The organism is Sphingobacterium sp. GW821-FHT03E03, assembly GCF_059420745.1.
In genome coordinates, this window is the sequence record NZ_JBWKUH010000012.1 from 1 (window position 1) to 57,671 (window position 57,671).

Below are 57,671 nucleotides of genomic sequence, written 5' to 3' on the forward strand. Positions count from 1 at the left end.
TTCCTATATTAATAGATCAGTTAGGAAAAAGATTCACTATAATGACCCTATCCAAGAGATTTAATAAAATTGGTATCTTTATAGTAGCTAACCATTTGGAAAGATCCTTTCAATCGATTTTCAATAGGGAAAATTTTCCGATAAAAGATAAGATAAAATCGTTCTTTTGTCGGACAGAAACTGCTGATATGTCAAAATAAATAATCAACGTATCTTACCTCATTTAAAATAATATTCTCCTTACATTCAGTTATATGGATTAGCGTTGTTAACACTTCAATAGCAATACGTCTTATTTACAACTTTTTCTAAAAACAAGAGCGGCAATTTCTTTCGAAATTGCCGCTCTTAAAGTATATAACCTAATAATGGATTATTTCACATCCCACCATACTGGCGTATAGATTACAACATTACCAGGGTAATTTGTATTTGAAGTAGCCTCACTGTTTGCATAAGGCATCCGTAATGGCATTCTGCCTTCTCCTAAAGTAGAAGCGATAGAAGTTGTAAAGAAAGTTGGATAACCAGTTCTTCTCCACTCAGTCCATGATTCAAAACCTTGGAAACCACACATTGCATAATATTTTTGTGTGATAATCGCTTTCAATTTTGCTTCGGTATCACCTGTAAATTTCGCATCCGGAGCTTCTGCGATATATTTAGCAGCGTCACTAGCGTTTGCCGTAGCTGTAAAGCTTGTTGTAATACCAGATTCAAATAATGCTTTTGCATCACCTGTACCCCAACCTTTTACCACAGCTTCAGCTTGCAAAAATTTACTTTCAGCAGCCGAGAATAATTTTACTGGCGCTGTTGCTGATGTAGGATCCACTGCGCGGCCACCAACAAGAGGTGAAGGAGAAGAAACTAATTTTGCTGAATTTGCATTAAAATCACCTTGAAGAATAAATGCGATCGTATCTTGTCCGCTTAACTTATTATAAAAAGAGAATCTTCTCGGGTCATTGTTTTTCACAAATGCCTGAATCACCGTTCCACTTGCCACAACATTTTGAGTTTTACCCAATCCGACCATCTCGTTATAAAACGGATTTTCGTTACCACCAGTTGTTGTGTAAGTTATTGAAGCATCCTGATCTAAGAAGGCTGCATTTTTTGCATAAAGTGCCTTAATACTAGCTGCAGCTTTGCTCGCATCAACATTTGAAATACGTAAATATGCTCTCAACTTCAAGGTATTTGCAAAAGCTTTCCATTTATCCAAATCACCGTTGAAGATCATATCTTGAGTTGAGACAGGTACCGCCTGTGGTGTTGCTAACAAAGCCAAACCTTTATCAATGTAGTTGAAAATAGAATCGTAAACAACTGCTTGAGCTTCGTATTTAGGATTAAGATTTCCATTTGCCTTCAATGCTTCTGACAATGGAATATCTCCAAAAGCATCTGTTGCTACTTGAAAGGTATAAGCCTTCAATAAGTAGGCAATACCTTTATAATTGTCATTGGCAGCCTCATTTGAATTGATGATTAGTTCAGCATTATTCAATGCGCTACGATACAAAATCAACCATGATCTATCCATTGCTGTATTCAATACTTGATATCTGTCGATAGAACGGTATTGAGAGGAAGTAGGGTTTTGTGTCCAATATTGTCCCCAGATATTACCATATACCTGAAAACTGTTACCTACGACTTGACTGATAGCAGCTTCCACTGTAGGTAATAATAAACTAGGCGTAGCTGTTTCTGGATTGTTCGGATTTTCATTCACATCCAAAAATTTATTACAACTAGTCAACCCTAGTGTGCCAACTAAAGCTAAAACTAAAAGCTTCTTAGCATTTTTTAAATTTATAGTTTTCATACTTTACTTGCTATTAAAATGAAACTTTAACATTGATACCATAATTACGTAATGAAGGCTGAGCTGTAAAGTCAAAACCTTGTGCATTACCAGCACCTGATGAATTCACCTCTGGATCAGCGTATTTATTTTCGCTTGGTGTCCAAATAAATAGGTTATTTCCAAACACACCGATTGAAGCAGCTCCAAATGGTGTATTTTTCAACATATCTTTAGAGAACTTATAAGTAAATGTAAGATTACGCAATTTAACATAAGTCGCGTCTACAACATTAACCCCTGCTTCCATGTTTGGATAGTAATCTATTTTATCATATGTTGCTGTCGTGTTAACAACAGAATTTCCTGCCGCATCTAGATAAACTGAATTCGGGAAAATCTGGCCGATACGATCGCCTCCTGATTCAGCTGAGGTACCAACAAATCCCATAATATCCTTTGTTCTAGAATAGAACACACCACCTTGTTTGGTATCGAACAAGGCACTCATCGACCAGTTTTTATAACTCAAACTTGTACCCAAAGAAGCTTGGAAATCTGGATTATAGGTACCTAAATATTCTGGCTTAGAAGAAGCTATTGGCAATCCTGTTTTCTGATCCACAATCGTACGACCTTGTGCATCGGTAGCATTTGTAACTCCATAAAACTCACCGTATGGGCGACCTACTGCAGCAACGATACTCATTCCAGAGAACCCACCAACTGACACCTGTTGTACACCGTCCATCAATTCAACAACTTTACTGTTGTTTTTTGTGAATGTTCCAAACAATTCCCATGTCAAGTTTTCTGTTTTCACAGGTGTTCCTCTCAAAGTCAATTCCACGCCACTATTTTGAACTTTACCAGCATTTACCAAACTAAGTCCGTAACCTGTTGAAAGCGGAATAGGAATACTCAAAATTTGATTTTTCGAATTGTTTTTGTAATAAGTAAAATCAGCAGATAAGCGGTTGTTAAAGAAGCCCAATTCTGTACCCACTTCGAACGAAGTCGTGATTTCAGGTTTCAAGTTTAAATTCCCAATGGTATTACCTGACATTAGCGCAGATACGTTACCGAATGGAAAAGATGTTGAACCAAAACCGCCAGCAATTGCACTTCTAGAGAACGTTGAAATCAATTGATATGGATCTGTATCCGAACCTACTTGCGCCCAGTTAGCACGAATTTTCGCGTAACTAAACTTACTCTTCAACTCAGGCGAGAACAATTCCGATGCAACAAATGACCCACTTACACTTGGATAAAAGAATGAATTATTTTTCTTAGGCAAAGTGGAAGACCAATCGTTACGTGCTGTAGCTTGTAAATAAGCTATGTTTTTATAAGAAACGTTCAAATCACCGTAAACTCCCACTAAACGACGGTTTGTCCAAGTATCTTCGATCAGATCTAATGGACCATTGGAGTTCGCAAGGTTATACCATCCCGGAACAACAAGTCCACCGCTTGAATTTGTCGCAGTGCTATTTGAAGTTGTTTTACGCTGACGAATATTATTACCCAACATGAACGACGCTTCCCAATCTTCATTGAAAGTATGTTTGGCCGTCGCCATGAAATCATGAACAATCTCATTTACATTAAATTGGTCAATACGATATTGTCCTGGATCTGTTTGAATATTTCCTTCAGAATAATTACCTGAAGTGTTGTCTATTGGTAAGAAGCTATACTTAGGGGATTCCGAACGTCTACGATCACTGTAATTATCCAAACCAATACGCTCTTGAAAAGTCAACCATTCTGTCGGTTTATAATTCACATTGAAGTTCCCCATAATACGGTTCACATCATTGAAATTATTATAGTTTTCCAACACCCAGTATGGATTCATAGTATAAGCACCATAATACCCATAAACATCATTATGAGCGACACCATTTTCATCCGTATAACCATAACCGTTATAAGGATTAGATAAATCTTTCAAGCCAACAACATCGATATCTCTCGGTGTTTGCAATAAGTTATTGTAAACAGAACCACCACCTTGTCCACCACCAACATTGTTACTATTGATTCGACTATAATTTACAGCGATACCAGCGCTAAATTTATTGGAAAATTCTGTTGTCCCATTGAATCTAACCCCATATTTATTGTAGTTATCTTTTTTACCTGGATATACACCATTCGAATTCAAAGCGTTTAATCCTAAATAAAAGGTCGATTTATCCGAACCACCAGAAAAGCTTAAGTTGTTGTCAGAAGCAATACCAAGATCAAAGAAATCGCGTACGTTGTCCTTCACAGCAGAATACGCTTTTTTCTGACGAACACCGTTTACAGCTTGTCCCCATTCTTGAATTTCACCAGTAAATGGAGCACCCCATGACCAGTTTTCTTTTGGATCATTTGAGTAAATGAGATCCCCCGCTTTATTATAACCTGATGAACCTTGTCCATATTGATTTTGAAATTCAGGTAATTTCAAAATAGATGATAGTGTATTCGTAGAGCTAAAAGTGATTTCGTTTTTCGAGCCCTTTTTACCACTTTTTGTTGTGATGATCAACGCACCATTGGAAGCTCTTGATCCATATAAGGCCGCTGCTGCAGGTCCCTTAAGAACAGTTACAGAAGCGATATCATCTGGATTAATATCATTACCACGGTTACCAAAATCAACACTCGCTAAATCGCTTGCTCCACCCATTTTGCTTGTATTATCGATAGGTGTACCATCAACAACAATCAAAGCTTGGTTGTTACCTGAAATAGATGAACCTCCACGCAATACTACGCGAGAAGAGCTACCCGGTGAATTTGATGTGGATGTAATGTTCACCCCCGCAACCTTACCTGCTAACGAGTTAATTGCACTGGAATTACGTCCTTCCGTCAATTCATCACTCTTGATTGTTGGTGCTGAATATCCTAAAGAGCGTTTTTCTCTTTTGATTGCATTTGCAGTCACAACGACCTCTTCCAATGCATTGTCATGGTTCTCCATGGAAACATTGAAAACGGTACTGTTGTTGTTAACAATAATGGTTTTATCATCAAAACCAACTGAACGGAAGACAACAACTTTGCCCGCAGGTACATTCAATGAATAATTACCACTTGCATCTGTTTGTGTCGCTTGATTAGTTCCTTGTACAACCACTGTCACCCCAGGTATTGCTTTACCATCAGCAGATGTAACACGACCACTAATCTTTTTTTCTTGTGCGAATGCGACCGAAGTCAGGATCATTCCTCCAACAAGAAAACTTAGTAATGTTTGTTTCATGTTTTAGTTAGTTAATTTTATTATTTTTCTAGTCCTTTATATTGATATAAATTATATCCGTTAACATAACTGTCTAAACAGACATTGCTTAGACAATAAATCGCAATAAGCAAAACAGCATATCGCCATTCAAGTGGTAACAGTTGAAAATATTATTGAAAAAGTCAACCCTAGGTAGATGTAGAGTCAATCCGTTGAAAATACTCAGCTGTAAAATTTGCTCTTTTCAGCATTTACAGTATATAATAGTTAGTGCGATTTTTATTAGCGGTTCCAAATATATAAAGCCAAAGTTGCTTTTACAAGTTTTTTAACATTCGCTCGCAAAAACAAAAAATACTGCAACAAAGACAGTAGTATATTACAAATTCAAACAGGAGATTCATTTTAGAATAAAAACTCTACAAACAAATTCAAAACAGAATTTTATACGGAATCAACTATATTTAACAAAACATTAACAATGTAGTAAGAAAATATTAACATAAACGTTTCTGTATTTTTAGTATTTAAAAAAAGGCGTAATTTATAATGATTCTAAAATTGTTTTAAATCGAGTTATTCCAAAAAAAAGGGACTTTACCTGTTCAGGTAGAGTCCCTTTTCAATATAAATCCTGAAACAGGAATTTATTATTTAATTACATACATTAATCAATATATTCGAATTTGGTATAAGGTACCAAAACAGCAGGTATCCGAATGCCTTTATCCGTTTGATTATTCTCTAAAATAGCCGCAACTATACGTGGTAAGGCTAAAGCTGACCCATTTAATGTGTGAGCTAATTGCATTTTTCCTTCGGAATTTTTGAAACGTACTTTCAGGCGGTTGGCTTGATATGTTTCAAAATTAGATACGGAAGAAACCTCCAACCAGCGTTTTTGGGCTGAACTATACACCTCCATATCATAAGTCAATGCAGCAGTAAAACTCATATCACCACCACATAAACGCAATACGCGATAAGGTAGTTCCAATTTTTTAAGCAGACCTTGTACATACAGGCTCATTTCTTCCAACACTGCATACGATTTTTCCGGATGAACAATCTGTACAGCTTCAACTTTATCAAATTGGTGTAGACGGTTCAAACCGCGTACATGAGCGCCATAAGAACCTGCTTCGCGACGGAAACATGGTGTATAGGCACAATGCTTAATCGGGAACTGCGCTTCCTTAACGATTACATCTCTGTAAATATTGGTTACCGGAACCTCTGCCGTAGGGATCAAGTATAGATTGTCATTGTTGACATAATACATCTGCCCTTCCTTATCCGGCAATTGTCCTGTAGCAAACGCAGAGTCTTCATTCACCAAGATCGGCACCTGTACTTCTTCATATCCTTGCTCAGCTGCCTGATCCAAAAAGAAATTGATCAATGCACGTTGCAATTTTGCTCCCTTACCTTTATAAATTGGAAATCCGGCTCCCGCAACTTTTACACCGAGCTCCAGATCCACAATATCATATTTGTTTAATAATTCCCAATGTGGCAACGCGTCTTCTGATAAAACTGGAATCTCCCCATTCGTTAAAACGACTTCATTATCATCAGCGCTTACACCAACGGGAACAGATTGATGTGGTAAATTAGGCAATTGTACGATCTTATCATTCAACTCGATTTCGATAGCGCTCAATTTATCCAATAGTTGCTTCACCTGCTCTTTATATCCGGAGGATTGCGATTTAATGGCTTCAGCTTCTTCTTTTTTTCCTTGGCGCATCAGATCTCCAATCTGTTTTGCTGCCGCATTAGCTTCGCCCGAAAGTGCGTCCGATTCCGCTTGGATCTTACGGCGGTCTTCATCTAAACTGATGATTTCGTCGACCAATCCAATTTCCTTGAAATGCTTGACAGCCAATCTTTCGATAACCGTATCCCTGTTTTCACGGATATAATTCAATTGCAACATAATTATAAATGTATTATTTAAAAATAGTGAACAAACTTAGATAAATTTGCCTGCATATACAAGCAAATTTATTCAGTAATGCCTGTTTGTGGCGCTTTCATGCTCCTTTCGCTAGAGAGGTTCCTTACCACCTTTATGCATGATACACATGTCGATTCAATGGAAAAACTCGGCCCTGTTCAGAAGATACCCCTGCTGTTGTTGATAGCTCGTGACATCCCCGGATGATTTAATCAGCGATCAGAATTAACACACTTTTATCATCAGGTAGTGAGACACTCAATAAGGATGAAAGAGGTATTCTTCACCTATTTTTCATTCCGGTCCGATTAATATAAAAAACGTCCTCCAGAAAAACAGTTTTCCAAAGAACATTCCATGCGATATTTTTTCCTCTAAATGAATTGGCAATAAAGATCTTTTGTCAACGCCCTGATATTAAAGCGGATTTAAGCAATCGTAACTTCTTTACATAAATAGACATCTTGGATTGCATGTAGCAATTCTACCCCTTCGTTCATCGGTTTTTGAAAAGCTTTCCGACCGGATATCAAGCCTGTCCCGCCAGCTCTTTTATTGATCACAGCGGTTTTTACAGCTTCCTGTATATCGTTTTGTCCCGATGCTCCGCCCGAATTGATCAGTCCTGCCCTACCAGCGAAACAATTGAGTACCTGATAGCGACAAAGATCAATCGGATGATCCGATGATAACTGCGTATACATCCGTTCATCTAATTTACCATAGCTACTTTTACCTATATTCAGCGCCTTAAAACCACCATTCAATTCCGGAAGTTTTTGTTTAATAATATCTGCCTTTATGGTTACGCCGAGATGGTTGGCCTGTCCTGTTAGATCCGCAGCTAAATGATAATCTTTATCTCCTGTTTTAAATGCTGAATTTCGCAAATAGCACCACAATACCGTAGCCATACCAAGTGAATGTGCTTCTTCAAATGCCTTTGCTACTTCGATAATCTGACGATCGGATTCTTCCGAACCGAAATAAATGGTCGCTCCAACTGCTACCGCTCCCATGTTCCAGGCTTCGCGTATCGTTCCGTACAGAATTTGGTCAGCACGGTTGGGATAGGTCAACAATTCGTTGTGATTGATTTTGACCAGAAAAGGAATCTTGTGCGCATATTTTCGTGATACTGCCCCTAAAACGCCAAAAGTCGAGGCTACGGCATTACAGTTTCCTTCCAATGCTAATTTCACGATATTCTCCGGATCAAAATATTGGGGATTGGGAGCAAAAGAAGCACCTGCACTGTGTTCGATCCCCTGATCTACCGGCAATATGGACAGATACCCAGTATCGGCAAGCCGCCCGGTTCCGAAAAGTTGTCCCAGGCTACGCAATACCTGCGGCGTGCGATCACTGGCACCATATACCTGATCAATAAAAGTAGTTTCGGGAAGATGGAGCATCGTTTTGGAAACTGCTGGTTTGTCAAACGCTAATAGATAATCTGATTCTGCACCTAGATGTGCCTGTATTTTTTCAATGTTTTGCATAATTTATTATTGCATTTATATAGAAAATAACTCCAAAATAGACAGAATGTTTTAGCACATATTATATAGTAAAAAAAACTTAACTTTGACCATGTTATATTTAGTTCCAACACCTATTGGCAATCTGGAGGACATGACCTTTCGTGCAGTCAATATTCTGAAAGAAGTAGACATCATCTTAGCAGAGGATACAAGAACAAGTGCTCCCCTTTTAAAGCATTTTGGCATCGATAAAAAGGTATTTGCACATCATCAACATAATGAGCACAAAGCGGTTTCCGAAATCATAAAGTTTCTGAAAGAAGGCCAAAAAATTGCCCTCATTTCAGATGCGGGGACACCAGCGATCTCTGATCCCGGTTTTCTATTGGTACGGGCTGCTCTTAAAGAAGGGTTGGAGGTACAATGTCTACCCGGTGCCACCGCTTTCGTACCGGCACTTGTAAACTCAGGTTTACCAAATGACCGTTTCTGTTTTGAAGGATTCCTTCCTGTTAAAAAGGGACGCCAAACTCGTCTCAAGGCTTTAGCTGAAGAAAAGAGAACAATGATTTTCTACGAATCACCACACCGCATCCTCAAGACAATCGAAGAGTTTATTACTGTTTTCGGTGCAGAGAGACAAGCTTCGATTTCGAGGGAATTGAGCAAGTTATACGAGGAAAATGTCCGCGGAACATTAACTGATTTAAAATTACACTTTGAAAACAATCCAATTAAAGGAGAATTTGTATTTTGTGTAGGTGGATTGGAATAAATTTTGACAATCTTTGATTAATAAAACGTATTTGACATGAACATGGAACAATTTGCACAAGATGGACAGGATATAAAAATCATTGAAAAATTGATTACTAAAGTCCAGGACATGCTTACTCCAGGAGAAAAAATAGATTATATCGCGGTACAGAAAAAACCTGCGGTGACAATTTTACCGGACAGTATCACCATTAGTAATAAGCGCATTTTTATGTGTGAATTCACCAAATTGGGCTTAGCGACTGATTTTGAAATTTTCGGATGGCAGGATATTAAAGATATTGCCTTCAAAGAAGAGATCTTTGGTTCAAAGGTCACCGTCATTCCTTTTACTGGAGAAAACTTAAGTATTGACTATATTCCAAAAGTTCAAGCCAGAAAACTCTACCAATATATTAAAGCTGCTCTTGAAAATTATAAAAAAGCAGAGCTAGCTGCTGAAAAGGAAAAGATCATAATCGCCCCGAGCAGCCCTCGGGAGGTTCTCGTTGAGAAGCCTGAAGACAATCAGCCGACTCCAGTACCAGTTTCAACAGCAGCACCGGTCGTTACCACTCCTGCGCCAGTAGCACAACCTGTTTTCTCGGCACCAGTGGTTCCACCTGCGGCACCTATTTCCGCTCCTGTGACTCCAACTATCGAAGAAGAGGAGGATGAAATTACCTTAAAGCTAAAAAAACTAAAGACACTCTTTGACAAGCAACTCATCACACAAGATGAATATGAACAAAAGAAAAGAGAAGTTTTATCCAGTTTATAAAAATAAGTGGATATTGTGAAGAACAACTATTTATTGGCACTTTTAAGTGCCTTTTTATTGTGGTTGGGTTGGCCTCCCATCCCCTATTCCAGCGTATTGCTTTTTACCGGGTTTTTACCCTTATTGATTGCGCTGGAAAATATCATCCGTAATGATACAATTAAAAAGAAAGGTAAAAAGATCTTTCTAACGGCAGGTCTGACGGCAGTCATTTGGAATACCGCATCCATTTATTGGGTATACAATTCCATCTCTGCAGTTATGCCTCCTTTTGCAGCGATTTTGATCAGTTTGATCCCCTTCTGTCTGGGCGCTGCATTAATGGCCTTAGCGTTCACCTTGTACTATCGATTAAGACGTAAAACTTCACTACTGTTATCCCTTTTTGGATTAATGGGATTTTGGATCAGTTATGAATTTCTTCATGCTACTTGGGATCTTGCATTTCCGTGGATGACTTTAGGCAATGGCTTTGCTAATTTTCATCAATTGATTCAATGGTACGACATCACCGGTGTATACGGGGGATCAATATGGATCTGGTTGGTCAATATTTTAGCATTTATGCTCTACCTCAATCGAAAAGGTATCTACCAACTTAAAAATAGCATAGTTCCCATCCTTTGTCTAGCGCTGGTCTTATTCGTTCCAACGGTCTATTCACTGGTTCGCTACTTCAATTACGAGGAGCACCAAAACCCAGCCCAGGTGGTGGTGGTGCAACCAAATGTGAACCCTTACATCAAGTTTCAGCTTAGCCCTGAGGAGCAATTAAACACCTTGTTTTCACTATCAAGTTCAGTAGCCAAACCAAATACGGAATTTTTTATCTGGCCTGAAACTGCCCTTTCCCAAAATGGTGATTTTGATGAAGAAAACCTGCGTGAAACGTATTCCTATCAACGGATTCTAAAATTTTTGGATCAATACAAAAATGGTAATATCTTATCGGGCATCGAAAGTTATCAATTATACAATTATGCAAAGACAGCAACTGCACGTGAAATTGCCCCAAATATTTACCAGGACAACTTTAACGCAGCAACATTGATCGATTACTCATCCAAGCTGCAATTTTACCATAAATCTAAATTGGTTCCTGGTGTAGAACAGATGCCCTTTGGTGCTGCCATGAATTTTTTGAAACCGCTTTTTAAAGCATTTGGAGGTACAACAGGTGGCTATGGAAAGCAAGCGGAACCTTCGGTTTTCTATGCACAAAGCGGTATTGGTGCGGCTCCCGTTATCTGCTATGAATCTATCTGGGGGGATTATGTGGCAAAATATGTTAAAAAAGGAGCACAGTTTATTGCGATCATCACCAATGATGGCTGGTGGGGCAATACTTCCGGAAAAGACCAACATTTGCAATATGCAAAATTAAGGGCCATCGAAAATCGGCGCTGGGTCGCCCGGTCTGCAAATACTGGAATCTCCGGTTTTATCAATCAACGGGGTGATATTATACAGCAGACAAAATGGTGGGAACCCGCAGCGTTGAATCAGGAAATCAATCTGAACGAAGAGATCACAACATACACCAAAGTCGGCGATATCGCTGCCTATCTAGGTCTAGCGATCGCGCTAGCTGGATTTCTTATCATAATCGTACGCAAACGCCATCCAAGGTTACTATAAAAATACAGCTAGTTCCTCTACTCAAATAGATGTTTTGTTATAGGTGATGTGAACCCCAAAAGTTAAATAAAAGCTTTTGGGGTTCACTTTAATCTCTGGACAAGCAGTTTGTCCCTATCTCCCTCCACATTCCCTTGCTATTCCATATCAAATATCCGATTCGCTACGAATCCACTTTTACTTTTTTTTGGCCTTCTGATTTCAATCGAAAAGCTCTCCATCCTTATTCAGCCCTCCAATAGAAAAAAACGACTAAATTATGATGAAAATAAGTCATTTAATGCAATTGATTTACTTTTGAGATTTGTAATTTTGCATCATGCAAGTATATTTTGACAATGCTGCGACTACAGCCTTAGATCCTGAAGTTATAAAAGTAATGGTAGATGTCATGGATAACAATTTTGGAAATCCATCTTCTATCCACAGTCACGGAAGACAAGTAAAAACAATCGTAGAAAAAGCACGGAAAACAATCGCCAACCTACTCCATGTATCTCCGGCAGAAATTTTCTTTACTTCGGGTGGAACCGAAGCCGATAATATGGCGATCGTACGTTCGATCACGGACTTCGGTATCACACATGCAATTACCTCACCGATAGAGCACCATGCCGTTCTACATACTTTGGAGGAGCTTGAGAAACAGGGAAAAGTTCATCTTGATCTGCTTCATGTGGACAACAAGGGGAATCTGGACCTGAATCAACTGGAGGAGCTCTTAAGTAGCAATCCCCGTACCTTTGTTTCCATTATGCACGCCAATAATGAAATTGGCAACCTGAATGATATCCAACGTATATCGGAATTATGCCAACAATACAATGCGATATTCCACTCCGATACCGTACAGACCATGGGCCATTACCCGCATGATCTAGGTCATCTTAAAATTGATTTCATTACAGGTGCAGCGCACAAGTTTCACGGACCAAAAGGTGTAGGTTTTCTCTATATCAATGCAAATAATAAAATCAAACCATTGATTTATGGTGGAGCTCAGGAGCGGAATATGCGTGGCGGAACTGAGAACGTTTATGGTATAGCGGGACTAGCCAAAGCTTTAGAACTTGCCTATGAACATATGGAAGAACATCAAGCCTATATCCAATCGCTTAAATCGCATATGATTGAAGAGCTGCAAAAAGCGATTCCAGATATTGATTTCAATGGTGTTATCGAGCCTAATAAATCGCTATATACGGTACTAAACGTATCCTTCCCTTGCAGTGATCTTGCTGACATGTTGCTATTCAATCTTGACATTTCGGGCATATCCTGTTCCGGAGGAAGCGCCTGTAGTTCAGGAACCGATATTGGATCACATGTACTAGGGGCTATTAAAACAAATTCAGACCGTCCATCGGTCAGATTCTCCTTTTGCAAAAACAACACAAAAGAAGAAGTGGATTTTGTTGTATCAACCTTAAAAGAACTTTGTACAAAAAATAAATAGCAATAAGTCTACTAAACAAAAAAAACCGAAGAGAATTCTCTTCGGTTTTTTTCTATATAGGTATTATATCGTTCAATAAATTTCAGTTTTTCGTCAGCACATAGTATTTGGAGATATCCCCTGTAATATCATTACCCGATAGATCCAACTGGCTTAAGAAATGGTTGCCTAATTTGAATTTGTAATCAACGCCGTCCAGTGTAATAATGTTTCCATCCAATTTCCATTTTCCTTCACGCACAAAAACATCATCACTTTTATTGAGATATTTGGACGAATATTTATAGGAGTTGTCTTTGTGTAATGATATCAATGTTTCTATGCCATCGCAGTCGGCACAGGGCATCACCCCTTTATATTCTCCGATCACAACTTCTGCTCTGTCCCTTCCCTTTAATTCTTGCAAATTATCTTTATAGGCAGCCACACTCTGTTTGGGATTATCACATCCCCCCAATACAATCATTACCAACAATCCCACTGTCCAAATAAACCTTTTCATCTCATTCCAAATTCAAAAAAATCAGCATCTAATAGTTACACCCTTAAAATTCATAACAAATTAGATACCAAAAATTTAGAATGGATTAAAAATCATCATCGTCATCCTCTACTAAAAATGACAAAGCTCCCTGTAACTCTCCCAATGCATGGAAATTACGGCTTTTGCGGGCTATTTCAATTCCATTTTTATATGTTGTAATTGCAGGTTCCTGTTTGTCCAGTTTTTCATATAATTTTCCCAGATGATAATATGTTCCCACATAATCGGGATGGTTTTCTATCAGCTTTTCAAATCTGGACAGAGCTTCCTGCTCGTCATTCAGCTTCAGATACTCGGCAGCAATAGCATATTTTAAAAAAGGATCTTCGGGGCTCTCTTTCAAAAATTCGTTGAGTTGATCCAATCGTGTTGACATATCTTTTTTATTTCAAATTTAACTAAAATTGCGTTTATCTGTAAACAATTATTTTTAATTACCAGGTAGCTGCTATGCCATAAATCAACACACTGCGCTTGGATTAATCAAGTGAAGCGTACTCAATTTAATCTTCTAAATTTCTTCTATATCTCAGCAATGAAATCTAAATCATGGTCGCTTCATACACAATAATAATAGTACCGTATAGTACCGTGCTGAAAGTGATTATAAAAACGACTAACTTTTTAACCTCATCAAACAAATAACAAAGTTATGTTGCTAGTTTGCTCCAAGCAATTGAACATTAAATGGGAGAGTCTGAGCAATTCGTTGAAGTAAAAATACTATGCTAGCATATAAAATGACACTATACTGACTTATGATCCTCATTAAAAAAAAGAATATTTAATCAATCAAAATTTAACAAACACAAACAAAATAACTCAAAAAATTATAAATACAGCAAAAATAACAAGATTCAAGTAGTACAAATTAAAAATATCACAACGGCACAAGTGAGCCATGAGACAAAATTTTAAGCGGTTCGGGGCTTTTTATTTGAGAGAAAATATAGTAAGTTTGGGTAAAACCAATCGTATATGAAAATATTAGTTTGTATAAGTAATGTCCCTGACACTACATCGAAGATCACTTTTACAAATGACAACACGGCCTTTAATACAGCTGGGGTGCAGTTTATTATAAACCCTTATGATGAGATTGCTCTTTCCAAGGCAGTTGAATTGGCTGAAGGAGGAAAAGGAACAGTGACTGTCATCAATGTTGGAGATGCATCCACCGATGCGACCATTCGCAAAGCATTGGCTATAGGCGCAGACAATGCCGTCCGTATTAATGCTATTCCCAGAGATGCCTGGTTTGTGGCCAATCAAATCGCAAATTACGCAAAGGACAATGCTTTTGATCTGATTTTAACCGGACGAGAATCCATCGATTATAATGGTGCTCAGGTCGGTGCAATTGTTGCCGAATTGCTGAATATACCATCCGTGTCAATTGCCAAAAAGGTCGATATAGCTGCTGATACCGTCAGTATTGAACGTGAAATAGAAGGCGGAAAAGAAGTTGTAACCGCCAAACTTCCCATTGTTATTGGCACAGCTGAAGGAGTAGCCGAGCCTAAGATACCCAATATGCGTGGTATTATGAGTGCACGTACCAAACCATTGGATGTGCTGGAACCATCCGCAGTTGATACACTTTCCCACATTGTTAATTATGAGACTCCAGCTCCACGCGGTACTGTAAAACTCGTTGATGCTGCAGAAGTTGAGAAACTGGTTTCTCTATTACATGATGAGGCCAAAGTTATTTAATCATTAAATTCCGAAAAAACTATGTCAATACTAGTATATGTAGAAAATACCGATGGAAAATTCAAAAAGTCTGCTTTTGAAGTAGTTTCTTATGCGAAAGCCATCGCTGATAATACAAACACTGATCTTGTTGCCATTTCTATTGGTAATGTTGCACAGGATGAACTTGCTGCTCTGGGCAGCTATGGTGCTTCCAAAGTACTCACCGTCAATAATGAACAACTCTCCTCTTTCGTCAATCAGGCCTATGCAAGCATTATCGCTGAGGCTGTCAAGAGCATAGGAGCTAACCTGCTTGTACTTTCCAATTCATTCTCGGGTAAAGGTCTTGCTCCCCGGATTGCTGCGAAACTCCATGCAGCTCTTGCGGATGGCGCGCTATCCCTACCAACTATCGAAGGCGAAAAATTAATTGTTAAAAAGACCGCATTTTCAAATAAAGCATTTGCCACAGTAGAATTGACCGCAGCAACCAAAGTCATTTCCCTTAGCCCCAATGCCTATGAAACCAAGGAAACCGGAGGCACTGCAGTGGTTGAATCATTTACGGCAAATGTTGCCCAAGCAGACTTCTCTACAATTGTTAAGGAGATTGTACGCGCGACAGATAAAGTTTCATTGCCTGAGGCAGAAATCGTTGTCTCCGCAGGCCGTGGACTAAAGGGCCCTGAAAACTGGGGAATGATCGAAGAGTTAGCAGATGTCCTTGGTGCCGCTACAGCATGTTCAAAACCTGTTTCTGATGCAGGATGGCGTCCCCATTCGGAACACGTTGGCCAAACGGGTATTGTTGTGAGTCCTAATCTCTACATCGCAATTGGTATCTCAGGAGCCATTCAACACTTGGCTGGAGTCAGCTCATCGAAAACTATTGTTGTCATCAACAAGGATCCCGAAGCACCGTTCTTCAAAGTTGCTGATTATGGTATCGTTGGTGATGCCTTTGATATTGTACCCAAATTGACACAAGCATTAAAAGCTTACAAAGGTAGCTAAGCTTTTTATACCATATTTCCTCCCCATTCATTAAAAAAATGAATGGGGAGTTTTCGTTTTGCCTTTAAATAATTGCATCCTCCTCATTCAAAAAGGTCTTAATTGCTAAGGAGAAATCGATAAATTTGTTTCATACAGAACGTAATTATAATTGCATATAAAAGCAAATTTATCTAAGTTTGTAGACCGCTTTGGAATTAAAATGAAGAAAATCAGATTAGATATCGTTGGTTTATCCTATAGTCAAACACAGTCTGGGGCTTATGCCCTAGTATTGGGAGAAGTGGAGGGCAACAGAAGATTGCCCATCATTATTGGTAGCCATGAAGCTCAAGCTATTGCTATTCGGATAGAAAAAATGATTCCAAGCCGCCCCCTTACGCATGACCTATTTCAATCTTTCGCGGAATCTTTTGGTATTAAACTCGTTGAGGTACTCATCTATAACCTGATTGAGGGTATTTTTTATGCGAAGATTATTTGTTCTGACGGCAACAAAATGGTTGAAATTGATGCACGAACCTCCGATGCCGTTGCGCTAGCCGTACGATTTGAAGCACCAATTTACGCCTACGAATTTATCATGTCATCTGCGGGAATCATTATTGAGGGACATGAATTCGCATTTTTGGAAAACCTGGACAAAGCCAACAAAGTACAGGATCCCAATATGGTTGAGGTCGAAGAAAAGACTCCTTCCCAATCCCCTAACAACCCTTTTTCTTCGTTGACAGACGAACAATTGGAGCAAGCACTCAACCAAGCATTAACGGAAGAGAATTACGAGCAAGCAGCGTTGATTAGGGATGAAATTTCCAAAAGAAAATAACACCTCTCTCTAAAGCGAAACAAAAACTCTAAATAATATCGTTTTATGTCTATTAAATTAAGATTGACCATTATGAGCTTCTTTCAGTTTTTTGTCTGGGGAGCATGGTTGATTACAATAGCGAACTATTGGTTTGGCACAAAGCAATGGGATGGCACACAATTCGGTGCTATCTTCGCGACAATGGGAATAGCTTCGCTATTTATGCCAACACTAATGGGGATCATTGCAGACCGCTGGATAAATGCTGAAAGACTATATTTTATTCTTCATTTATGTTATGCTGCTGTTCTTTTTTATCTACCGCAGGTAAATGACCCTAACACCTTTTTTTATGCGATGCTCGCAGCAATGTGTTTCTACATGCCTACATTGGCCCTGTCCAACTCAATCGCTTACACAGCGTTGAATGAAAACAACTACGATCTGGTCAAAGCATTTCCCCCTATCCGAGTTTTCGGTACCATCGGATTTATTGTAGCGATGTGGATTACAAATCTAACAGGCAATAAAGCTACAGCATATCAATTTTATATTGCCGGAACAGCGGCCTTAGCCTTGAGCTTATATGCCTTTACATTACCAAAATGTCCTCCCAAAAAATTACAACAGGAAAATGCGTCTTGGACACAACTATTAGGATTAGAAGCTTTTAAATTATTTGGAAACTATAAGATGGCTCTCTTCTTTATATTTTCCATGTTCTTAGGCGCTGCATTGCAATTAACTAATGCCTATGGAGATGTATTTCTGGACGAATTTAAATTCTACCCGAAGTTTGCGGAATCTTTTGTTGTGAAATACTCAACGATCATCATGTCGATTTCGCAGATATCAGAGACACTTTTTATTCTGGCAATCCCATTTTTCCTAAAAAGATTTGGTATTAAGAAAGTCATGTTGATATCTATGTTTGCTTGGGTATTACGTTTTGGACTATTCTCGTTCGGGGATCCGGCAGGTGGCTTATGGATGATTGTACTTTCTTGTATCGTCTATGGAATGGCATTTGACTTCTTCAATATTTCGGGTTCTTTATTTGTAGAAACATCTACGACTTCTAGAATTCGTAGTTCTGCCCAAGGTTTATTTATGATGATGACAAATGGCTTTGGTGCTGTATTTGGCAGTTTCGCTTCAGGGTGGATTATCGACCATTATTTCACCAAAAGCTTTCAAAATGGACAAGATCTTGCCCAATATCTGGATACCAATATCAATGATACGCATTTCCTTAATTTTCTGAAGGAAAAAAGTATCTCTTTATTACCTGACGGGACGCTGAACAATAGTCTCATGCTCAAGGATTGGCATGATATCTGGCTTGCCTTTGCCATCTACACGCTGATTATAGCAGTTCTCTTCGCAGTATTCTTTAGACATAAACATGAGCGTGAATCGCAAAATTAAAAATAACAAAAAGCCGCAAATGCGGCTTTTTGTATATTTGCAGGATGCAAAACACAGCAACAGAATTGTTGAAGGATTCTCAATCCCAAATTTATAACTGGACTTTTCAATGGATTAAAAATCTTGGTTTGGATAACCAAACCAACCATTTTATCAACTCAATTATTTTATTGTTGTTGGTTGTCTTATTTTTGATCATTGTTGATTATTTCAGCAAAAAAACACTCTTATTATTAACGATCAAAGCGATCCGAAAAAGCACCAACAGATTTGATGACTTATTGATTCGGAATAAAACGTTAAAACTGATTGCCCATTTTGTCCCCATATTGGTCGCACAATATATCATACCCGTTATTTTCATGGGTTTCCCAAACTGGAAAGAAAACATCAACAAATTGTTGGCGATTGCCACTACGGTTGTCAGTTTGCTTATCGTACATTCCTTATTAAAAAGTATTCGGGATATATTAAGAACAAAAAAATCCTTTGCGGACAAACCATTAGAAAGCTATTTACAAGTCTGCCAGATCATCATGCTCTTTATTGGTGGTACCATCTGTTTTTCGATCTTAACAGGCAGTTCTCCATGGTCATTTCTTTTATCACTAGGTGCTGCCTCAGCGATCCTGATGCTGGTCTTCAAAGATACCATCCTAGGTTTTGTCGCCAGTATACAGGTCTCAGCCAATGATTCAATACGTGTAGGCGACTGGATAGAAATGCCTAAATACGGAGCCGACGGAACCGTAAAGGAAATCAATCTCAATAATGTTAAAGTGCAAAACTTCGACAAGACCATCACAACAATCCCAACACATACCTTATTATCGGATTCCTTTAAGAATTATAGGGGCATGCAGCAATCTGGAGGAAGGCGCCTAAAAAGAGCTATAAATATTAAAATTTCCACGATCCGGTTTTTAGATAATGAAGAGATCGAAGGACTAAAGAATATACAGATTCTCCGCCCCTATATCGAAGACCGTGCGAGAACAATAGATGAATTTAACAGCATTCATCAGATTGATCCTTCCAATCCAATTAACGGCAGGAAAATGACCAATCTGGGTATGTTTCGTGCCTATGCACTTACCTACCTCCGTGAGAATCCCCATATCCATAAAACCATGCCCTTAATGGTACGGCAGTTGGCGTCGACCGAACATGGGGTACCAATCGAACTTTACTTTTTTGTCAATGATATACGCTGGGAATATTATGAAGGCATTGTATCCGATGTTTTTGACCATCTGTTTGCCGCTACAAAATATTTTGACCTCGAAATATTTGAAAATCCTGCTTCGGATGATTTTAGACAATTTATAAGAGCACAAAAAATCAGTATATTGAATTAGTGCCAATAACAAGTGTAATCCATAAAAACAGTGAAAGGTAATCCGGGGAGATTACCTTTTCACTTTAAAAACAAACTAAATTTTTAGACGTGTTTCACAACAGATCTACACATTAACCCTAACTCTTTATGAATCAAAAATTACTCTACACAAATATAGGACTGCTATGTTAAGTCCATCTTAAGCTAACTTTAAACTTAAAACAATTCGACAAATAGTTATTTAAATCATTTAATTCGCGTCTTTTATCAATAAATTATACTTCAATGAGCTTAAAATAAATGTTGGCTCGTCAACTGAACCAATCCCATAAGATTGTGAATCAAATCTGTTAGCATTGTTCTCCGATTAATTCCTTACCCCTATCGCAATAGGGATACTGCTGTGTTTCAAAAGAAAAGGCAATCCGAAGATTGCCTTTTCCTGAAATAGTAAATACTCAATTATTCTACCTCAATACTTTTCGTCGCGAAATGTTCTCTGTTGAACATATCTATTGCCCTAATTTCGATCTGATATTTTCCCGTTTTAAGTTTCGGCAAATTCGTTACCCACAGATGGCTGGATTTTTCTGGATTGGAAGGGCGGCGAGTTGTCATCAGTTTTTCGGCGGTATCGTATTTCGCTAGCGACTTTAAGAAAGCGGGATCACTCTCATTAACATATTCCATCTCTTTCCAATCTCCTTGATTAATTCTATAAGCCACTTTATCACCTTCCCTACCAATGAAGAAGTTTGCGTAAATCGGGTATCTTTTCGTATACTTTTCTGGTACTATAGAAGCGCCATAAATATCGATCTGATAGCTTGCTGGCTTGCCTACCACTTTGTAATCGAAACTGTATTGATTACCTTCAATTTTCAAAACGGCATAACCCTTTGGCGTACCGTCCCGCATGGTAGAGACCGGAATTCCTTTGTCATTTAGTTCACCTGAATACCAATCTCCTGATGTGGTTCCGACATTATATTCGTGATGCGCATGTTCCTGTTTCCAGCCATCTTTCTGTCCATAAAAATATTGACGTTGAAAATGTGTATGTGCCGACAGCGAGAGAGTGTGCTTAAAGGGAGCTAAAATATCAAAAAGACGCTGTCTGTCTTCATTGCGAAACACATTAGAGTTTTCATGATATAATGGGATATGGAACGAAAGGACAATCAATTTGTCTTTAGCTACTTGCTTTAGGTCATTCTCAACAAAATCCAATTGATCTTGCCGAAAACCACCTAAATATCCTTTTCCGGTACGTGGATTGGGATAGATAATATTGTCCAATACAATAAAGTGTGCATTCCCATAGTTAAAAGAGTAATTATTAGGGCCAAAAGTACGCTCAAAAGACTCATCAGAAAGGCTGTCGATTTTGGCATCATAATTCATATCGTGATTTCCCATGACATTATACCAAGGTAGTCCCATCGTAGAAATTACCGACTTGTATTTTGGCTGAAGAGACAAATCATCACCCACCAAATCTCCTAGACTGATTCCGAATTTCGCGACAGATTTGTCTGGGATTTCATTAATGATGCCATCCTTAAAAAATCCCAATTCTTCCTCAGTATATGCTTGTGGGTCACCAAAGACAAAGGCGGAAAAATTAGCTTGCTCTTCTTCTTGATATAAAGCGAAGCTCACGTTGGTCGGGATTTTACCCGTTGCAGTAACACCCGGATATTTTGATGTTGGGCTACCATTGACTTTGTGTATATAATAGAATTTTGGATGGTTATTTTCATCTACGGGTACTGCATATCCCGAAGGTTTGACGACAAAAATGATATTATCATTTCCAACTGGTAATTGATAGTTACCATCTTTATCTGTAGCAACAACTTCGCGACCGTTGCTGACCGAAACCGATGCTATCCCTTTCTCATTCTTATCTAATTTTCCGTTTCTGTTTACATCTAGAAAAACTTTTCCCTTTGCAAATTCTTGTGCTTGTACTGTCTGGGTCAGCGCTAAAGAAATCGCCAATGCCATAAATGTTTTCATATCGAACGTTATTTTTGCCGCTAAAGTACCTTATTAGCATTAAGACAATATCAATTGAATATAAAGGATTCGTAAATATAAACCCCTATCAAAGAGTGAGCAACTTAACAAATAATACTTAATTAGTTATTATATAGTAGGGATTTAAATCGGGCTTTATACGTGTTTATCCGAATGAGGTCCGAGTGAAGTCCGAATAAGGTCCGTATCAAATCCCTGTTAGTTTACTGTTTATTATGAATTTGCCCTCCACTTGATATAAGGTTTTCCAACATCATTGCATTCAAATTTTAGGATTATAATGGCACGAAATTATTTGAACAATTTGGTTTATCGATAAAGGATCTCATTTAATTATTATAAGAATCTCCAAGTCCATTTCCTCTAAAAACACCGTTTTTGTTGTACCTCCGAATTCGTTCATCAATCTGATCTTTCAATTAGTGACGGTAGGTTAATGGGTTAACTCAATCAAGACAAAGCGGAATCGAATAAGCTCCCCATTAAAACGGAAAAAGAGCTAAAAAAAGAAGGAGAAACCAAATGCTTGATCTCTCCTTCTCTCAACAAATATACTTATTGTTATTATCTTGCTTGGGCAGTCGCCAACATACGATTTACTTCGTCTATCATCGATTTGGCGGCATCATGCATCCGCGGGTTACCCGCAAAGTCTGCATCCAAAGTCACACGTTTCGATTTATCTTTGTAATTATATTCCAGATAAAAACGAGGTACTTTAGAATTTATGGAGTCCTTTTTCCATTCTGGACCTGTCATATCTGTATCCAAATTCCAAAACCCTAATTCCATTGCTTTGCGATGCAAATATAATAGATCATCTTTTGTGAACTTTACAGTATCCGTAATTAAAGAATCTTGTTTGTCCAAATATTTATAGATACGCGTTTTTGAATTATATTCATTGACCATATGATTCGGTTCGCCATATTTGAATTCAATTGATTCAAAATCAGCAAAACGGAATGGTGCGTTTTTAATCATATTGCTATAATAATAAACACAATACATTAAAAATGGCACAATAATACAAAGGCCTAAAAAAATCTTCTTACTCTTTATTGTCATTTCTATAAAATTTTGACAAAAATAAGGATTTATATAGGGTATAAAAGTTTATATCAAGATATGACATAAAACCTACATGGATTTCACCTTGTTAGATCTTTGGAGAACCTGCATCAACGAAAGTTTTGGCGTACCAGCTATCCGTCAGATCTGATATAATAACCCCTTTGCGTGTTGAGACATGAACAAATTTATTGTTGTGTAAGTATACACCCACATGGTCAATTCCATTTTTACCGAAAGAAAAAAACACCAAATCACCTTCTTCCAATTTCTCAGGCTTCTTTCTTTTCACAACTCCTTCCATATCTCGTGATGTCCGCGGAAGATTACCTTTGTAGACTTCGATATATAACAGATTAACAAAACCCGAACAATCCACTCCCTTTTTGGTCTGTCCCCCCATTCGATGCGGTATTCCCATCCAGTCGTCGATAAATGAATAGAGCTGTGGGTTTAGCTTCTTCGTATTTACATTCAGTAATGAGGCATAATTATCAAGACGAGATCCAGAAAAGGTTTTTCCCCGCGCTGAACTTGCATCTGTCAACACCGAACCACTGGAGGAACGGGAACCAGAGGTAAGTACTTTTTTTTTCGTTGAACAACTGCTCAAGAATAGTAGTGCGCTTAAAAAGAAGATAAAATAAGATTTAGCAATCATTATGTTCGATTTACTTTCCTGTAAGACAAACTTAAATAAATTGCCCCTGATATACAACCTATTTACCCCCTTCATAACAAACAATTTATTCATTCTTCTTATTTTATTTATAAGCTATTCCTCATAAAGGATTATTTCCATGCACTGAGTAATTAGGATTGATTGATCTTCATTGAAGCTTTTAGTTCAACTATCCTCAATAGCTGCGGATCTATTCTTTTTCCCTACCAAGAACGTAGGATCGGAAAAAGAATTGTCCAGAAATCGTAACTTTGCCGCCTAGTTTATTTGAGAATGGAAAAATTAAAAGGTGCATTAGCCGTCTTTTTAGGTGCGAGTAGTTTTGGGATACTATCAACGTTTGTAAAAAAAGCATATGGTCAGGGGCTTACTTTAGGAGAGGTAACAGGGATTCAGGTATTATTTGGCATGCTTATGCTTTGGCTTATCTTTATCGTGATCAAACTATTTTCTGGAAAATCCTTTCAATCTTCAACTAAAAAATCATCTTGGGTCAAAATATTGATCAGTGGTACATCAACAGGGCTCGTGAGTGTCTTATACTATAAATGTGTACAGCTGGTGCCGGCATCTCTTGCTATTGTCCTACTGATGCAGTATATATGGATCGGCGTGGTCATTGAATTTATCTTTTTCAAAACAAAACCATCAAAAAACAACTTGATCGGTATTGGTATCGTATTGATTGCAACATTATTGGCAACAGGGCTCATTGAGAAAGGATTAGAGGATCTCAACTTAACTGGTCTATTTTTTGGGTTCTTGGCCGCTACCGCTTATTCGGTTTTTATGATCGTGAATGGCCGTGTGGGCAATGATTACCATCCAATACAAAAAAGTGCAATCATGGTAACTGGTTCCTGTATTTTGATTTTCACGTTATTTCCACCGAACTATTTATTTAATGGTCAATTTGATGCTAATTTTATGCATTTTGGACTGATCCTATCTTTATTTGGCACCGTCATTCCACCATTGCTATTCGCTTATGGTTTACCAAAAACAGGCTTCTCTTTAGGTGGAATATTAAGTTCTGCAGAATTACCGGTAGCTACCTGTATGTCTTATTTTATATTACATGAATCTGTTTCGTTTGTACAATGGATCGGTGTTCTTTTGATTTTAGGGACAGTGATCTGGTTAAATGCAGCAAAAAGCAGTACACACTAATCAAAAACGTACATTTCAAAACATGATCTCTGACATGCTATACCATCATATTGAATAGAAAATCACCCATGATCGAAAGATCTTGGAATGGAGCTTTTCATTAACAAAAAGGGGCAATCTTCTATAAGATTGCCCTTTTTGTTAATGTATAATTCTTAAAAAATTAATGTGCTAATGTTTCAGGAACCTCCTCGACTTCTACTTCACAAGTATCTGTTACTTCCATAAATTTGACTGGTACAACCTCGTTCACCAATAACGGATCATACAAAGTCCTCGCCTTAACATAATTTTTGGAGAAACCATGCATATAACCATCTTTTTCATCTGCTTCGAAAAGGACATCTCCCTGAGCTCCAAGTTGTGATTCATAAAAAGCGCGACGTTTCTTCTCTGAAAGAATATGTAACATCTTACTTCTATCACTACGTTGTGCCCCCGGTACAGCTCCTTCCATTTGGGCTGCAATCGTATTTTCACGTTCCGAATAAGTAAAAACGTGCAAATAGGAAATATCCATATCGTTCAGAAAATTATAGGTATCTATAAAGTCCTCACGTGTTTCTCCAGGAAATCCAACAATCACGTCAACACCTATACAACAATTCGGCATTAATGATTTGATAAATTCCACACGTTCTGTATACAACTCCCGTTTATATCTTCGGCGCATCAGCCCCAAAATCTTGTTGCTTCCTGACTGTAATGGCATGTGAAAATGTGGAACAAATCGTTTAGATTGTGCAACAAATTCGATGATGTCATTGGATAATAAGTTAGGTTCAATTGAAGATATACGTATTCTATCAATACCATCAACCTCATCCAGTGCTTTTACCAAATCCAGGAAGCGGTCTTCACGTTTCCCGTCCCGAATACCAAAATCACCAATATTAACCCCTGTCAGTACAATTTCTTTTACACCTGAAGCAGCGATTTCTTCCGCTTGCTTGACAATCTCTTCAATCTTTCCTGAGCGGCTTCCACCACGTGCCAAAGGGATTGTACAGAAAGTACATGAATAGTCACATCCATCCTGTACTTTTAAAAAGGTACGTGTACGGTCGCCGATGGAATATGCTGACACAAATTGATTGGTTTCATCAATCGGGCCGTTATAAACAATTGTTTTTTCTTGTTTGGTCAAGTCATTGATATGTTCAATGATATTAAATTTCTCAGCAGCTCCCAATACCATATCTACACCAGGAATCTCGGCGATTTCCCTAGGTTTTAGTTGGGCATAACAACCAACAATGGTAATATAGGCATTCGGAGAGTGCTTTAAAGCTTCTTTGACCACTTTTCTACACTTCTTGTCAGCATTGTCCGTTACAGAACATGTATTGATTACATAGACGTCCGCACGGCTATTGAACGCTGTGGTATCATAGCCCGCATCCTTAAATAAACGTCCTATGGATGATGTCTCCGAATAATTCAGTTTACATCCAAGTGTATAAAAAGCTACTTTTTTATTCTCCATAATATTTTGCAAAATTACATTTTTTTTTCAGTAACCCCTCTTATCATTTTAAGTTTTGACTTTCTCGTTATAAGGATTTTCCTTAGTTTTGACTATCTTGAAAGGTTGGATGCGCTAGAAGATTTAAATTTTATAGCTAAAGACAGATACAGCATCCACTGGTTATGGTTTTAATGCAATTTGGATATAGAAGGGCGTGTAAATTTTAATCTAAGCTAGATGCTTCTAGCAAGCGAAATTGTAGCCGAACAGCATAAATCCGGCGGCTCCAGTTAAAATCACACACCCATAATAGTAAGCAGTAGGACATGCAGATACAGACCTCAGATATTAAGCATTTAAATAAATAAAACTTACAAATGAAACAATATTTAGATTTACTCAGACACGTATATACGAATGGTGTTGTAAAAACGGATCGTACCGGGACAGGTACCAAAAGTGTCTTTGGATATCAGATGCGTTTCAACCTTCAGGAAGGATTCCCGCTAGTAACAACAAAGAAATTGCACTTGCGATCGATTCTTCATGAATTGATCTGGTTTTTGAAAGGTGAAACCAATATTCAGTATTTAAAAGAGAATGGGGTCAGTATCTGGGACGAATGGGCTGACGAACAGGGGAACCTAGGTCCAGTCTATGGTTCACAATGGCGCTCTTGGCCGACACCCGATGGTCGTCATATCGATCAGATCACACAGGTTATCAACCAGCTGAAAAATTCACCGGATTCCCGTCGCATTATTGTATCGGCATGGAATGTTGCTGAAATCGAAAACATGGCCTTACCTCCTTGTCATGCTTTCTTTCAATTTTATGTAGCACCAGCACAGCCTGAGAAGGGAATTATGAAGCCTCAATTGTCCTGTCAGCTTTATCAACGTAGCGCCGACATATTTTTAGGTGTGCCTTTCAATATTGCTTCTTATGCCCTTTTGACGATGATGGTGGCACAAGTCTGTGATATGGAAGCTGCTGAATTTATCCATACATTGGGCGATGCACATATCTATAGCAATCACTTTGAACAAACGGAACTACAGTTGAGCCGTGATCCAAAGCCATTGCCACAAATGAAGATAAACCCAGAGGTGAAAGATATTTTTGATTTCAAATTCGAAGATTTCGAATTGCTGAATTATGAATCACATGCTCATATCAAGGCGCCAGTTGCAGTTTAGGAAAACCGTTAAGAAGCCCTCTTTTACACAACATCACTTTACACAACACGACTAATCTACACGACACAAAAATGAGTAACCCAACGATCACATTAATCGTAGCTGCCTCGGAAAACAATGCGATCGGCATCAATAACCAGATGCCTTGGCATTTACCAAATGATTTTAAATATTTTAAAAGAAGTACCATTGAGCACTCTGTCCTGATGGGTAGAAAAACCTTTGAGGCCATAGGCAAGGCATTGCCGGATCGAAGAAATATCGTCATCACGCGTAATGCTAATTTTCAAGGAGAGGATATTGATGTTGCCAACAGTATCCAAGAGGCTCTTTTATATTGCCGTGACGAACGTGAGGTATTTATCATCGGTGGAGCAAACATCTATCAACAGGCTTTACTATTGGCAAACAAGATCCTTTTGACACGTGTACACACAACGATTCAGGGAGATGCGTTTTTTCCTGAGCTATCATCGGAAGAATGGGAACTGATTTCTTCAGAATCACATCAGGCAGATGATAAGCATGCATTCGACTACACCTTTGAAGTGTATACAAGAAAATAACTATTGGAATGTTAAAATATTTATCTCTTGTTTTCATTATGCTGATGTCCAAGACTTATGCTCAAAAGATAGATACCGTATACTTGGAAAAATTACTTCAGAGTCGCCCTGATCTATTCCAACAAATATTAAATCATCCGATGAGGAATGAAGTGCAGATTTTGTACACCCAAATTGATCGTGATAAATCCAATATCCCACACTTCAGGTCTTATAGTTATCGACTGAATCCCAATTGGTATTTCTATCCAGCAAGCACCGTAAAACTGCCGACTGCGATTTTGGCTCTGGAAAAAATCAATGAACTACATATTAAGGGCCTTACAAAAGATACACCCCTACGCATTGACTCTGCTTTTGAAAAACAAACTAAAGTATCCGTGGATGAATCTGCGGTTAATGGTCTTCCGTCAATTGCTCAGTATGTAAAAAAAATATTATTGACCAGTGACAATGATGCCCAAAACAGGCTGTTCGAATTTATTGGCCGTGCTGAGCTAAATGCAAAACTCAAAAAATGTGGCACCAAATACAGCCGAATTGTCAACCGCCTTGCTATAGGTGACAAAGGAATCTGGGCGAAGCATACCAATCCTTTCACCTTCTATAGTGGTGACCATATTATCTATCAGCAACAAGCACAATTTGACCCCAAAGACTATGATATCAAGTTAGCCAATACGCTTCAAGGAAAGGGTTACATGAATGATAAAGATGAACTCATCCACGAACCATGGAGTTTTGAAGGGCTAAACGTTTATGCGCTAGCGGATCAACAGCTGATCTTGAAGAAATTACTTTTTCCAGAAGCATTCAAAAGCAAAGACAGGTTTAATTTACAAAAAGAGGATTATACACTACTCTATGATTATATGTCACGTTATCCATTTGAATCGGATTTCCCAAAATATGATACGACAGAATTTTGGCCAACATATAGCAAATTACTTTTCTATGGACGCGAAAAAAATGCAAAGCTAAACCCTAATATCCGTATTTTCAATAAGTATGGTGACTCCTATGGCTATAATATTGATAATGCCTATATCGTGGATTTTGAACATGGCGTAGAGTTTCTCCTTGCCGTCGTTGTCCAGTCTAATGAAAACGGCATTTACAATGACGGTATTTATGAATACGAGACGGTCACCTATCCCTTTTTGAAAAACATCGGACAGCTTATCTATCAGGAGGAATTAAAAAGAACAAAGAAAATCAAACCCGATTTATCCAAGTTTGATTTCAGAAAATAACAAAGGGGGCTTTCAAAAAATTGGAAGCCCCCTTTGTGTGAGAATTGATCTATTTTATTTAGCGGATAATAAAGCGCTTTCGATCAATTCACAATAGAACTCACCTTCTTTCATGCCAAAGGCGCGCACCTGCTGCGGGATAAAACTCTGTGCTGTCTGCCCAGGAATTGTATTGATCTCGATAAAGTAAAACTTATCTGTACCGTTTTCCAGGAAGAAGTCCACACGCACCATGCCTTTACAATTTAACCTAACATAAATTTCCCTCAGAATACGGGCAGCACGTTCTTGCTGCTCTGTCGTCAGGTCTGCCGGTGTAATTTCTTCGGTCAAGCCAGGGATATATTTCGCTTCAAAATCAAAAAATTCACGTGTCGTACGAACCTCTGTTGCAGGCAACACCACCAATTCGCCTTTCGCATTACGGAAAATTCCTTCGGAAAACTCACGTCCAGTCACAAATTCCTCAACGATCACTTGCTTCCCCGTATTCTCGGCATCGAATGCTTTGTCAATAGCTTCCTGCAGTTGAGCTGATTCTTTCACCTTTGTCATTCCGATACTACTTCCGCCAGCGTTAGGCTTCACAAAATATGGAAGAGAAAGGTTACTTTCTACAGTGCTTATTGCTTCCGCTCGTTGCGATTCAAACAATAAAACAGATTTGGCCAGATGCAATTCAGGAATATCACTTAATATTGCCTTTGTGTAACCCTTGTTCATCGTCAAAGCTGACGTCAATGCATCGCATGAAGTATAAGGAATATCCAGCAAATCAAAGTAGCTCTGTAGCCTTCCATCCTCTCCAGGTACACCATGAACCATAATAAAGGCTAAGTCAAAACTTATTGTCTCTCCATTTAATGGTAAGGTAAAGCTTTCGCGCAGAACCGGATACTGCCGACCATCTTTATCTGTATAAAACCATGCGTCTTTTGATATGGTAATCAGGTACACATCGTATTTGTCATGATCGAGTTGAGAATTGACAAAGGCAGAACTTTTAAAAGAAACTTCGGCCTCCCCTGTATAACCTCCAGTTATTAATGCTATTTTTGCTTTCATAAATTTTAGCGATTCGAATAGCAAATATAATTTGCTATACACGGAAAAACGAATAATTTTGTGAGGAATAATTTTATTTAACCATTCTGCAAAATTGGCTTCAATATTGCGGTTCTATGCAGAATTCATTTTTATCAAATACAGTAATGTCCAAAGTCGTACAATATCTTCAGACACCCACGTTCAGAAAAAATCTCATTGCCGCATTCATTGCGATAGTCTGCCTATTTCTTGCGGTATATGTGGGGCTGAAAATATATACTAAACATGATGAATCTATCGCAGTTCCGAAAATAAAGGGACTCCATATCAACGCAGCCATCCAAGCCCTGGAAGATGCTGGATTAGAATATCAAATTGACTCTGTTTATCAGATGGATGCCAAACCGGGTCTGGTGATCGAACAGGATCCCGAGCAAGGATTTCACGTGAAATCTGGTCGAACAATTTATCTGACCATTATCACCCAAGTGGCTCCAGAAGTCTCCTTTCCAAATATTAAAGATAAGACTTTGATTGAAGCAACAGCTATCTTGAAAAATCATAATCTTAAAATAGGTGACACTTCTTATGTTGCTGATATTGCTAGAGATATTGTTCTGGATGCCCAATTTGCGGGTCAGTCCATTCGAAATGGCCGAATGATTCCAAAAGGTTCACGGATAGATCTTGTCCTCGGCAATGGTCTTGGGGCGAATGAAGTTGAAATTCCTAATCTGATCGGACTCCCATTGAACGAAGCTAAATTTGCCCTTTCTGGCGCCGGACTTGGCTTGGGGACAGTAACCTACGACCCCAACGTAACCGACACAACAACAGCGGTGATCAGTGTGCAATCTCCAGGGGTAGAAAAGGGATTAACGAGCTTAGGCGCCAAAATAGACGTGACACTTTCGTTGACAGCGCCTTCACCGACAACAGGTACACCGGGGTCTACAACTGTACCCAAACCACAGGTAACTCCGACTCAGTCGAATCCACCTGCCGTGAAGCCCGTTGCAACGAAGCCTGCTACTACGACAAAAACGACAACAAACACCCCTCCCGCCAAGTCTTCAAATACAGCGCCTGCAGCAGGGCAAAAAAAGGAAAATAAAGCAAATAGTCTAGGCTTCTAAAGCGATCATGAAACCTTCATAAGCCATGAATCATCTGTGTTCTATGTCCGTGAAGGTTTTATCACAGATATAAAAAAGTAATTCTGATGGAAAATAAAAAAGGAATACCAAGTTGGTTAAAAATTGTTGCATTAATCGTCATCCTTGTCGGGGGGTATTTTGCATGGACATTTTATAAGGCTTTCTTTGCCTCAAACGTTTCGGGAGAGAAAAAATACCTTTACATCCATGAGGGTGCAAAGTATGAAGATGTCCTCAAATCGATTCAAGACTCTAGTCTTTTAGATGATATCGCTTCATTCGAGCGTGCTGCTCAATATAAAAAATACGAACAAAGTGTAAAACCAGGTCGTTATTTATTAACTCCCGGAATGAACAATCGACGATTGATAGGCAATTTGATGGGCGGTTATCAGGAACCTGTGAAATTTAGATTTGCCAATGTAAGGCTAAAAGAAAATATGGCTGCATTATTGGGCAAAAGCTTTGAGGCTGATTCAGCACAATTTATTGCAGTATTGAATGATGAAACTACAGCGCAAAAGTTTGGATTTACCAAAGAGAACCTGATTTCAATTTTCATTCCAAATACGTACGAAATTTACTGGAATACGAGTCCAGAAAAGGTTATTGCTCGTTTTGATGATGAGTGGAAAAAATTCTGGAATACAGATCGCATTGCTAAGGCAAAAGCACTTAACCTAACTCCACAACAAGTTAGTACATTGGCGTCTATCGTTAAAGGAGAGGCTTTGCACCAAGACGAAATGCCCATGATCGCTGGCTTATATTTAAATCGTCTTAAAAAAGGCATGCTCTTACAAGCCGATCCAACGGTAATCTTTGCTAACAATGATTTTACGATCAGAAGGGTCTTAAATAAACATTTAAGAATGGACAACCCTTACAATACCTACATCTATAGAGGCTTGCCCCCGGGGCCTATTTCTATCCCGAGTATCGCTGCTATTGATGCAGTTCTGAATTTTAAGCAACATGATTATATCTATATGTGTGCAAAGGATGATTTCTCAGGTTACCATAATTTTGCAAAAACAGAAGTAGAACACCTGGTAAATGCGCGAAAATTCCAACAAGCGTTAGATGCCAGAAATATCAAGAAATAATGTTTGTATTTGACCATCAGATTCGTGTCCGCTACGCAGAAACAGACCAAATGGGTTATGTCTATTATGGTAATTACGCTGCTTTTTACGAAATAGCGAGAACTGAAATGCTGAGAAGTACAGGGATATCTTATAAAGAGCTGGAAGAAATGGGCGTTATGCTCCCTGTCACGGAGTTGAAAACAAAATATCTCAAACCGGGCAAGTATGATGATCTGATAACGATCCGGGTAACGATTCGTAAGAAACCTGCGGTCCGTATTATTTTTGAATATGAGCTTTTTAACGAAAGTGGCGAGTTACTCAATCAAGGAGAGACAACATTGGTATTTGTCAATATGGAAAAGAACAAACCTTGTATGCCGCCACAGATCTTTCAGGATAAGATGAGTAAATATTTTAATTGATATGGGGAAATTCCACCAATGGCTATTAAATTTTGAACCTTATTTTAGATTAATCGAATGGAGCAAACGGGTTGTGTTACCAGGATTTGGTTCACTTCCCCTTTATACTGTAGCGGTGTTTTTCTTCCAGGAGCTCGCCAGAGATTCAATCGTCAGTAAGGCCTCTTCATTATCATATAGTTTTTTGTTGGCCATATTTCCTGGCATCATCTTTCTATTTACATTAATTCCGTATATCCCAATCAACAACTTTCAGGAACAATTACTGGATTTTTTAGCGGTTGTCATTCCTAAAAATGCATTCCTTGTAGTTGAAACCACCCTCGAGGATATTATTAAAAACCAGAATGGCGGTCTCCTTTCCTTCGGTTTTCTTTTTGCAGCATATTTTGCGACCAATGGCATGGCCTCATTAATGAATGCTTTCAATAAAGCTTCCTTAATGACCGAGAAAAGACCTTGGATAAGAAAAAGGCTCATTGCGCTAACATTAGCCTTTCTGATTATTTTTGCTCTCACCGTCGGGATGACTGTATTTACCATTGCTGGTGTTACGATTGATTATCTAAAAGAAACTACAGGTATTAAATCCAGTATGTGGGCGACTTTGTTAAAACTCGCACGATGGATTATTATTTTCGCGATTTATTTCTTTACGGTGAGCTGTATCTATAAGTTTGGCCCATCTACATCGAACAAGTGGAAGCTGTTTAGCCCTGGGGCCTCCATGGCCACTATATTAGCGATTTTGACTTTCTCGATTTTCACATTCTATATTAATCATTTTGGTGCATATAATAAATTATATGGTTCGATCGGAACGTTAATCGTCATTATGCTCTGGATCTACCTCAATACTCTGATATTATTATTGGGCTATGAGTTAAATGCCGCAATAGCATTGTCCAAGCAAACTATTGTGATTGCCAAGCCGCGGATCTTCAACTCATTTAAAAAAGATAACGAATAGCACTACAAGACACAACGAACAGTCAAAAAGAATGCTGTAAGGCCTAAACCCCTCCTATTCTGCCCAATGAAAGATCATGTCCTGAGCCCATTCAGACCCAGTTGTTCGACAGAAACCTATAACTAGGGGATAACTGAAAGTCTTTCAATAAAATAAGAAAAATAAAATTTTGCATTAAAAGTTTTTTTGTACCTTTGCAACTCCTACAACGTAGGAAAAAGGAGAAAATTAATTAATGGCAAAAAAACAAGAAGCAGAAAAAGAATTAGCAGCGAAAAACGCAGAGCTACAAGGTGCTGACACTAAAGTAGTGAAAGACACTGAAAAAATTGAATCAGAAGCTGATTCAAACTTAATCGACGAAATCAAATCAAACACTTGGATCACACCAGAAGGTGAATTTGACTGGGATGCAAATGATAAAGGTTTCGGAAATTATAGCGAAGCTGAACGCGCTAAACTTGAAGCACAATACGCAGATACTTTCAACCAAGTTAACCAAGGTGAAATTATTGAAGGTACTGTCGTTTCTATCAACAATAAAGACGTTGTCTTAAATGTTGGTTTCAAATCTGACGGTTTAGTTTCTTTATCCGAATTCCGTGACTTACCAGAATTAAAAATTGGTGACAAAGTTGACGTATTCGTTGAATCTCAAGAAGATGCTAACGGTCAATTAGTACTTTCTCGCAAACGTGCTAAAACTCAAAAATCTTGGGAAGCTATCAATGAGGCATTGGAAAATGATGCAATCATTACTGGTTTCGTTAAGAGCCGTACTAAAGGTGGTCTTATCGTTGACATCAAAGGTGTTGAAGCTTTCTTACCTGGATCTCAAATTGATATCAAACCTATCCGTGACTACGATATTTACGTAGGTAAAACAATGGAATTCAAAGTTGTTAAAATCAACCACGAATTCAAAAACGTTGTCGTATCACACAAAGTATTAATTGAGAACGACTTAGAAAACCAAAAATCTGAGATCGTTGCTAAATTAGAAAAAGGTCAAGTATTAGAAGGAACTGTTAAAAATATCACTGACTTCGGTGTATTCATCGACTTAGGTGGTGTTGACGGTTTGTTGCATATCACAGATATCTCTTGGGGTCGTATCGAGCATCCAAAAGAAGTTTTATCTTTAGATCAAACAATCAACGTTGTTGTATTAGACTTTGATGATGAGAAAAAACGTATCGCTTTAGGCTTGAAACAATTATCTGAGCACCCTTGGGAATCTTTAAATACAGCATTAGAAGTTGGTTCTAAAGTTAAAGGTAAAATCGTAACAGTTGCTGATTACGGTGCTTTCTTAGAAATCATCCCAGGTGTTGAAGGCTTGATCCACGTTTCTGAAATGTCTTGGTCTCAAAACTTACGTTCTCCACAAGAGTTCTTAAAAGTTGGTGACGAGATCGAAGCTCAAATCTTAACTTTAGATCGTGATGAGCGTAAAATGAGTTTAGGTATCAAACAATTGACTCCAGATCCTTGGAAAAACATCACTGAGCGTTACCCAGTAGGTTCTAAACAAACAGCTGTTGTTAAAAACATGACTAACTTCGGTGTGTTTGTTGAGCTAGAAGAAGGTATCGACGGTTTGATCCACATCTCTGATTTATCTTGGTCTAAAAAAATCAACCACCCTAACGAATTCACTAAAGTTGGTGAGACATTAGACGTAGTTGTATTAGAATTAGATGAAGAAAACCGTAAGTTATCTTTAGGTCACAAACAATTGGAAGAAAATCCTTGGGATACTTTCGAGACAATCTTCACTGAAGGTTCTATCCACGAAGGTACTGTGATCAAAGTTGGTGACAAAGGTGATATCGTTGCTCTACAATACGGTGTTGAAGGTTTCTGTCCTTCTAAACACTCTGTTAAAGAAGACGGTTCTTCATTGAAAGTTGATGAAGTAACTTCATTCAAAATCATCGAGTTCAACAAAGAGAACAAGCGTTTGGTAATTTCTCACTCTCGTATCTGGGAAGAAGAGAAAGAAGAAGCTCGCAAAGAAGAGTCTAGCAACCGTAAAAAAGACGCTAAAGCTGAATCTTCAGCTGTTAAAAAAGTAAAAGATTCTGTTGAAAAATCTACTTTAGGCGACTTAGACGTGTTAGCTCAATTGAAAGAGCAAATGGAAAATGACAAAAACGCTAAGTAATTAGCATTTTCAATCCATAAAAAGAGGCTGTTCCAAAAGAACAGCCTCTTTGTTTTTAACGGTCTGCTTTGTAATTTTGTATACATAAGAACAATTGTTATGTCATTCAAATCAGCCTTAATTAGTCCATCCGAACTTCAGGATACATTGACAAGAGATGAAAATGTGATCCTACTAGACTGTACCATCGATAAGGTCGGTCAATCCTTAAAAGATTCAAAATTAGAATTATTGCCAAATTCACTATTTTTTGATATCGAGGGGAAATTTTCAGACCATGCTGCTAAATTGCCCCATACCTTGGTCTCTGAACAGCTGTTTGAGACAGAAGCGCAAGCATTGGGAATTGATCAGAATAGCATCATTGTTTTATATGATAGATGGGGGGTTTATTCCAGTCCACGTGCTTGGTGGATGTTTAAGGTAATGGGATTTGATCAGGTCTATATTTTAAATGGAGGAGTTCCTGCCTGGAAAAAAAACAAATTTGAACTAACAGACAATTATAAGCAGCAGCACAAAACGGGAAATCATAAGGCACATTTTCAAAAAAACCTTTACGCTGACAAAGAGTATATCTTAGCACATTATAAGGCGCCAGAAGTAAGTATTTTCGATGCTAGAAGTAAAGGAAGATTTACCGGCTTAGTTGCGGAACCCCGTAAAGGTCTTAATGGCGGACATATTCCCCATTCGAAAAACCTACCTTTCGAAGAATTGCTTGATGGTATTTATTATAAACAAGTTGACGAACTTAAGCAGCAATTCGATCAATTTAAAACAACAGAAAATGAATACATATTTTCCTGTGGTTCGGGGGTAACTGCTTCTATCCTTGCCTTTGCATCGTATATTTCAGGGCATACAAACATACGTGTATACGATGGTTCCTGGTCTGAATGGGGCAGAGAAGAACTTAACCTCCCAATAGAAAAATAATCAAAATAAAGTATTCCAGGAATAGAGCTTGTCCTCCAAACGAATTACTTCGGCATCCAGTAGGTCACGGACAATCTCTATTCTTCTTTTTTCAGTTCCGAGGGTCAAACTGTCAATCAGATCATGAAGACTTTTAGGTGCCAACAACAAGCTGTTTTTTATCTCTTCCTTAATTTTAGTTCGCTGGCTTTCTTTGTGTATACGCATTAAACATAGATCACATACCTGACAAAAACCCGCATTCTTTTCGCCAAAATAAAGCAGTAAGGACTGGCTGCGGCAATGGGATTTTTCGATATAATCTATCATTCCATTGACCTGTTCCCCTTTGACCTGATGGCGGTCGCGAATAAAGATATGATCGATGTACAGGTGTTTGTAGTCCACACGATTTTGCAAAAATGTCAACTGTGGTGCATCCGTAGAAGGGAGATAACTTGCAATTTCCAATGCTTCCAGTGATTTTAAAAGCTCCACTACCCGACCGTATGGAACTCCAAGCTTGTTTGCAAATTCATATTCATTAATGAGTATATAATTCTCAAAAACTCCACCATAGGTACGTAAAATTGCCTTAATCAATTTATCATATTTCACATATTGCACTTGAACCTTATATAATTCTGTGCTATCAATTTCAAATTTGAAACGTGAGGGTATCGTTACCGCTTCTGACAATGTCAACCAACCATCGCGTTCCAAAAATTTCAGTGCATTCATGACCGGTACCAAAGGCAATTGATATTTTTTGGCAAACGTAACCACATCAAAATCTATCGTAAGACCTTCGCCTGCTCCATAGGGAATCTGGAAATGATTACACAAATAATGATAAGTCTGTTGAATGAAAGGGACATCCGGAAAACTGGCCTCCAATGTATCAACGAGTTTTTTTTCATCATTCTTTTGATAAAGGATAACTGGATAAGCTTTTTTACCATCACGTCCAGCCCTACCAGCTTCCTGGTAATAAGCTTCCAGCGAATCAGGCAGATCAAGGTGAATTACAAAACGAACATCAGGTTTATCGATTCCCATACCAAAAGCATTTGTGGCAACGATAACACGAACAGCATTAGTCATCCAGCCATTCTGCTTCTGATCACGCTCTTGTCCGGGCAGTCCTGCATGATAGTAGTCTGATGATATCCCATTGTTGATTAAAATACGTGCTATTTCCTGCGTCTCTCTCCGATTTCGAACATACACGATACCTGATCCACCCAGTTTATGAATAATACGCACCATCCGCCCCATTTTGTCTTCTTCCTCAATAGCCATATAAGCTAAGTTATCTCGAAGAAAACTTTTGACAAATACATTCTCCTGCGGAAAATTGAGTTTCTTCTGTATATCGACAATCACCCGTTCAGTCGCGGTTGCGGTCAGTGCTAAAAATGGCACTTTAGGATGAAGCTCCTTCAGTTTCGATAACTCCAGATATGGCGGTCTAAAATCATAGCCCCATTGAGAAATACAATGCGCCTCATCGATAGCGAACAGATTGACGTTCATAAATCTGATCCGCTCCCTGACAAGATCATTATACAATCGCTCAGGAGATAAGTAAAGAAACTTTATTTTTCCATAGACACAATTATCCAAGGTAATATCCACTTCCCTCTTTTTCATTCCTGAATAAATAGCGACTGCCTGGATACCGTTTTTCCTCAAGTGTTCTACCTGATCTTTCATCAGCGCAATCAACGGTGTTACCACGATGCAGATTCCCTCCATCATCAATGCGGGCACCTGAAAACAAATGGATTTCCCCCCTCCTGTAGGTAATAAAGCTAGTGTATCTTTACCAGAAATAACTGACTGAATAATTTCTTCCTGCAATGGTCGAAATGATTCAAAACCCCAATATTGTCTTAAGATTGATATGCTATCTAAAATCATAAGCTCTCCTTATCCCAAACATACGCAAAATTATCTTTTATGATATAACTCTTTATCCTTAAACTGTCCAGTATGACCTGGGCTTGGAACGATTTCTTAAGGGAATTGGACCCATCAAGGATAACCTGCTTGGGTGAAATTATACGCACTACAGTAGATAGTTTATGAACAGCATTCTTCCTAATAACCAATAGATCTGCTTGTGGTAGCGTATCTTTAAAATGCTCCATAACGACTACTTTTCCTATTGGTAGCTCTATTAAATAATTATTCCTTGTAGCTTTACTATTTAATGGAATAAATTGAACATTATCTTTGGTGGCCAATACCCGGATTTCCCGACCACAAGCATATTGCAGGGCTTTATTATTTAACGAATCAAAAGTGCTGTAAATAACAGCATGTCTATTCCTAAAATAAGCTATGGTCAGCTCATTTCTTGTGTTATAAACCCGAAATCGCTCTGTATTTTTATTTATAACCTGATTGTGGATGTCTATGATGAGCATCCCTATAACACAAAGGAGCCCCAAATAATGATATTTTTTTTCTTTCCATTGATAGGCATATAAAAACGAAAAAATAGCGGCATACGAAAGGAAAAGAAGAACGTTATCAATGATATTGATATTGATAGTTGAAAAGGCCAAACGATCAATGGAATTCAGGCAATAAAGCATAAATCTGATTAAATTTTCCAAGAGATTTCCCAAGATCTCATTTAACCAATCAATAGGATTGATCGTCATCACAAAACCCAGATACATTACTAATGTTGAAGGGAAGTCAACTAGTAGATTAGCCAGTAAAAAATAAGTAGGAAATTGTCCGAAATAATAGAGCGTAAGTGGTGTTGTCAAAATTTGTGCGGCAATAGAGATGCCAATAGTATCCCTAAAAAAACGCAGCACCGGATTTTTTGCAACAATCATTTTTTCAAAAATTGGCAAAAATAATATCATGCCTAAAACCGCCAAAAATGAGAGCTGAAATCCCACATTCGTAATCGCTCTAGGAGACAAGAGCAAAATAACTGTTGCGGCAGCCACCAACGCATTTAAAGTCGAACTATTTCGTTTAAAATACTGTGCGGATAAAACAAAGCTTATCATAATCGCAGCACGAACAATAGGTGGATCTAAGCCCGTAATAAAAGCATATAACCAAATAATGGAAAATGTTATTACAACAGGCACCCAGTTCAACATTAACGGCCAGGGAATATATCTAAACACGAGCGATAGAAAACCGAAAAGCACTGCCACATGCATTCCAGAAACGCTCAATACATGTATCGTTCCCGTATTTGTAAATGTCCTTATGGTATCTTCATCAAGATTATTACGAAAACCATATATCAAAGCAGCCACAATAGAGAAGTGTTCCTCTTTCTCAAAATAATTCCGCAGTTTTTTTAAAAAATATCCCCGTATTTCTAGAGCTATACCAGTAATATCAGCGGATTGGGAAGCTCCTTTTTCGATTATGGTATAGCTATCCGTTCGTAAGAAAATTTGATGGTAGATATCAGTTCTTTCCAAGTGTTCTTTATAGTCAAACTCGAGTGGATTCAATGGCGGTGGCACACTCACCATTTGACCCTTTAACCAAATCCGATCGGCGTATTGAAACCGGCTTTTCGCGATAGATTTTAAGGCGACCATGATTTTGCCTGTAGTTGCTATAAAACTTCCTTGGCTATAACCACCCACTACCTCAGCTGAAAACCGAATGACACCGGACTTAGCTTTAGGTTCCTCGATAATATCTAAAACATAGCTATCCAGATGAAAATGCGAAAAATGATTTTCAGTATAAAGCGGGTCGTTACGCCAAAATTGCCATACGCTAAATAACAGGACTAGCATATAATATCCGATAAGATAGCTATGTTTAGACAATCTTCCTTTGAGTATATAGCAACAAAGCGTTATTCCTGTTAACAAAACCAAGCTATGTTGCAGGTATTGAAACCATGTCAACGAGAGCTTCAGCATTGGAGCGACAAAGAGACCAATAGTGTAAACCAAAGCAATCTTTAGTATAGGAATTCGTTCCAGCTTTTGATAAAAACTTAATTGCATCATAATTGCCATCTCAATTGTACCTTGATCTCGGACTTTCTGTTACCGCTGATCTCATCCAATCCTGCACCTATTGTGTCTTTATCGGGGTAATAGTAAATACCATACTTTGTCCATATATCGAGATTATGGTTTATTCTATATCTTAAGTTCAAATATGCTCGCCAACCTTTCATATTATACATTCCAAATCCTGAAGCATATAAGACATCGTTCTCATAAGCATAGATCCGATTGTCATAAGTATCGGCTTGAAAATAGGCTATCCGTGTATTTAATTGAATCTTTCCGACATCAGGCTTCCAGAAAACATCCTGATAAAATAGATAGCCAAGACTATTATCCTCATATTCTTTCTGGAACAGATTAGCCTCAGCTCGGGAACGAATGGTCCAGATACGGTTCAATTTATATTGAAACTCTATACGTACCTGTTGCTTTGAGCTATTTATCAGTCCTGATTCAGTTTGCCCCTCTCCTATATAGTCTGTCTGTTTTAATCGATTTCTATACCTTAAAGCAAGTTGTCCCTTTTTGTACCATATATAACTGAGCTGACTAAAAAAGTCCGCACCTACAGATCCGGTATCAGCTTGAAATTTAGCTTCTGGGAAGCTAAATAAATCAATATAACTGGACCAAACTAACTTTCTTGCCAATTGATAGGTTAGTCCTGCATAAATTCCCTCTTCATTTGAGGTGTTACTCGATTCACCAAAACCCTGCCCATAAAAAGTATGGTAATTTTTCCTATAATTCCGAACAAGAACAACAGTAGATAGTCGTGGGTGTAAGCTGACGATTGACCCCAATAGCATAGCCGAGCCACCATCTAGGCTACTGGCGTATTCTCCAAATAGATGAGCATTTCGGAACGTATAATTGGTATACAGACTTATATTTTGCAGCACATCGCCTTCGAAATCATACTGCTGTCTTTTGCCCGTCCCTTTGAGCTTAATCGCATCCAATTGAGATTGATTGAAATTAACTCCTATTTTGAAACGATTGTATCGCCATAAAACATTCATTCCGTAGGTCATTTGATGTGCAGCATTTCTATAGCGTTGCTCAGTTGCTGTTCGGTGTAATCCCGATTTCGCAATCGTCTTAATTACCCTAGATTCTATATCATCGGCTACATTGGCGTCGATGTTCTGATATGAAAAATATGGTGTGATCTCAAATCGCTGCAGCTGTAAGGTTCCAGTAATTCCACGCATAAAATTAACCTCATTTAATGACGTATATTGCTTCACCCCGATTCCCTGTCTGGCCGTATTTTGTACGAGTCCCCCTTTACCAAAGCTCAAACCATTCCACATGCTAAGTCCCTGACCAAATTGCAATGCATAATCTCCAAAGACAAGGTTGCGAACTGGACCAATAGACTTAACGAATAGACTTACTCCATAAAAATCAAATCCCAGTTTTTGCTTATCCTTAAAAAATGGCTCGCCAGCATCCTTTTCCATATTTATCGCTAAGCGAATTTTATCTTTTAGATTTGCCCGATATCGGATGGCATATCGGTTGGGGTCTCCCAGATACCGAGATCTTGTGGTATCTATAATTTGGTATCCTTTTGTTTTCTCTAAGGTCCGTCCGTATCGCAACATAAATTCGTGTGATACATCATTGAATTTGCTTCCCGCAAATGGACTAGCCTCTCCGACTTTAACGAAAGGCAACAATAAGCTCACAATCCGTGTATTAAATCCCTCAATGGACTGGATCTCCAAGACATTGATAAAGTTGCCAGAAACCTGACGATGCTCAATCAACCGCTGCAACAATAAAGGATCTATAAATTGTAATTCGATTAGTTCTGTCCCATCAGTCTTATTCAGATCAATCGGATTTTTTAAATAGTAGGTCCATTTTTCACTTAGTTCACTTAAATCGATGTCTTCGGGTAGTTCCTCCGATAAACTTTCAAATAGCTCTTCAAGGTTGATTTTTTCATTTGTTTGCGCCATACAGGTTATCCCAATAAAATAACCTATAAAGAGCAAAATTTTGCTACAATATTTCATAATAGGTTCTATTAAATATTGGCTATCCGTTGGTTGAAGAAGCACTTATCCCCGGCAGAAAAATGATTCCTCTGTATTAAGTTAGAAAATAAAATAGAATAAAAAAAGGTCTGATGAAAAATTTCATCAGACCTTCTATTTTAGCTATAAAATTGTTATTAGATATCAATTTTTGCGTAACGTGCATTTTTCTCAATAAATTCACGACGAGGTGCAACTTCATCTCCCATTAACATCGAGAAAATACGGTCACATTCGGCTGCGTTTTCAATAGTTACTTGACGCAATGTACGTGTTTCAGGGTTCATTGTTGTATCCCATAATTGCTCCGCATTCATCTCACCTAGACCTTTATAACGCTGTACATGTACACTATCTTCTTTACCTGTTCCTTTTAGGCGTTGAATAGCATTAATACGTTGGTCCTCATTCCATGCATACTCATGTTCTTTACCCTTTTTCACAAGGTACAAAGGAGGAGTAGCAATATACACATATCCTCTTTCGATCAATTCTTTCATATATCTAAAATAGAATGTCAGAATCAAAGTCGTAATGTGGGAACCATCCACATCGGCATCGGTCATGATAATGATACGGTGGTAGCGTAATTTATCAATATTCAACGCTTTGGCATCTTCAGCGGTACCAACGCTTACACCTAAAGCAGTAAACATATTTTTGATCTCTTCATTTTCATAGATCTTATGTTCCATTGCTTTTTCAACGTTCAGGATCTTACCTCGTAATGGCATAATGGCTTGGTGCTTCCGGTCGCGGCCAGACTTAGCTGTACCGCCCGCAGAATCCCCCTCGACAAAATAAATCTCACATTTGGTAGGGTCATTATCTTGACAATCGGCCAATTTACCTGGAAGCCCGGAACCGCCCATTACAGTTTTGCGTTGTACCAAGTCACGAGCTTTACGTGCTGCTGCACGCGCTTGGGCTGCGATAACAACCTTTTGAACAATAGATTTCGCTTCACGCGGGTTTTCTTCAAGGTAAACACCTAAAATCTCACCAACAGCCACATCTACAGCTCCCATTACCTCGGAGTTACCTAACTTGGTTTTTGTTTGTCCTTCAAATTGAGGCTCCGCAACCTTCACCGAAATGACAGCAGTTAATCCCTCACGGAAATCATCACCAGTAATTTCGACTTTTAAGTTTTTAAGCAAACCTGATTTATCAGCATATGCTTTCAAGGTACGTGTCAAACCTCTGCGGAAACCCGCTACGTGTGAACCACCCTCGATCGTGTTGATATTATTTACATAAGAATGGACATTCTCAGAATAAGTATCGTTATATTGTAAAGCCAACTCCACAGGAATACCTTGTTTAATTCCCTCTACATAGATTGGCTCAGGAATCAATGCTTGACGTGTACCGTCCAAGAATTTGACAAATTCTTTCAAACCACCTTCAGAATGGAAAGTTTCTTTCTTTTCTGAACCGTCTTCGTTAGTTTCACGCTCGTCATCCAAAGTCAGGCTTACTCCTTTATTCAAGAATGCAAGCTCACGAAGTCGATTGGCCAAAGTATCGTAATTATATACTGTGGTCTGTGTGAATATTGTTGCATCCGGATGGAATGTTACAATTGTACCTGTCTTATCAGAGACACCAACTTCTTTTACATCGTATAAAGGTTTACCGATTTGATACTCTTGTTGGTATACTTTTCCATCGCGGTGTACCTCAGCTTTCAAAAGTGTAGACAATGCGTTCACACAAGATACCCCCACACCATGTAGACCCCCAGATACTTTGTATGTATCTTTGTCAAACTTACCACCAGCATGTAATACCGTCATAACGAGTTCCAACGCTGATTTATTCTCTTTTTTGTTGATTCCGGTAGGGATACCACGACCGTTATCCCGAACAGAAATTGAATTGTCTTTATGGATAGTAACAAAGATATCTGTACAGTACCCTGCTACAGCTTCGTCGATTGAATTGTCTACAACCTCGTATACCAAGTGGTGTAATCCTTTTACACCGGTATCACCAATATACATGGATGGACGCTTACGAACCGCCTCTAAACCCTCTAATACCTGAATATTATCGGCCGAGTAGGTGGATGCATTTTTCTTTTCTTCGCTCATTGAAAAACTGTTAAATGTAATATTCAAAAATACGAAATTTTGACCGATTTATCAAGTCTGCGGTGAAGTATTAAACGGATAATCCCAAACAATCAAATGGTCGATAATTTTACTTTTTTATGGTTAAAAATTAGAATTTCGATTTTTTTATGTTAGGTTTGTTTCAGTATTAATTCGCAAATAATAAAAAAATGAACACTATATTTTCAATTGTATCGAAAGTTTCCTTTGGTCTTTTATTGGCTGGAACAATCGTATCATGTAATCAAGGTGCGAAAACGCAAAATGAACCCTCCAAAAATGATTCAAACGCTGTAAGCAAAGAGAGTCAAGGCAGCAACAAGGATAAAATCGTTTATTTAAATTCTGATTCACTTTCGGAAAAATATCAATATTTTAAAGACATCAAATCAAAGCTTGAAAACAAAGTAAAAAAAGCGCAAGCTGATCTTCAAGCTAAAAGCGCTGCGTTTCAACGTGAGGTTGCTGACTATCAAAAAAATGCCGCTACAATGTCTGCTGCAGATAGACAAGCTACCGAACAAAAATTAGCGCGTAAACAAGATGAGTTGGCAAGATTAGATCAGACGGCTTCTTCATCCCTCGCAAAAGATGAGTCAGAAGAATTCAACAACGTGTACAATAAAATCACTGAGTTTTTGAAAAAACATGCTTCAGATAACGGTTATAAACTTGTACTCACTTATTCTAAATCTAATCCTACTGTATTATATGCTGATCCTTCTCTGGAAATCACCAATGAAGTGATCAAACAGTTAAATGACGAATACAAATCTTCCAACAAATAAGAAGACTAAGATAAATATCAGGAAAGCCATCATAACATTTGATGGCTTTTTTGATTTATTAAGCTTCCGAGCCTACTGATTAAAAAGCCCCCCCTTTCTGCAAGTATTGGCAACAAACAAAATTGTTTAGTATCTTGTCTTTGTATAAATTAGATTTATGATCAAAACGATTGTTGAAAAAGAAATCGCAAATTACGAATGGATTGATATCTCCGAGCCTACCTCAGAAGATTTTGCGTTCATCAAGGAAAGATATAATCTAAATGATGCCTCCATTAAGGATTCCAAGGAACCGGATCATCTCCCTAAAATTGAAGAATTTGAAAACTACACGTTTGTTATTCTCCGGGTCATGTCTGATAGTTTCAAAGAGAATTCGGACAGTATCGGTGAAGTAACAGATCGCCTAACAATCTTCTATGGAAGTGATTTTGTAATCACTGTACACAAACGTCGTATTGAATTTTTAGAGAAGCTCAAAAACATTGAGTTTACGAGCGTAAAGACAAAAAATAGCCGAAAACTGGCTGTATTTATTACTACAGCTGCGGTTTTCACTTTCAGTAAAACATTGGAACAACTGTCGACACGTATTGATTCTTATGAGGAACTAATTTTTCTGAAACGCATGAAGCAACAGCCTGTACTGAAAAATCTATATTTCATCAAACGGCAAATAGATGTCGCCAGAAAGGTTATTTTCTTGTATAAGGAGGTCATCGAACATTTTCATTCGTCCTCCAAAAAAGACGTATACACGCGAGACTTAAAAGATCTTCAGATACGCACCTCGACATTGTATGAAAACTTATCTGAGAATGTTGCGCAATTATTGAATGTGTTCTTTAATATATCATCAAATCACACGAACGAAATCATGCGTATTTTGACAATTTTCTCAGTCTTTTTTATGCCGATTACATTTGTGGCTGGAGTATATGGAATGAATTTTAAAAATATGCCAGAACTGGAATGGTATTATGGTTACCCCATTGCTATGGCAATCATGGTTGCTATTTCGATGGCCATTTACTTATGGTTCAAAAGAAAAGGTTGGCTATAAGCCAACCTTTTTCTTTGTCATTACCACAAAGTCTTTCAGATAGAAAGGCTCAAAATAGGCAACATCCTCGAATTCTTTATTTTGAAATTTATCAAACGCCAATTGCGATAAAAATGCAGCCGAATCTTTAAACCCCAACTGCACATTCACCCGTTCGTTAGTATCAAACAATGTATCAAATTTATCAGCACCTGAGCCAAATAGATTAACACAATTGTATCTAGTCAACAGTTCTTCATAATAATCAGCGTCAATTATTTCTGCCGAAGTAGGTTTTACAAGGTCACGCTTATGGTCATAAATTGCAGAATATACTTCCATGCGACGTGCATCCAACATTGGTATAAAAGCTTCGTTTTCTTGCAGTCCAAATTGCTCTTGATATCCAAAAAACAATGCTTCAAGCGTATTGATCGCAATCAAAGGTATATCTAAACCATAACAAAGACCTTTTGCTGTAGACACCCCAATACGCAGCCCTGTATAAGATCCCGGTCCCATGCTCACCGCTATCGCGGCCAGTTCTTTCATAGAACGCTCTGTTTCAGACAAAATTTGTTCGATCAAAACAGTCAGTTTAGCAGCATGCGCATTAGGTTCATCAAGATCTATCACAGCCAATGTCTGTCCATTTTCACTTAAGGCAACCGAACAAACGGTGGTTGAGGTATCAATTTGTAAAATTAAATTATTCATCGTTTATATTGAGATCAAGGTACAGGATCATGGCCATGGCCGCCCCAAGGATTACAACGTCCAATTCGCTTCAAAGCCATCCACCCACCTTTAAAAGGCCCATATTTTAGAATAGCCTCCTTGCCATATTGAGAACAAGTAGGTGTATACCGACAATTGGCGCCCAAAAATGGTGAAATAAACAATTGATAGAAACGAATAATAGTTAAGAAAATAAAACTAAAGAAAGGTTTAATTCCCTTTTTCCAAATAAGCATCAGCACATTCATCCTGTAATTTTTTCAGCATTTTATTCATCGCGGTATGGAACACATCATATGCTAAGATCTGTTTGCCCACGTACTGAATAGCTAAATACAAAGTTACATTATGTTTCAACAAAAAAGGAATCAAATCATTCGATTTCTGGAGACGATAGCCTTCACGCATCATACGCTTTATCGCATTGCGATCTACTGCTCTTTTGAACCTACGTTTGGAAACGGATATAATAGACTGACAGGGGGGGGAATTTTCAGTCTCATTGTTTTTTTCGAATACAAAAACAATTCTAAAAGGGTACAAAACAAAAGAAGAACCGCTTTTAAAAAGCGTATCAATACGCCTTTTCGCACATAACCGTTCTTCTTTTGTAAATGTATTTCTCATACGATGACTTAATCTTATCAGAAAAAGCTCTTATAAGCGGCCACCGATCCTTGTCAAAGACTAACCTTTGTGACGGTATTCGTCAGACACTGTAAGACGTTTTCTACCTTTAGCTCTACGTGAAGCTAATACTCTTCTACCGTTTGCAGAGCTCATGCGCTCTCTAAAACCGTGTTTGTTTCTTCTTTTTCTTTGCGATGGCTGAAATGTTCTTTTCATGACGCTATTATGCTAATTTGTTCTTACTTCAATTAATACAAAACTCCCCAAGAGGAATGCAAAAGTAAAGTTTATTTTAGACAAAAACAAACAATATTGAGAACATTTAGACTTTAAGTAAAAAGTCATCTCTAATTTATTCATTGACAGCCTAAAAAACCAATTTACAAATTGCACAAGAATAAAAAACAGAGAAGTGGTACTCCTCTGTTTTATTCGAAATCAAATAAAATTTGAAATTATTTAGTTTTCAGAATATCTCTGATCTCTGTCAACAATGTTTCTTCTTTTGTTGGCGCAGCTGGAGCGGCAGGAGCAGCCTCCTCTTTGCGTTTTAACGAATTTAATGCTTTAATAACAGTAAAAATACATAATGCAACAATTATAAACTGGATGACCACATTGATAAAATTCCCATAGTTAATAGAAACTTCAGCTTGTTTGGTGGCCTCGTCAGCAACTTTAAGTATAATTTTCTTGGATGCAAAATCTACGCCACCTGTTAAATAACCTATGGGTGGCATGATAATATCGTCAACCAATGAGGTAACAATTTTACCAAATGCCCCACCGATAACAACACCGACAGCCAAATCAACAACGCTTCCGCGCATTGCGAACTCTTTAAATTCTTTTAAAAATCCCATATTAAAACCATTTAATCTTTTAAAATTTTACCAAAACTAGTAATTGTCACATAAATCTAATTAAAATAAACCATTTTTTTATCGTGAGTCTTTATTGTCCTATATTTTTCTATCTTAAATCCTATTTTTAAAATTATGACCTAAAACAATATGCTCAAGTTTTTTATTAACTTAATTTGCTATATTTGCTCGTTAACTAGGGCAAAATATCAAGATATATTGTATATTGATAGTACTTTAAATTTCGCACGGTAATTAAAGCCCAGAATAATATAAAGTATCTATGAAGAAGATTCTTATTGCAGACGACCACGGTATTGTACGACTCGGAGCTTCCGTTATTATTAAGGAGACCCTTAAAAAAGCGGAAATATTTCAAGCCGAAAATTTCGACGAGGTACTAGAAAAGATAAAACTGGAAGATTTCGATCTATTATTACTGGACATCAATATGCCAGGAGGAAATAATATTAGAGTTGTCGAAGAAATCCTACAGATTCAACCTACTATAAAAATTCTAATTTTCTCATCTTATGATGAATCATTATATGCTTTACGCTATATTGAAGCTGGAGCAGTAGGCTATCTCAATAAAACTACCGCGATGGCAGAATTGAGTCACGCTATATTAGCTATCCAAGAAAGAGGTAAGTATATGTCGAGCAATGTACAGGATTTATATGTCCAAAAATTGACTCAGAGTAAATCCGAACTTACGAAATTAAATCCATTGGCACGCTTGTCAAACAGAGAGGTAGATGTGGCAAAACAACTGATCAAAGGTCTAGGAATCATTGAAGTATCAGGTCTACTTGAGCTGAGCCCATCAACTGTAAGCACCTATAAAAGCAGAATATTTGAGAAATTAAATGTTTCCAATATTCCTGAGCTAATTGAACTTTTCAGAATACACTCCAACAATTAGAATATTGTTGGAGTGTATTTTTTTAGATTAGATCATCCATCGTAATAACCGGAATATCTTTTGCATTGATATCTTTTAAAGGTTCAGATTTTTTATAAGCGTAACCAACCTCAGCTTCCAAATCCCATAACATAGGAGCTAAGAAATTAAGACAAGTCGTAAATCCTTGTACTGTTGCTGAGAAATCACCCGTATCTTTTGAATTTTTTGCCTCATTTTCAATTTCAAATGGCCCTTTGAATCCACGTTCCTGAAGTAGATCAACAAAACCACGCCAATCCATGCTATCTGATCCACCAAATCCCGGAAGCATCGCTTCATAGTGATGTCTATCCCAGTCATGCCCCGGAATACTCACATTTGCTTTTTTTGCTAGTTCAGCATCGACATGTTGCATGGGATACATTCCACCCCAGTCTACACGAGCAGTTGTTTGCAGATTTCGCGTAGTTTTCACATGTATACGCTGCAATCTACTGATATCAGTATTACGAATGACGTCAATTGGGTTTGTATTTTGCCAAACATCATGTGAAGGGTCGTAAATTTCACCATGTGCTTTACTAGGCACCATTGCATACATCAATTTACGTGCTGCCAAGACGGCAGGTAAGTTGTTGTAGGTAGAACTATACCTTGAAGAACGCCAGCCCTCCATAGGACAGTTTTCATATAGTATTGTTACCCCAAGACTCTCAGCGTAATTAACAATTGGTGCAAATACGCGTTTATATTCATCCAGGTTTTTCTGAAATCCATCTAGCTGATTTCCCAATTCGTGATTATAACCGACGAAAGTACCAACTTTGACATTATTCTCATCACCACCCAGCAAATGGGCAATCCGGATCAATTTTAATAGGTGATTCTGGTTTTTCACACGCTGTTCGGGATCTCCTCCAATCATATTCTCAAAGGCTCCAAGCGAGAGCTTTAAATCGGCCTGATTAAACAATTCTAGCGTCTCTTTAGCTTTTACTGGTGTAAATCCCTCATAGTCCAAATGTGTAGCTGTATGGTCCTCACGCGTGCCATCTTTTCTAAAAACACAAAGGTCAATTCCACCGGCACCAATTCTTTTTGTTGTTTGAATCAATTCTGGTAGTGACAATTTATCAAAGGCAGAACTCATCACCCATACAGGGTTATTTAATTTTGTAGTCATAGCTTGTATAATTGTATTATATCGGTATTTAAAGATACTAAAAAAGCCATCCGATTGGATGGCTTTTTTAGTATTTTATGTCAATTCGATTAATCTACATTGTCGTGTAAAAATGAATTATTTGGTCGAATCTCGGTATTTCCATCCTCAAATGACAATGTAAAGCGAGAGACTTGTGACTGCGAAGAATGTGGTGTATCCTCCAATGACATTTGCTTTCTTTTGTAAGCTGGCTCATTTTCCAACTCATGAAGACCATTCGAAGATTTCAATTTCATGCTTAGTTCTTTCAAGCGCAGGATACGCTCTTTAGTACGTACCAATTGATCCTCAAACGAAACCTGCTCTTCTTCTACCTGAGGCACTTCGACCTGCTCATTGGTTGTGCTAGAAGAAAACGTAGGTCTTTCATCATAGTCTGATGATGATGGAGCAGCATATGAATCAAATACTGTCGGCATTTGAAACTGAAAAACAGAAGGTGAAGTTTTCAATTGAAAATCACTTTCAGCAAATGGAGTTTCCTCTTCATAAGCGCCATCAAACCCCAAATCATGACGTATTACCTGTGGTTCTTCAATCACTACTTGCTGTTGTTGCACAACATTTTTAGGAGAAGTAAATAAGTCAGACTGCAGATTATTCGGCGTTGGTGTATTTGTTGAAGGAGCTGGTGTATCCACACGTTGAACCGGAGTGACAAAACTATTGGCAACTGGCGCTTCCTTTGGAGCCACCTGAGAAACAGGTTTAACAAAAGAATTTACCGGTTCAGGTGTCAAGGGCATAGATACTTTTGTATTTTCGCGCTCTTTATCACGTTCTTCCGAAGTCTGAAAACCTGTTGCGATAATTGTTACTGATAATTCATCTTCAAAGTTTTCGTCAATACAATTACCCCAGATCAAATCGGCAGACAAGCCTGCTTTTTCTTGAATATAATCTGTGATGATTGCAACTTCATCCATAGTTACCTCTTTTGTTCCAGAAGTAATATTCAATAAAATATAACGAGCCCCTTCGATCTCATTGTCTTTCAACAATGGAGAAGCCAAAGCACCTTCGACTGCACGTAATGCACGATCTTCGCCTTCGGCAATCGCATTACCCATAATCGCTACACCACTATCGTTCATAACCGTACGAACATCTTTAAAATCGACGTTTACATAACCAGGGATAGTGATAATTTCGGCGATACCTTTTGCTGCCGTCGTCAATATATCATCAGCTTTTGCGAAAGCTGCTGTCATCGTTAGATTTCCAAAGATTTCGCGCAAGCGATCATTGGAGATAACAAGATAAGAGTCTACATATTTACGTAATTCCGAAAGTCCCTCTTCCGCTTGTGAGCGACGACGTTTACCTTCGAACGTAAATGGTGTGGTAATGATCGCAACAGTAAGAATACCCAATTCCTTAGCGGCCTTAGCCAAAACGGGGCTTGCTCCAGTACCTGTACCACCACCCATACCAGCAGTAATAAACAACATTTTGGTATTGGTGCCCAACATGCGTTTGATATCTTCAATACTTTCGATAGCGGAATTTTCACCTACATCAGGATCTGCTCCAGCACCCATACCTTCGGTTAGACTTATTCCCAATTGAACTTTATTTGGGATCGGGCTCAACTCCAATGCCTGCGCATCAGTATTACACACGATAAAATCTACCCCACTAATTCCTTGTTTATACATGTGGTTTACGGCATTGCCGCCACCACCACCAACCCCTATAACCTTGATTATTGAAGATTGCTCTTTTAACATTTCAAACTGTATTGACATAACTTATCCCTATTTAACTTATAATGAACACGATATCAAAATGAACCAAACCCACTATATGTAATGTAATAATAATATAATTTCAACAAAAGTTTTCCACATTTGTGAAATTGTGGAAAACTTCAACCATTGTGGAAAACTTACTTTTTATCTAAAAAACTTGCGTCATCAATTTCGTTGCCATCCTTAATAAATCGTTTGAACCATGACAACAATCCTTGCTCTTTTTGCTGTTGTTCCGAAACTTCTTTCGTCGTCGTGGTCGCCTGTACTTTTTTAGCAGGAGCATGCACTTCTCTACGACTATCCTCCTCTTCTTCATGCGATTGAATCCCTTTGATCAACAAGCCAATACTTGTTGCGTATAATGGGCTTTTCAATTCTTCAAATAGTGGCTTCGGTAATACTTCATTCTTCGAAAGATACTCGTTAGGAAAACCGACACGACAATCTATTCCGGTAATGTACTCAACGAGTTGTACCAAATGCTTCAATTGAGCTCCACCTCCTGTGATAACGATACCACCTATCAGTTTATTTTCATAACCAGAAGATTTGATCTCGTAATACACGTGCTCGATAATCTCTTCCATTCTAGCTTGAATAATATAAGCTAAGTTTTTCACCGAAATTTCTTTCGGCTCACGACCTTTCAATCCCGGCACACAAATTACCTCATTTTCTTTATTTTCATCTGCAAGAGCAGATCCAAATCGAGTTTTCAGCAATTCCGCTTGCGAACGCAATACAGAACAACCTTGGCGAATATCTTCAGTCACAATATTACCGCCCAATGGGATTACAGCGGTATGACGAATAATTCCTTCATGGAAGATTGCAACATCTGTCGTTCCACCACCAATATCAACTAATACAACACCAGCATTTTTTTCATCTTCATCCAATACAGCTTCTGAAGATGCCAAAGGCTCAAGGATCAGTTCAGCAACTTCCAGGTTGGAATTATCAATACATTTTTTAATATTTTTGATATCGGTAACTCTTCCCGAAATAATATGGAAATTTGCTTCTATACGACGTCCAGCCATGCCGATAGGTTCGCGGATACCCGGTTCATTATCTACCGTAAACTCTTGAGGTAAAACATGTATAATTTCTTCTCCTGGAGGCAGTACCAGTTTATACATATCAGAAATCAACCGTTCGATATCTCTTCGAATGATTTCATCATCACCATCTGTTTTGGTAAATATTCCACGGTGTTGGATGCTCTTAATGTGCTGACCAGCGATCCCCACATTGACAACCTTAATATCGACATTAGATTGTGCTTCGGCAATTTCTACCGCCTCCAAAATACTTCCCACAGTCTTTTGGATATTGGCAACCACTCCCCTGCTCACACCAGCAGAGTCGGCTTTGCCCACACCTAATAATTCGATTTTGTTCCCTGAGCTACGTCTCCCAACCGTAACACAAATTTTGGTAGTACCAATATCGAGTCCCACGATAATTGGATTCTCTCTTTCAATTTCTGCTGCCTTTGAGTTCATAATTTCCTGTATTGTTGCTGTATTACTATAATGTATTATTTGCTATTTTTTTCGTTTGATCATCTGAAAAGCTCCAATTTCCTCGCTTTTCACAAATGATCTGTCCTCCGTATTTTACATTCACCACACCATAGGCATTGATACCTACTTTTGGCATGATCTGCGTATAAAATGTTTTTAATAATTCAAACTTTTGTTCCAACGAATCGGCAGATCCAACAATCAATTGTTGTGTTCCAACACGGGGCACAAGTTCTATGTCATGGTCGGCATTCACATAAATCTGTACAACCTGGTTACTCCACAATTCATCCTTTCCAATAAACTCTGCCACCTTCACCAAATCTTTCACCAACGAAGTTGAGATTGTATCCAATGCCTCGTTGTATCCTTCGGCTATATTGCCAGTTGCAACCATGATGTGCGGGATATACTTTAATGTAGTCGGTATCTTTAAACCCTTGGGATCAACATAGAACTCACGTCCATTTTTATTGATAATCCGCATGACCGCTTCGCGCTGATCTATATTAATCTTTACTGTACCGTTCATATCGGCATGAATGCTTGCATTCGATACATAGGGCAATTTTTTCAGTGTCTTCTCCACGCGCTGAAAAGGAATACGATTGACCTTCTTCCCTACAAAACTTCCATAGTTTTGCTCAATCAATTTTGAAATATCTGCTTGATCAATAAAAGCCTCTGTACCTTCGATGACTATTTTCACGTCCTTACAAAGCTGTTGTTCATCACGTTTGCCCACAATGTTCATGATCACAACAACTACAATAACCCCAATAAAAAATAGGGTAAAGTAGAGTACACGATTCCATTGTATGTCACGTAATTTTTTAAGCATGTTCTAAAATCGCTTGTAATGGTTTTACCAATTTATCTATATCCCCTGCTCCTACTGTCACGATTAAATCCGGTTTTTCATTCCGTGCAAAATCTAATACCTCTTCGGCTGTAACAATCTGTTTATGCTGCGCTGTAATTTTATCCAACAACCAACTTGAGTTAACGCCTTCTATCGGAAGTTCCCGTGCTGGATATATTTCCATTAAGAGTAGATTATCCGCAGTAGACAACACTTCAGCAAACCCATCCACAAAATCTCTGGTACGCGTAAACAAATGTGGTTGAAATACAACATTTAGTTTCTTTGTTGGATACAATTTCCGCATTGAAGTCAAAAATGCCCGTAACTCTTCAGGATGGTGTGCATAATCGTCAATGTAAACCACCTCCGGTGTGCGGACAATATATTCAAATCGCCTTTTGACGCCCTTAAATGTTGTCAAAGCAGTCTTAATCGCCTCGGTCGAAATTCCCAACAGACGTGCTACCGTAATTGCTGCAACAGCATTTTCAACATTGTGAATCCCAGGAATACCCAAATGAATATCTTCAATTTTTCCATTGGCATCCTGATAGTCGAAAAAGAACTCGCCTTCTCTTACGTGAGCATTAGACGCATAAGCATCTGCCACTTCCTGACCAGAATAACTAATCTGACCCTTGAATTCCAGTCCTATCCTTATTATACGTGTGCCACCATCAACAACCTTGTCCAAAAACAACTGGAAAGATTCAAGCAAATGGCTCTTATCACCATAGATATCCAAATGATCTGCATCCGAAGAAGTTACGATCGCGATATTCGGATGAAGTGTCAAAAATGAACGATCAAATTCATCCGCTTCAACAACTACGGTATTATTGTTTCCATAAAGCACATTGGTATCGTAATTAGAGCTGATACCGCCTAAAAAAGCAGAACAATCGTATCCCGAATCTTTTAACAAATGTGCTACCATCGTTGAGGTAGTCGTTTTACCATGTGTTCCAGCTACCGCAATTGTAAACCTGCTTTCACTAATGATACCGAGTACTTGTGATCTTTTATACAATACATGACCCTGAGATTCAAAAAACGCTTTAATCTTAGAATCCTTAGGAATCGCAGGTGTAAATATCACCAATGTAGCAGTTATAGGCTGATGGAAAATAGAATCAATAGAATTCACATCATCCTGATATGTGACCGAAATACCTTCTTTGACCAATGTTTTGGTCAATTCGGTTTCCGTACGGTCATATCCATTCACCTCACAGCCCAAATGCTTAAAATAGCGTGCAAGGCCACTCATGCCAATTCCGCCAATTCCGATCAAGTAAACTTGTTTTATTGCATCTAGATTCATACGCATTATCTATTTCTTATTTGCCAATTTATACACTTGCTCTGCAATCTGAATATCAGCATCCAGCTTACCAAGTATTTTTATATTTTCACTCAACTGCACCACTTGATCCGGATTCCCGAATAAATCCAAGGCTGTTGGAATCAAAGTCTTTGCGGCATCTACATCTTTCACCAACAGTGCTGCATGCTTATTGACCAATGCCATTGCATTTTTAGTCTGATGATCTTCCGCAACATTTGGCGAAGGAACCAGAATAACGGGTTTCCCGACAACACACAGTTCTGAGATCGTACCTGCTCCTGCTCGGCTAATAATCAAATCAGCCGCGGCATAGGCATAATCCATTTTTTGAAGAAATGCCATCATCTTCACATTCGCTGGAAGTTTTCCTTCCAAGTCCGTCCGAAGGGTATCGATATAAAAGCTACCACATTGCCAAATCACCTGTACCTCTTCATTACGCAGAGCATCCAAATAGGCAACGACGCTTTCATTCAATGTTCTAGCACCCAAACTTCCTCCTAGTACCAAGATTGTCTTCTTATGTTGATCCAATCCAAAGAACTCCAAAGCCTCAGCCTTTTTTCCCTCGATCGCAACAGACTCTCTTCGTATCGGATTCCCTGTCA

At 38.3% G+C, this 57,671-nt stretch carries 48 protein-coding genes (1 of these 48 running past the window's edge); 22 read left to right on the top strand and 26 right to left on the bottom strand.

Going from position 1 to position 57,671, the window contains the following annotated elements:
• Nucleotides 1-373: 373 nt before the first annotated feature.
• From AC07UV_RS14360 to AC07UV_RS14375, 4 genes are all read right to left on the bottom strand, one after another.
• Nucleotides 374-1,834: a SusD/RagB family nutrient-binding outer membrane lipoprotein gene (locus AC07UV_RS14360; protein ID WP_495184252.1), complete on the bottom strand. Its 1,461-nt coding sequence runs from the start codon at nucleotides 1,832-1,834 to the stop codon at nucleotides 374-376.
• 13 nt (nucleotides 1,835-1,847) lie between these two features.
• Nucleotides 1,848-5,078: a SusC/RagA family TonB-linked outer membrane protein gene (locus AC07UV_RS14365; protein ID WP_282252902.1), complete on the bottom strand. Its 3,231-nt coding sequence runs from the start codon at nucleotides 5,076-5,078 to the stop codon at nucleotides 1,848-1,850.
• Nucleotides 5,079-5,727: 649 nt separating this feature from the next.
• Nucleotides 5,728-6,999: a serine--tRNA ligase gene (serS, locus tag AC07UV_RS14370; protein WP_495184253.1), complete on the bottom strand. Its 1,272-nt coding sequence runs from the start codon at nucleotides 6,997-6,999 to the stop codon at nucleotides 5,728-5,730.
• Between the two features lie 449 nt (nucleotides 7,000-7,448).
• Nucleotides 7,449-8,522 carry a class I fructose-bisphosphate aldolase gene (locus AC07UV_RS14375; RefSeq protein ID WP_495184254.1) on the bottom strand — a complete coding sequence of 358 codons (1,074 nt, stop codon included), beginning with the start codon at nucleotides 8,520-8,522 and terminating at the stop codon, nucleotides 7,449-7,451.
• A gap of 91 nt (nucleotides 8,523-8,613) precedes the next feature.
• Here AC07UV_RS14375 and rsmI point away from each other — a divergent pair, with 91 nt between their 5' ends.
• From rsmI to AC07UV_RS14395, 4 genes are all read left to right on the top strand, one after another.
• Complete coding sequence (gene rsmI / locus AC07UV_RS14380; protein ID WP_223580529.1) at nucleotides 8,614-9,279, top strand: 16S rRNA (cytidine(1402)-2'-O)-methyltransferase; 666 nt, start codon at nucleotides 8,614-8,616, stop codon at nucleotides 9,277-9,279.
• Nucleotides 9,280-9,315: 36 nt separating this feature from the next.
• Complete coding sequence (locus AC07UV_RS14385) at nucleotides 9,316-10,041, top strand: PH domain-containing protein (RefSeq protein ID WP_495184255.1); 726 nt, start codon at nucleotides 9,316-9,318, stop codon at nucleotides 10,039-10,041.
• Between the two features lie 15 nt (nucleotides 10,042-10,056).
• Complete coding sequence (lnt, locus tag AC07UV_RS14390; protein WP_495184256.1) at nucleotides 10,057-11,679, top strand: apolipoprotein N-acyltransferase; 1,623 nt, start codon at nucleotides 10,057-10,059, stop codon at nucleotides 11,677-11,679.
• A gap of 319 nt (nucleotides 11,680-11,998) precedes the next feature.
• Nucleotides 11,999-13,135, top strand: a complete 1,137-nt coding sequence (locus tag AC07UV_RS14395; RefSeq protein ID WP_495184257.1) for a cysteine desulfurase family protein — start codon at nucleotides 11,999-12,001, stop codon at nucleotides 13,133-13,135.
• Between the two features lie 82 nt (nucleotides 13,136-13,217).
• On the opposite strand, the gene AC07UV_RS14400 is transcribed toward AC07UV_RS14395, so the two are convergent.
• Nucleotides 13,218-13,637: a copper resistance protein NlpE gene (locus AC07UV_RS14400; RefSeq protein WP_282252895.1), complete on the bottom strand. Its 420-nt coding sequence runs from the start codon at nucleotides 13,635-13,637 to the stop codon at nucleotides 13,218-13,220.
• Between the two features lie 85 nt (nucleotides 13,638-13,722).
• Nucleotides 13,723-14,055 (bottom strand): tetratricopeptide repeat protein, encoded by a 333-nt coding sequence (locus AC07UV_RS14405; protein ID WP_282252893.1) that lies wholly within the window; start codon nucleotides 14,053-14,055, stop codon nucleotides 13,723-13,725.
• 602 nt (nucleotides 14,056-14,657) lie between these two features.
• Here AC07UV_RS14405 and AC07UV_RS14410 point away from each other — a divergent pair.
• The 5 genes from AC07UV_RS14410 to AC07UV_RS14430 all read left to right on the top strand — a co-directional run bounded on the left by AC07UV_RS14410 (nucleotide 14,658) and on the right by AC07UV_RS14430 (nucleotide 19,988).
• Nucleotides 14,658-15,395, top strand: coding sequence for an electron transfer flavoprotein subunit beta/FixA family protein (locus tag AC07UV_RS14410; RefSeq protein ID WP_282252891.1), 738 nt, complete (start codon nucleotides 14,658-14,660; stop codon nucleotides 15,393-15,395).
• Between the two features lie 21 nt (nucleotides 15,396-15,416).
• A complete protein-coding gene (locus tag AC07UV_RS14415) occupies nucleotides 15,417-16,391 on the top strand; it encodes an electron transfer flavoprotein subunit alpha/FixB family protein (RefSeq protein WP_282252890.1) in 975 nt (324 codons plus the stop codon).
• A gap of 202 nt (nucleotides 16,392-16,593) precedes the next feature.
• Entirely contained in the window at nucleotides 16,594-17,220 is a 627-nt protein-coding gene (locus AC07UV_RS14420; RefSeq protein WP_495184258.1) for a bifunctional nuclease family protein, read from the top strand.
• 45 nt (nucleotides 17,221-17,265) lie between these two features.
• Nucleotides 17,266-18,630 (top strand): nucleoside permease, encoded by a 1,365-nt coding sequence (locus AC07UV_RS14425; RefSeq protein ID WP_282252887.1) that lies wholly within the window; start codon nucleotides 17,266-17,268, stop codon nucleotides 18,628-18,630.
• 44 nt (nucleotides 18,631-18,674) lie between these two features.
• Nucleotides 18,675-19,988, top strand: coding sequence for a mechanosensitive ion channel family protein (locus AC07UV_RS14430; RefSeq protein ID WP_495184259.1), 1,314 nt, complete (start codon nucleotides 18,675-18,677; stop codon nucleotides 19,986-19,988).
• A gap of 443 nt (nucleotides 19,989-20,431) precedes the next feature.
• Here the strand turns inward: AC07UV_RS14430 and AC07UV_RS14435 are convergent, their stop codons facing one another.
• The 3 genes from AC07UV_RS14435 to AC07UV_RS14445 all read right to left on the bottom strand — a co-directional run bounded on the left by AC07UV_RS14435 (nucleotide 20,432) and on the right by AC07UV_RS14445 (nucleotide 23,837).
• Entirely contained in the window at nucleotides 20,432-21,991 is a 1,560-nt protein-coding gene (locus AC07UV_RS14435; RefSeq protein WP_495184260.1) for a calcineurin-like phosphoesterase C-terminal domain-containing protein, read from the bottom strand.
• Nucleotides 21,992-22,576: 585 nt separating this feature from the next.
• Nucleotides 22,577-22,996: a hypothetical protein gene (locus AC07UV_RS14440; protein ID WP_077438663.1), complete on the bottom strand. Its 420-nt coding sequence runs from the start codon at nucleotides 22,994-22,996 to the stop codon at nucleotides 22,577-22,579.
• 175 nt (nucleotides 22,997-23,171) lie between these two features.
• Nucleotides 23,172-23,837: a C40 family peptidase gene (locus tag AC07UV_RS14445; protein ID WP_282252882.1), complete on the bottom strand. Its 666-nt coding sequence runs from the start codon at nucleotides 23,835-23,837 to the stop codon at nucleotides 23,172-23,174.
• Nucleotides 23,838-24,038: 201 nt separating this feature from the next.
• On the opposite strand from AC07UV_RS14445, the gene AC07UV_RS14450 reads away from it, so the two are divergent.
• The gene (locus tag AC07UV_RS14450) at nucleotides 24,039-24,935 is read left to right on the top strand and encodes an EamA family transporter (RefSeq protein ID WP_495184261.1); all 897 of its coding nucleotides are present in this window, start codon (nucleotides 24,039-24,041) and stop codon (nucleotides 24,933-24,935) included.
• A 163-nt stretch (nucleotides 24,936-25,098) separates the two neighbouring features.
• Here the strand turns inward: AC07UV_RS14450 and mtaB are convergent, their stop codons facing one another.
• Nucleotides 25,099-26,421, bottom strand: coding sequence for a tRNA (N(6)-L-threonylcarbamoyladenosine(37)-C(2))-methylthiotransferase MtaB (gene mtaB / locus AC07UV_RS14455; RefSeq protein ID WP_495184262.1), 1,323 nt, complete (start codon nucleotides 26,419-26,421; stop codon nucleotides 25,099-25,101).
• Between the two features lie 359 nt (nucleotides 26,422-26,780).
• Here mtaB and AC07UV_RS14460 point away from each other — a divergent pair, with 359 nt between their 5' ends.
• The 3 genes from AC07UV_RS14460 (at nucleotide 26,781) to AC07UV_RS14470 (ending at nucleotide 29,421) form a co-directional block, all read left to right on the top strand.
• Nucleotides 26,781-27,602 carry a thymidylate synthase gene (locus AC07UV_RS14460; protein WP_120259609.1) on the top strand — a complete coding sequence of 274 codons (822 nt, stop codon included), beginning with the start codon at nucleotides 26,781-26,783 and terminating at the stop codon, nucleotides 27,600-27,602.
• 71 nt (nucleotides 27,603-27,673) lie between these two features.
• Entirely contained in the window at nucleotides 27,674-28,168 is a 495-nt protein-coding gene (locus AC07UV_RS14465) for a dihydrofolate reductase (protein ID WP_282252873.1), read from the top strand.
• A gap of 8 nt (nucleotides 28,169-28,176) precedes the next feature.
• Nucleotides 28,177-29,421, top strand: a complete 1,245-nt coding sequence (locus AC07UV_RS14470; protein ID WP_495184263.1) for a serine hydrolase — start codon at nucleotides 28,177-28,179, stop codon at nucleotides 29,419-29,421.
• A 54-nt stretch (nucleotides 29,422-29,475) separates the two neighbouring features.
• Here AC07UV_RS14470 and AC07UV_RS14475 read toward each other — a convergent pair whose 3' ends face one another.
• On the bottom strand, nucleotides 29,476-30,486 hold the full coding sequence (locus AC07UV_RS14475; protein WP_495184264.1) for a D-alanine--D-alanine ligase: 1,011 nt from the start codon (nucleotides 30,484-30,486) through the stop codon (nucleotides 29,476-29,478).
• A 116-nt stretch (nucleotides 30,487-30,602) separates the two neighbouring features.
• Between AC07UV_RS14475 and AC07UV_RS14480 the strand changes: the two genes are divergently transcribed.
• From AC07UV_RS14480 to AC07UV_RS14505, 6 genes are all read left to right on the top strand, one after another.
• Nucleotides 30,603-31,604, top strand: a complete 1,002-nt coding sequence (locus AC07UV_RS14480; RefSeq protein ID WP_495184265.1) for a PASTA domain-containing protein — start codon at nucleotides 30,603-30,605, stop codon at nucleotides 31,602-31,604.
• Between the two features lie 86 nt (nucleotides 31,605-31,690).
• Nucleotides 31,691-32,731: an endolytic transglycosylase MltG gene (mltG, locus tag AC07UV_RS14485; protein ID WP_495184266.1), complete on the top strand. Its 1,041-nt coding sequence runs from the start codon at nucleotides 31,691-31,693 to the stop codon at nucleotides 32,729-32,731.
• Nucleotides 32,731-33,138 carry an acyl-CoA thioesterase gene (locus tag AC07UV_RS14490; RefSeq protein WP_223580566.1) on the top strand — a complete coding sequence of 136 codons (408 nt, stop codon included), beginning with the start codon at nucleotides 32,731-32,733 and terminating at the stop codon, nucleotides 33,136-33,138. Before mltG ends, AC07UV_RS14490 begins: the two co-directional genes overlap by 1 nt.
• 1 nt (nucleotide 33,139) lies before the next feature.
• A complete protein-coding gene (locus AC07UV_RS14495; protein ID WP_223580568.1) occupies nucleotides 33,140-34,108 on the top strand; it encodes a YihY/virulence factor BrkB family protein in 969 nt (322 codons plus the stop codon).
• Nucleotides 34,109-34,343: 235 nt separating this feature from the next.
• A complete protein-coding gene (rpsA, locus tag AC07UV_RS14500) occupies nucleotides 34,344-36,275 on the top strand; it encodes a 30S ribosomal protein S1 (RefSeq protein WP_282252866.1) in 1,932 nt (643 codons plus the stop codon).
• Between the two features lie 99 nt (nucleotides 36,276-36,374).
• On the top strand, nucleotides 36,375-37,214 hold the full coding sequence (locus tag AC07UV_RS14505) for a sulfurtransferase (RefSeq protein ID WP_495184267.1): 840 nt from the start codon (nucleotides 36,375-36,377) through the stop codon (nucleotides 37,212-37,214).
• On the opposite strand, the gene AC07UV_RS14510 is transcribed toward AC07UV_RS14505, so the two are convergent.
• From AC07UV_RS14510 to gyrB, 4 genes are all read right to left on the bottom strand, one after another.
• Nucleotides 37,215-39,116, bottom strand: a complete 1,902-nt coding sequence (locus AC07UV_RS14510) for a RecQ family ATP-dependent DNA helicase (protein ID WP_495184268.1) — start codon at nucleotides 39,114-39,116, stop codon at nucleotides 37,215-37,217.
• Entirely contained in the window at nucleotides 39,113-41,203 is a 2,091-nt protein-coding gene (locus AC07UV_RS14515; RefSeq protein WP_495184269.1) for a ComEC/Rec2 family competence protein, read from the bottom strand. Before AC07UV_RS14515 ends, AC07UV_RS14510 begins: the two co-directional genes overlap by 4 nt.
• On the bottom strand, nucleotides 41,200-43,179 hold the full coding sequence (locus AC07UV_RS14520) for a ComEA family DNA-binding protein (protein ID WP_495184270.1): 1,980 nt from the start codon (nucleotides 43,177-43,179) through the stop codon (nucleotides 41,200-41,202). The genes AC07UV_RS14515 and AC07UV_RS14520 overlap by 4 nt, the downstream gene beginning before the upstream one ends.
• Before the next feature lie 215 nt (nucleotides 43,180-43,394).
• Entirely contained in the window at nucleotides 43,395-45,353 is a 1,959-nt protein-coding gene (gyrB, locus tag AC07UV_RS14525; RefSeq protein WP_282252860.1) for a DNA topoisomerase (ATP-hydrolyzing) subunit B, read from the bottom strand.
• Nucleotides 45,354-45,544: 191 nt separating this feature from the next.
• Between gyrB and AC07UV_RS14530 the strand changes: the two genes are divergently transcribed.
• Both AC07UV_RS14530 and AC07UV_RS14535 read left to right on the top strand, forming a co-directional pair.
• Complete coding sequence (locus AC07UV_RS14530; RefSeq protein WP_282252859.1) at nucleotides 45,545-46,162, top strand: OmpH/Skp family outer membrane protein; 618 nt, start codon at nucleotides 45,545-45,547, stop codon at nucleotides 46,160-46,162.
• Nucleotides 46,163-46,319: 157 nt separating this feature from the next.
• Nucleotides 46,320-47,225, top strand: a complete 906-nt coding sequence (locus AC07UV_RS14535) for a CorA family divalent cation transporter (protein ID WP_495184271.1) — start codon at nucleotides 46,320-46,322, stop codon at nucleotides 47,223-47,225.
• Here AC07UV_RS14535 and tsaB read toward each other — a convergent pair.
• The 5 genes from tsaB to mscL all read right to left on the bottom strand — a co-directional run bounded on the left by tsaB (nucleotide 47,220) and on the right by mscL (nucleotide 49,435).
• A complete protein-coding gene (gene tsaB / locus AC07UV_RS14540) occupies nucleotides 47,220-47,921 on the bottom strand; it encodes a tRNA (adenosine(37)-N6)-threonylcarbamoyltransferase complex dimerization subunit type 1 TsaB (protein WP_495184272.1) in 702 nt (233 codons plus the stop codon). The two genes, AC07UV_RS14535 and tsaB, sit on opposite strands and share 6 nt — an antisense overlap.
• Nucleotides 47,922-47,935: 14 nt before the next feature.
• Nucleotides 47,936-48,190, bottom strand: coding sequence for a membrane protein insertion efficiency factor YidD (gene yidD / locus AC07UV_RS14545; protein ID WP_282252855.1), 255 nt, complete (start codon nucleotides 48,188-48,190; stop codon nucleotides 47,936-47,938).
• Nucleotides 48,153-48,569, bottom strand: a complete 417-nt coding sequence (locus AC07UV_RS14550) for a ribonuclease P protein component (protein WP_495184273.1) — start codon at nucleotides 48,567-48,569, stop codon at nucleotides 48,153-48,155. Before AC07UV_RS14550 ends, yidD begins: the two co-directional genes overlap by 38 nt.
• Nucleotides 48,570-48,629: 60 nt before the next feature.
• Nucleotides 48,630-48,788 carry a 50S ribosomal protein L34 gene (rpmH, locus tag AC07UV_RS14555; RefSeq protein WP_075991291.1) on the bottom strand — a complete coding sequence of 53 codons (159 nt, stop codon included), beginning with the start codon at nucleotides 48,786-48,788 and terminating at the stop codon, nucleotides 48,630-48,632.
• 239 nt (nucleotides 48,789-49,027) lie between these two features.
• Nucleotides 49,028-49,435 carry a large-conductance mechanosensitive channel protein MscL gene (mscL, locus tag AC07UV_RS14560; RefSeq protein WP_120259590.1) on the bottom strand — a complete coding sequence of 136 codons (408 nt, stop codon included), beginning with the start codon at nucleotides 49,433-49,435 and terminating at the stop codon, nucleotides 49,028-49,030.
• A gap of 283 nt (nucleotides 49,436-49,718) precedes the next feature.
• Here mscL and AC07UV_RS14565 point away from each other — a divergent pair, with 283 nt between their 5' ends.
• Entirely contained in the window at nucleotides 49,719-50,360 is a 642-nt protein-coding gene (locus tag AC07UV_RS14565; RefSeq protein ID WP_120259589.1) for a response regulator, read from the top strand.
• Nucleotides 50,361-50,382: 22 nt separating this feature from the next.
• Here AC07UV_RS14565 and AC07UV_RS14570 read toward each other — a convergent pair whose 3' ends face one another.
• The 6 genes from AC07UV_RS14570 to murG all read right to left on the bottom strand — a co-directional run.
• Nucleotides 50,383-51,525 (bottom strand): sugar phosphate isomerase/epimerase family protein, encoded by a 1,143-nt coding sequence (locus AC07UV_RS14570; protein ID WP_495184274.1) that lies wholly within the window; start codon nucleotides 51,523-51,525, stop codon nucleotides 50,383-50,385.
• 89 nt (nucleotides 51,526-51,614) lie between these two features.
• Nucleotides 51,615-53,315: a cell division protein FtsZ gene (gene ftsZ, locus AC07UV_RS14575; RefSeq protein WP_495184275.1), complete on the bottom strand. Its 1,701-nt coding sequence runs from the start codon at nucleotides 53,313-53,315 to the stop codon at nucleotides 51,615-51,617.
• A gap of 140 nt (nucleotides 53,316-53,455) precedes the next feature.
• A complete protein-coding gene (gene ftsA, locus AC07UV_RS14580; protein WP_223580597.1) occupies nucleotides 53,456-54,829 on the bottom strand; it encodes a cell division protein FtsA in 1,374 nt (457 codons plus the stop codon).
• Nucleotides 54,830-54,854: 25 nt separating this feature from the next.
• Nucleotides 54,855-55,691 carry a cell division protein FtsQ/DivIB gene (locus AC07UV_RS14585; RefSeq protein ID WP_495184276.1) on the bottom strand — a complete coding sequence of 279 codons (837 nt, stop codon included), beginning with the start codon at nucleotides 55,689-55,691 and terminating at the stop codon, nucleotides 54,855-54,857.
• On the bottom strand, nucleotides 55,684-57,039 hold the full coding sequence (gene murC, locus AC07UV_RS14590) for a UDP-N-acetylmuramate--L-alanine ligase (protein ID WP_495184277.1): 1,356 nt from the start codon (nucleotides 57,037-57,039) through the stop codon (nucleotides 55,684-55,686). Before murC ends, AC07UV_RS14585 begins: the two co-directional genes overlap by 8 nt.
• Before the next feature lie 9 nt (nucleotides 57,040-57,048).
• Nucleotides 57,049-57,671, bottom strand: partial view of an undecaprenyldiphospho-muramoylpentapeptide beta-N-acetylglucosaminyltransferase gene (gene murG / locus AC07UV_RS14595; RefSeq protein ID WP_495184278.1) — the 3' portion only. Its footprint extends 481 nt past the window's final position; the window shows 623 of its 1,104 coding nt (coding positions 482-1,104); its start codon lies beyond the right edge, outside the window; its stop codon occupies nucleotides 57,049-57,051.

What these genes read in the sequence shown, in the direction of transcription:
- AC07UV_RS14450 (WP_495184261.1), top strand. Translation starts at nt 24,039, where the DNA reads ATGGAAAAATTAAAAGGTGCATTAGCCGTCTTTTTAGGTGCGAGTAGT.
- AC07UV_RS14405 (WP_282252893.1), bottom strand. Translation starts at nt 14,055, where the DNA reads ATGTCAACACGATTGGATCAACTCAACGAATTTTTGAAAGAGAGCCCC.
- AC07UV_RS14385 (WP_495184255.1), top strand. Translation starts at nt 9,316, where the DNA reads ATGAACATGGAACAATTTGCACAAGATGGACAGGATATAAAAATCATT.
- AC07UV_RS14400 (WP_282252895.1), bottom strand. Translation starts at nt 13,637, where the DNA reads ATGAAAAGGTTTATTTGGACAGTGGGATTGTTGGTAATGATTGTATTG.
- AC07UV_RS14550 (WP_495184273.1), bottom strand. Translation starts at nt 48,569, where the DNA reads ATGAGAAATACATTTACAAAAGAAGAACGGTTATGTGCGAAAAGGCGT.
- rpmH (WP_075991291.1), bottom strand. Translation starts at nt 48,788, where the DNA reads ATGAAAAGAACATTTCAGCCATCGCAAAGAAAAAGAAGAAACAAACAC.
- mtaB (WP_495184262.1), bottom strand. Translation starts at nt 26,421, where the DNA reads ATGGAGAATAAAAAAGTAGCTTTTTATACACTTGGATGTAAACTGAAT.
- AC07UV_RS14465 (WP_282252873.1), top strand. Translation starts at nt 27,674, where the DNA reads ATGAGTAACCCAACGATCACATTAATCGTAGCTGCCTCGGAAAACAAT.
- murC (WP_495184277.1), bottom strand. Translation starts at nt 57,039, where the DNA reads ATGAATCTAGATGCAATAAAACAAGTTTACTTGATCGGAATTGGCGGA.
- tsaB (WP_495184272.1), bottom strand. Translation starts at nt 47,921, where the DNA reads ATGAATAATTTAATTTTACAAATTGATACCTCAACCACCGTTTGTTCG.
- AC07UV_RS14480 (WP_495184265.1), top strand. Translation starts at nt 30,603, where the DNA reads ATGCAGAATTCATTTTTATCAAATACAGTAATGTCCAAAGTCGTACAA.
- AC07UV_RS14490 (WP_223580566.1), top strand. Translation starts at nt 32,731, where the DNA reads ATGTTTGTATTTGACCATCAGATTCGTGTCCGCTACGCAGAAACAGAC.
- AC07UV_RS14565 (WP_120259589.1), top strand. Translation starts at nt 49,719, where the DNA reads ATGAAGAAGATTCTTATTGCAGACGACCACGGTATTGTACGACTCGGA.
- AC07UV_RS14585 (WP_495184276.1), bottom strand. Translation starts at nt 55,691, where the DNA reads ATGCTTAAAAAATTACGTGACATACAATGGAATCGTGTACTCTACTTT.
- mscL (WP_120259590.1), bottom strand. Translation starts at nt 49,435, where the DNA reads ATGGGATTTTTAAAAGAATTTAAAGAGTTCGCAATGCGCGGAAGCGTT.
- AC07UV_RS14375 (WP_495184254.1), bottom strand. Translation starts at nt 8,522, where the DNA reads ATGCAAAACATTGAAAAAATACAGGCACATCTAGGTGCAGAATCAGAT.
- AC07UV_RS14435 (WP_495184260.1), bottom strand. Translation starts at nt 21,991, where the DNA reads ATGAAAACATTTATGGCATTGGCGATTTCTTTAGCGCTGACCCAGACA.
- ftsZ (WP_495184275.1), bottom strand. Translation starts at nt 53,315, where the DNA reads ATGTCAATACAGTTTGAAATGTTAAAAGAGCAATCTTCAATAATCAAG.
- rpsA (WP_282252866.1), top strand. Translation starts at nt 34,344, where the DNA reads ATGGCAAAAAAACAAGAAGCAGAAAAAGAATTAGCAGCGAAAAACGCA.
- AC07UV_RS14395 (WP_495184257.1), top strand. Translation starts at nt 11,999, where the DNA reads ATGCAAGTATATTTTGACAATGCTGCGACTACAGCCTTAGATCCTGAA.
- AC07UV_RS14505 (WP_495184267.1), top strand. Translation starts at nt 36,375, where the DNA reads ATGTCATTCAAATCAGCCTTAATTAGTCCATCCGAACTTCAGGATACA.
- AC07UV_RS14570 (WP_495184274.1), bottom strand. Translation starts at nt 51,525, where the DNA reads ATGACTACAAAATTAAATAACCCTGTATGGGTGATGAGTTCTGCCTTT.
- mltG (WP_495184266.1), top strand. Translation starts at nt 31,691, where the DNA reads ATGGAAAATAAAAAAGGAATACCAAGTTGGTTAAAAATTGTTGCATTA.
- AC07UV_RS14360 (WP_495184252.1), bottom strand. Translation starts at nt 1,834, where the DNA reads ATGAAAACTATAAATTTAAAAAATGCTAAGAAGCTTTTAGTTTTAGCT.
- AC07UV_RS14530 (WP_282252859.1), top strand. Translation starts at nt 45,545, where the DNA reads ATGAACACTATATTTTCAATTGTATCGAAAGTTTCCTTTGGTCTTTTA.
- AC07UV_RS14445 (WP_282252882.1), bottom strand. Translation starts at nt 23,837, where the DNA reads ATGAATAAATTGTTTGTTATGAAGGGGGTAAATAGGTTGTATATCAGG.
- AC07UV_RS14535 (WP_495184271.1), top strand. Translation starts at nt 46,320, where the DNA reads ATGATCAAAACGATTGTTGAAAAAGAAATCGCAAATTACGAATGGATT.
- AC07UV_RS14430 (WP_495184259.1), top strand. Translation starts at nt 18,675, where the DNA reads ATGCAAAACACAGCAACAGAATTGTTGAAGGATTCTCAATCCCAAATT.
- AC07UV_RS14520 (WP_495184270.1), bottom strand. Translation starts at nt 43,179, where the DNA reads ATGGCGCAAACAAATGAAAAAATCAACCTTGAAGAGCTATTTGAAAGT.
- AC07UV_RS14415 (WP_282252890.1), top strand. Translation starts at nt 15,417, where the DNA reads ATGTCAATACTAGTATATGTAGAAAATACCGATGGAAAATTCAAAAAG.
- AC07UV_RS14365 (WP_282252902.1), bottom strand. Translation starts at nt 5,078, where the DNA reads ATGAAACAAACATTACTAAGTTTTCTTGTTGGAGGAATGATCCTGACT.
- AC07UV_RS14425 (WP_282252887.1), top strand. Translation starts at nt 17,266, where the DNA reads ATGTCTATTAAATTAAGATTGACCATTATGAGCTTCTTTCAGTTTTTT.
- AC07UV_RS14475 (WP_495184264.1), bottom strand. Translation starts at nt 30,486, where the DNA reads ATGAAAGCAAAAATAGCATTAATAACTGGAGGTTATACAGGGGAGGCC.
- AC07UV_RS14510 (WP_495184268.1), bottom strand. Translation starts at nt 39,116, where the DNA reads ATGATTTTAGATAGCATATCAATCTTAAGACAATATTGGGGTTTTGAA.
- AC07UV_RS14495 (WP_223580568.1), top strand. Translation starts at nt 33,140, where the DNA reads ATGGGGAAATTCCACCAATGGCTATTAAATTTTGAACCTTATTTTAGA.
- AC07UV_RS14470 (WP_495184263.1), top strand. Translation starts at nt 28,177, where the DNA reads ATGTTAAAATATTTATCTCTTGTTTTCATTATGCTGATGTCCAAGACT.
- ftsA (WP_223580597.1), bottom strand. Translation starts at nt 54,829, where the DNA reads ATGAACTCAAAGGCAGCAGAAATTGAAAGAGAGAATCCAATTATCGTG.
- serS (WP_495184253.1), bottom strand. Translation starts at nt 6,999, where the DNA reads ATGTTGCAATTGAATTATATCCGTGAAAACAGGGATACGGTTATCGAA.
- AC07UV_RS14420 (WP_495184258.1), top strand. Translation starts at nt 16,594, where the DNA reads ATGAAGAAAATCAGATTAGATATCGTTGGTTTATCCTATAGTCAAACA.
- yidD (WP_282252855.1), bottom strand. Translation starts at nt 48,190, where the DNA reads ATGAATGTGCTGATGCTTATTTGGAAAAAGGGAATTAAACCTTTCTTT.
- AC07UV_RS14460 (WP_120259609.1), top strand. Translation starts at nt 26,781, where the DNA reads ATGAAACAATATTTAGATTTACTCAGACACGTATATACGAATGGTGTT.
- AC07UV_RS14515 (WP_495184269.1), bottom strand. Translation starts at nt 41,203, where the DNA reads ATGATGCAATTAAGTTTTTATCAAAAGCTGGAACGAATTCCTATACTA.
- gyrB (WP_282252860.1), bottom strand. Translation starts at nt 45,353, where the DNA reads ATGAGCGAAGAAAAGAAAAATGCATCCACCTACTCGGCCGATAATATT.
- AC07UV_RS14440 (WP_077438663.1), bottom strand. Translation starts at nt 22,996, where the DNA reads ATGATTAAAAACGCACCATTCCGTTTTGCTGATTTTGAATCAATTGAA.
- rsmI (WP_223580529.1), top strand. Translation starts at nt 8,614, where the DNA reads ATGTTATATTTAGTTCCAACACCTATTGGCAATCTGGAGGACATGACC.
- AC07UV_RS14410 (WP_282252891.1), top strand. Translation starts at nt 14,658, where the DNA reads ATGAAAATATTAGTTTGTATAAGTAATGTCCCTGACACTACATCGAAG.